Below are 57,671 nucleotides of genomic sequence, written 5' to 3' on the forward strand. Positions count from 1 at the left end.
GTGATTGTCAATCGGAATGTTTCGAAGCGATTCGACCCGTTTCAAAAATATTCCATGCAGAACAATCACTTCTGCCACTTCCACCGCCTGCAACGTTTGCCCGTCGCCGGCAGCGGATGCGTACTTTACGGCCCCGCGCGGCGGGACGCAAGCCCCCTGGGTAAAAAAGTTTCAGAAACAGCGACGCCCGCGGGTAGCGGGCGTCGATTCGCGCGGGGCGGCCATGGGTCAGCGCCCCGGCGGCACATGGCGCAGCTTGCGCATCGTCGCCATCACCGGACCGGAAGCCACATAGGTGCCGAACAGCAGCAGCAGCATCACCGAGGGCTCCACGCTGATCACCACAAAGCCCAGCACGATGGCCAGCAGCACCACGAAGGGCACCGGCCCCTTGAGGTCGATATCCTTGAAGCTGTAGTAGCGGATATTGGTGACCATCAGCACGCCGGCGGCAGCCACGATCACCAGCATCAGCAGTTTGAAGCCGAAGGCCTCGGCGTCGAAGCTGTGGAAGGTCCACACACTAGCTGCCACCATGGCCGCCGCCGAGGGGCTGGGCAGTCCGATGAACCACTTCTTGTCGACACTACCGACCTGCACGTTGAAGCGGGCCAGGCGCAGGGCGGCACAGGCCACATAAAGGAAGGCCACCACCCAGCCGGTCTTGCCGATGTCCTGGAGGATCCAGGTGAAGGCCACCAGCGCCGGGGCCACCCCGAAGGAGAGCATGTCGGAGAGGCTGTCATACTCGGCGCCGAAGGCGCTCTGGGTGTTGGTCAGTCGTGCCACCCGGCCGTCGAGGCCGTCAAGCACCATGGCGATGAAGATCGCCACCGAGGCCGCGGTGAAATCGCCGTTGATGCCGGCCACCACGGCGAAGAAACCGGCGAACAGCGCCGAGGTGGTAAAGAGGTTGGGCAGCAGGTAGATGCCCTTGCGCCTGACGGTACGACCGTCCTCCTCGGCCTCCTCGATCACTTCCGTCTCGCGCAGGAAGACCGACGCCAGGTCCTCATCCTGAGGGGGCCCCTCTTCCCGGGGCGGGCCCTCGCCATGGGGCGGTGCATCGTGTTCGTTGCTGCGGGGATCCTGACTCATCGTCTCATCCGTTGCCTGGAAGTGATGGTAGCCATTCTTGCACGACCACCCATAAGCGCAAAGCCACGCCCGCCAGGAGCGGAGTAGTCACCACGGTTGCCGGCCCCAGAAACGATCAGGGGCGCGGTTGCCCGCGCCCCTGATCATGCTGCCGATACGGCGATCCTGACTACCCGGATCGGCGGATCAGTTCTTGCTCTTGTCCACCAGCTGGTTGGCGGCGATCCACGGCATCATGCCGCGCAGCTTCTCGCCGACCTGCTCGATCGGGTGCTCGGCGTTCAGGCGGCGACGCGCGGTCATCGAGGGGTAGTTGGTGTTGCCCTCGTTGATGAACATCTTGGCGTACTCGCCGGTCTGGATGCGCTTGAGCGCATTACGCATGGCGGCGCGGGACTGCTCGTTGATCACCTCGGTGCCGGTCACGTACTCACCATACTCCGCGTTGTTGGAGATGGAGTAGTTCATGTTGGCGATGCCACCCTCGTACATCAGGTCGACGATCAGCTTGAGCTCATGCAGGCACTCGAAGTAGGCCATCTCCGGGGCGTAGCCCGCCTCGGTGAGGGTCTCGAAGCCGGCCTTGACCAGTTCCACGGCACCGCCGCAGAGCACGGCCTGCTCGCCGAACAGGTCGGTCTCGGTCTCGTCCTTGAAGGTGGTCTCGATGATGCCGCTGCGACCGCCGCCGATGGCCGCCGCGTAGGAGAGTGACAGCTCCTTGGCGTTGCCGGTAGCATCCTGGTGGATGGCGATCAGGTCAGGGATGCCGCCGCCGCGCACGAACTCGGAACGCACGGTGTGACCCGGGGCCTTGGGCGCGATCATCACCACGTCCAGGTCCTTGCGCGGCTCGATCTGGTTGTAGTGGATGTTGAAGCCGTGGGCGAAGGCCAGGGTGGCCCCCTGCGCCAGGTTCGGCTCGACCTGGGTCTCGTAGATCGCCTTCTGGTTCTCGTCCGGGGCCAGCAGCATCACCACATCGGCGTTCTTGCTGGCTTCCTCGACGGAAGCGACCTTGAGGCCAGCACCTTCCGCCTTGGCGGCAGAAGAGGAACCCGGGCGCAGGGCGACGGTGACATCGACGCCGGACTCCTTGAGGTTGTTGGCATGGGCATGGCCCTGGGAACCGTAGCCCACGATGGCAACCTTCTTGCCCTGGATAAGGGAGAGGTCGCAATCCTTGTCATAGTAAACGTGCATGTCGTGCTCCTGAAAACAGGTAAGAGAGTGAGGGTGTCAGCGTTGATGGCCACCCGCCCCGTCTGACGCGGGACTGGGTTCGCGGCATCCGATGGCTCAACCATACGCCAGCCGCGCCATTGCGTAAAACGCGATATTTGCAACGACACATCCCGAAATATGCAACAATCATTGCCATGGACATGCGCCCCCTCCACCACTTCCTCGCCCTGGCCGACACCCTGCACTTCGGGCGCGCCAGCGAGGCGTGTCACGTCAGCACCTCCACCCTCTCCCGCTCCATCCGTCAGCTGGAGGAGAGCCTGGGGGTCACGCTGTTCGAGCGCGACAATCGCCACGTCGCCCTCACCCGCCAGGGCGAGACCTTCCAGCATTATGCCCGCGAGACCCTGGAACGCTGGGAGGAGCTGCGCCTGTCGCTGATGAGCGAGGCCCGCCGGCTCACCGGCGAGATCAGCGTCTACTGCTCGGTCACCGCCAGCTACAGCTTCCTCTACGAGCTGCTCAGCGAGTTCCGCAGCCGCCATCCCGGCATCGAGCTCAAGCTGCACACCGGCGACCCGGCCGAGGCCATGAGCCGCGTGCTGGCCGGGGACGAGGACATGGCGATCACCCCTCGCCCGCGCCAGACTCCCGAGGCGCTGGCGTTCAAGTCGCTGACCCGCGCCCCGCTGGTCTTCATCGCGCCACGAGAGACACCGGACTGGATTCCCCCCACGCCCGAATCTCCCAGCGCCGAACAGTGGCGCGAGGTGCCGATGATCCTCTCCGAGGCGGGGCTGTCACGCAGCTACGCCGACACCTGGTTTCGGGCGCTGGGCGTGGTGCCCAGGATCTACGCCCAGGTCGCCGGTCACGAGGCCATCGTCAGCATGGTGGGACTGGGCTTCGGCATCGGCGTGGTGCCCAGGATCGTGCTCGACAACAGCCCGCTGCGCGAGCGGGTGCGTGTGCTGCCGGTGAAACCGGAGCTGCCCCACTACGACGTCGGCCTGTGCGTGCTCGAGCGGCGGCTGAGAAGCCCGCTGATCCGCGCGCTATGGGACGAGGTTGTTGAGCGCTGAGCCGGTCCCAGACATGCGAAGGCCGCCCCGAGGGGCGGCCTTATTGATCATGCAACATGGGCAACGATTTACGTCACGAGCGAAGATAGGTCGGTCGCCGCCGGAGCGCAGCAACCGGAGTTGACTGGCAGCTCAAAGAGGATTGCGAGAACCGCCGGCGGCCGAGATATCGAGCGCAGTAGTAAATCAAAGCGACAGCACCTTGTCGCCTCGGGCGATGCCCGACACCCCGGTGCGCGCCACCTCCAGCACCCCTACCGGCTCCATGGCCTGCAGGAAGGCGTCGAGCTTGCCGGCGTCACCGGTGATCTGCACCGTGAACAGGCTCGGGGTCACGTCGACGATCTGCGCACGGAAGATATCCGCGGTGCGCTTGACCTCGTCGCGGGTCGACCCCAGCGCCTTCACCTTCACCAGCATCAGTTCGCGCTCGATGTGGTTGCCCTCGGTGAGGTCGACCAGCTTGACCACATCGATCAGCTTGTTGAGGTGCTTGGTGATCTGCTCGATCACCCGATCGTCGCCCACGGTCGTGACCGTCAGGCGCGACAGGGTCGGGTCCTCGGTGGGCGCCACGTTCAGCGTCTCGATGTTGAAGTTACGCTGCGAGAAGAGCCCCACCACGCGAGACAGGGCGCCCGGTTCGTTTTCCATCAGAATCGAGATGATATGGCGCATCAGGTCCGCTCCGTCTTGGAAAGCAGCATGTCACGCATGGAGCCCAGGGGCACCTGCATCGGATAGACGTGCTCGTGCGGGTCGACCGCCACATCGAGGAATACCAGCTCATGCGTGTCGGCGAAGGCACGTTCCAGTGCCGGCTCGAGCTCCTCGAGGGTCTCGACCTTCAGCGCGGTGAAGCCATAGGACTCGATCAGCATCTGGAAGTCGGGCAGCGACTCCATGTAGGAGTGGGCGTGACGCGACTTGTAGTTGAGGTCCTGCCACTGACGCACCATGCCCAGCGAGCCGTTGTTCAGGTTGACGATCTTCACGCCGCCCCCGAACTGCTTACAGGTGGAGAGCTCCTGCATCATCATCTGGAAGCTGCCCTCCCCGGTCACGCAAATCACCTCCTCATCGGGGAAGTTCTGCTTGATGCCCATAGCGGCCGGGAAGCCGAAGCCCATGGTGCCGAGTCCCCCGGAGGTGATGAAGCGGTTGGGCTTGTCGAACTTGTAGTACTGGGCCGCGAACATCTGGTGCTGACCCACATCGGTGGTCACATAGGCCTCGCCACGGGTCACCCGGCACAGCGCCTCGATGACCTCCTGGGGCTTGATCGTCTCGCCGGGCTTCGAGGGCTCGTAGAGCTTGCCCTCGCGCTCCTCGCGCCAGCCGTCGATCTTCTGCCACCACTCATCGAGGGCCTCGGAATGGGCGATCTCCTTGCCCTGCACCAGGCTGATCATCTCGCTGATCACGCTGCCCGCCGGCCCCACGATGGGCACATCGGCGCGCACGGTCTTGGAGACCGAGCTCGGGTCGATATCCACATGGATGACCTTGGCGGTGGGGCAGAACTTGGAGGTGTTGTTGGTCACGCGGTCGTCGAAGCGCGCGCCGATGGCGATCACCAGGTCGGCATGGTGCATGGCCATGTTGGACTCATAGGAGCCATGCATGCCCAGCCAGCCCAGGCACTGGCGGTCGCTCTGGGGGTAGGAACCGATCCCCATCAGGGTGGTGGTGATGGGATAGCCCAGGCGCTTGACCAGGTCGGTCAGCCCCTCGCTGGCCCGCCCGGTGACCACGCCGCCGCCGGTATAGAACACCGGGCGCTTGGCCTTGAGCATCAGCTCCACGGCCTTCTTGATCTGGCCGCTATGACCGCGGGTAACCGGGTTGTACGAGCGCATCTTGACCTTCTTCGGGTAGACGTACTCGTAGCGCTCGGTGGGCGCGGTCATGTCCTTGGGAATGTCCACCACCACCGGACCCGGCCTGCCGCTGGCGGCCAGGTAGTAGGCCTTCTTGAGGACTTCCGGAATCTCGCTCGGGTGGCGGATCGAGAAGCTGTGCTTCACGATCGGCCGGGTCACGCCGACGATATCGGTCTCCTGGAAGGCGTCGTCGCCGATCAGGTGGCTCATCACCTGGCCGCACAGCACCACCATCGGGATCGAGTCCATGTAGGCGGTGGCGATACCGGTGACGGCGTTGGTGGCGCCGGGGCCGGAGGTCACCAGCACCGTGCCCGGTTTGCCGGAGGCCCGGGCATAGCCGTCGGCGGCATGGGTGGCGGCCTGCTCATGGCGCACCAGGATGTGCTTGACCTTGTCCTGGCGGAACAGGGCGTCATAGATATGCAGCGCCGCCCCGCCGGGATAACCATAGATATATTCGACGCCCTCATCCTGCAGGAAGCGGGCGATCATGTCCGCGCCGGAAAGTAATTCCACGTGTGTGTCTCCCCTGGAGGTCTCGAGTGCGATCCGCCTCCGCTGCGGGAGACGGTGTCGAGTGCGGCGGTATGCCGCTGCCGGCCGTGCCGGCACCTGATGCCAAACCCTGGCAAGAAGCCCTGTTGGGGCCTGCACTCTCATCACGGCGGTTCGCCGCGTCGGGGCGTTGGCCGGCCCGGGCGGTGGGCCCGGAACCGGAAGTCCTTCGGCGAGTAGAGGCCATGAGACCTACCCGTCACACGGAAATGGGGGGTTGCCCGCTGGGTCCGTGCCCGTATCAGGAAGGATCAAGATTCCATTAGCACTGAGGCAGTGTCAACCGCGGAAACAGCGTGGGTAGCCCATGACGGGCCATTCGGCAAGGCGTTCTTGCGATCTTGCCCCGTAAACCCGGCGCCATAAAAGAGCCCGTCCGCTCGCGGGGAGGGACGGGCAAGGAGGTTACAGGACGCAACCTGCCATTCAGTTTAGACCGGCAGCACCAGTATGCGAGTGCCGCCGGCGATGCTTGCCCCCGGCGGCACACCCTTCATCACTGCCCGGCAGCATCATTCCGGGCATTGCGAAACACCAGCCGGTCCTCGTCGGCATCCACCCGGATGACGTCACCGGGAGAGAACTTGCCGGCCAGCAGGTCCTGGGCCAGCGGATTCTCGATGCGTGCCTGGATGGCCCGCTTGAGCGGTCGCGCCCCGAAGACCGGATCGAAGCCCACCACGGCCAGCTGGGCCAGGGCCGCATCGCTGACCTCCAGTGCCAGCTCGTGCTCGGCCAGCCGTACGCGCAGGCGGTCCAGCTGGATCCCGGCGATGGCCTGGATCTGCTCTTGCCCCAGGGCATGGAAGACCACCACCTCGTCGATGCGGTTGATCAACTCGGGACGGAAGTGGTCGCCGACCACCGCCATCACCATCTCCTTCATCTGTTCGTAGTCTTTGTCCGCATCGCCGCTGTCATTACCGCCCATGCGCTGGATGATGTCCGACCCCATGTTGGAGGTCATCACGATCACCGTGTTGCGGAAGTCCACGGTGCGTCCCTGGCCATCGGTGAGGCGACCGTCCTCCAGCACCTGGAGCAGGATGTTGAAGACGTCCGGGTGGGCCTTCTCCACCTCGTCGAGCAGCAGCACCGAGTACGGCTTGCGGCGCACCGCCTCGGTCAGGTAGCCGCCCTCCTCGTAGCCGACATAGCCGGGAGGCGCACCGATCAGCCGCGCCACGGAGTGCTTCTCCATGAACTCCGACATGTCGATGCGCACCATCGCCTCCTCGGTATCGAAGAGGAAGTTGGCCAGCGACTTGCACAGCTCGGTCTTGCCCACCCCGGTCGGGCCGAGGAACAGGAAGGAGCCGTTGGGCCGGTTGGGGTCGGCGAGGCCGGCCCGGGAACGGCGCACCGCATTGGCTACCGCCGTCACCGCCTCCTCCTGGCCGATCACCCGCTCATGCAGCGCCTCCTCCATGCGCAGCAGCTTGTCGCGCTCGCCCTCGAGCATCTTGGAGACCGGGATGCCGGTCCAGCGCGAGACCACCTCGGCGATCTCCTCCTCGGTGACGTTGGAGCGCAGCAGCTTATGCTTCGAGGTGTCGGCCTCCGCCTCGCTGGATTCGGCGATCTTCTTCTCCAGGTCGGGAATCACCCCGTACTGGATCTCCGACATCCGACCCAGGTCGCCCTGGCGACGCGCCTGCTCGAGCTCGATACGAGCGCGGTCGAGCTCTTCCTTGAACTGTCCTGCGCCCTGGATGCTGGCCTTCTCGGCCTTCCAGATCTCGTCCAGGTCGGCGTACTCGCGCGACAGCTCCTCGATCTGTTCCTCGAGGTGCTCGAGCCGCTTCCTGGAGGCCTCGTCGGTCTCCTTCTTGAGGTGCTCGCGCTCCATCTTCAGCTGGATCAGCCGGCGGTCGAGGCGATCCATCTCCTCGGGCTTGGAGTCGAGCTCCATGCGGATCCGCGAACAGGCCTCGTCGATCAGGTCGATGGCCTTGTCGGGCAGTTGGCGGTCAGTGATGTAGCGGGTCGAGAGCTTGGCCGCGGCGATGATGGCGCCGTCGGTGATGTCGACCTTATGGTGCACCTCGTAGCGCTCCTTGAGGCCACGCAGGATCGCCACGGTATCCTCCTCCGAGGGCTCGTCCACCAGCACCTTCTGGAAACGGCGCTCCAGGGCGGCATCCTTCTCGATGTACTTGCGATACTCGTCCAGGGTGGTGGCGCCAACGCAATGCAGCTCGCCGCGCGCCAGCGCCGGCTTGAGCATGTTGCCGGCATCAATGGCCCCTTCGGCCTTGCCGGCGCCGACCATGGTGTGCAGCTCGTCGATGAACAGGATCACCCGGCCCTCCTCCTGGGCGAGTTCCTTGAGCACCGACTTCAAGCGCTCCTCGAACTCGCCGCGGAACTTGGCCCCGGCCAGCAGCGCGCCCATGTCCAGCGACAGCACGCGCTTGTCCTTGAGGCCCTCGGGCACTTCGCCATCGACGATGCGCTGGGCCAGGCCCTCGACGATGGCGGTCTTGCCCACGCCGGGCTCGCCGATCAGTACCGGATTGTTCTTGGTGCGCCGCTGCAGTACCTGGATGGTGCGGCGGATCTCGTCGTCGCGCCCGATCACCGGGTCGATCTTGCCGCTGGCCGCGCGTTCGTTGAGGTCCAGGGTGTACTTCTCCAGCGCCTCGCGCTGCTCCTCGGCGTTGGGGTCGTCGACCCTCTCACCGCCGCGCACGCTGTCGACGGTGGCCTCCAGCGCCTGGCGGGTCACCCCGGCCTGCTTGATCAGCTTGCTGACGGCATGATTCATCTCCAGCGCCGCCAGCAGCACCAACTCGCTGGCGATGAACTGATCGCCACGCTTCTGAGCCTCGCGGTCGGTGAGGTTGAACAGCTTGATCAGGTCGCGGGAGGGCTGCACTTCGCCATCGAAGTTGGCGACCCTGGGCAGGTCGTCGAGGTGGCCCATTAGGCCATCGCGCAGCCGGGCGGCATCGCCGCCAGCCTTCTGCACCAGCGACTTGGCGCCGGTATCCTGGGCATCGAGCAGCGCCAGCAGCAGGTGGCCGGGCTCCAGCTGATTGTGACCGCGGCCCACGGCCAGCGACTGGGCGTCCGCCACGGCGTTCTGCAGCTTGGCGGTGAACTTGTCGAAACGCATAGCAACTTCCTCCATCGGGATGGCGAGGCGGTCGGACGCCCCGCTTGACCCTGTGAATGTCTTGACACCTTCAATGGCGTCAGGCTGGCCGGGTTTCAAGTCGGCCGCCAGGGGAAGCGCGTGACAAGTTGACGCGGGTCAAGGCACAAGGAGTCACTCGAGGCTGTTCCGGCGACAGGTCTGCGAGGGGGCGCTGTAAATACGTCCGTGTACGCTACCTCGGCCATCCCTGGTCCTCGGACCCCCTCTTCGACCTGCCCCCGGCGCCTCTCGCTTGACGCCACTGCGATGGCCCTGGGGTTTCCTTGGCGCTTGTAGCTCGGTGCTTGGCGCTATCGCAACCAGATCACGCTGGCCATGCGACCGGTGCGGCCGTCATCGCGGCGGTGGGAGTAGAAGCGCGGTTCGCAGGCGGTGCAGAAGTGGCCGCCGCTGATATGCGAGACGCCCAGGCGCTCCAGGCGCAGGCGCGCCAGGCGGTAGAGGTCGGCCATGTAATGGCCCAGGCGGTAGGGGCTGGGGTCGAAGGCGTCGGCGGCCTCGGGGTGCACGCCGACGAAGGCCTGCTGCACCTCGGGACCCACCTCGAACTGGGCGTTGGAGATCGCCGGCCCCAGCCAGGCCAGCTGCTCCTCCGGCGGTACACCCAGCGCCGCCACCGTGGCCTCCAGGACACCGCCGGCCAGCCCGCGCCAGCCGGCGTGGGCCACCGCCACGCGCTGACCGCGGCGGTCGCAGAGGAACACCGGTAGGCAGTCGGCGGTAAGCACCACACAGGCATAGTCGCGATCGACGGCCACCGCGGCATCGGCCTCGGGCGGCTCGGCCGCGTAGGCCTGCTGGACCCGGGCGCCATGCACCTGGTTGAGCCACAGCAGCGGACGCTCCTCGTCGACCTGCTTCTGCAGCAGCCGCCGGCACAGCGCCACATGGTCGGGATTGTCGCCCACATGATCGGCAGGATTGAAGCAGGCGAAGTCGCCCTGGCTGGGACCGGTCTCGCGAGTGGTGACGAAGGCCCCCACGGAGGTGGGCGCCGGCCAGTCGGGCAGGACCAGGGAGGGCCGCAGGTCGGGGGCGTCGCTCATGGCAGTTTCCTCGTCACGGCAGAGAATTCAGCGCATCGTCCGATGATCGTCGCGCAGGTAGTCGAGCAGCATCAGTAGATCATCCGGCAGGGCCGCCCGGAAGCTCACCTTCTCTCCACTGCCCGGGTGCACGAAGGCCAGCTTGCGCGCATGCAGCGCCTGGCGCGGAAACTCGCGCAGGATATCCTTGAGCGTCTCCGAGGCGCCGGCGGGCAGCTTGAGGCGGCCGCCGTAGACGGGGTCGCCCACCAGGGGATAGCGCAGATGGGCGAGATGCACGCGGATCTGGTGGGTGCGCCCGGTCTCCAGCCGGCAGCGCACATGGGTGTGGGCGCGGAAGCGCTCCACCACCCGATAGTGGGTCACCGCCGGCTTGCCGGAGGCGGTCACCGCCTGGCGCTTGCGATCCTTGGGGTGCCGACCGATGGGCGCATCCACCGTGCCACCGGCGGTCATCACGCCCACGCAGATTGCATCGTACTCCCGCGACACCGTGCGCGCCTGCAGCTGCTCCACCAGCGCCGTCTGGGCGGTCAGGGTCCTGGCCACCACCATCAGGCCGCTGGTGTCCTTGTCCAGGCGATGCACGATGCCGGCCCGGGGCACCGACGCCAGCGCCGGATCGTGGTGCAGCAGGGCATTGAGCAGGGTGCCGTCCGGGTTGCCCGCCGCCGGGTGCACCACCAGACCCGGCGGCTTGTTGATCACCAGTACCTGGTCGTCCTCGTAGACCACGTCCAGGGGGATGTCCTCGGGCTCGAAACGGGTATCGTCCTCGACCTCGGTGCACAGGCGCAGCCACTCGCCTCCATAGACCTTGTCCTTGGGGCGCGCCGGCCGTTCATCCAGGGTCAGGTCGCCGGCCTTGATCCAGGCCTTCAGGCGCTCGCGGGAAAAATCGGCGAAGAGCTCCGCGGCGGCCTGGTCGAGGCGCTGGCCGGCCATGGCGTCGGGGACACGCTGCTGTGCTTCGAAGGTCTGGGACATGAGGGATAGAGTGACCGTTTGCGGGGATCGGGATCGAGGCGCCGCCGATGACTGCGTTTTGCCACGCAGTGCTTTATAGTGAGCGGGTTTAGAGCCGATTCTAACACGGCCTGTCCGCGTTGTTTGCCACGAGGATCACGATGCGCGTTTCCAACTTCCCTGTCCGTTTCGCGGCCCTGCTACTGGCCACCAGCCTGCTGACCGGCTGCTCCCTGTTCGGCGGTGGCTCCGATGACTCTCGCGACGAAGACGCCAGCGCCGCACAGCGGGTCGCGGATGAAGAGGTCGAGTATGCCAACCTCGGCGAGCGCGAACTCTATGAGGAGGCGCGCGAATCCCTGGACCGCGGCAACTTCACCGGGGCCATCTCCCGGCTCGAGGCACTCGACACCCGCTTCCCGTTCGGCGGTCACGCCGAGCAGGCCCAGCTGGAGCTGATCTACGCCTACTACGAGATCGACGACTGGGAAGCGACCCGCGCCGCGGCCAACCGCTTCATCCGCCTGCACCCCAGCCACCCCCAGGCCGACTATGCGCTCTACATGCGTGGGCTGGCCGCCTGGCAGGCCGGGCGCTTCAGCCTCGAGCGCCTCAAGCTGATCGACATCTCCAGGCGTGACCTGGGCGCCTCCCGCGACGCCTATACCGACTTCCGCGAGCTCGTCCGGCTCTACCCCGGCAGCCAGTATGCCCCGGACGCCCGCCAGCGCATCGTCTACCTGCGCAACCTGCTGTCGCGCCATGAGCTGCACGTGGCCGACTACTACATGCGCCGCGGTGCCTACCTGGCCGCCGTGGAACGGGGCCGCTGGGTGGTCGAGAACTACCCGGAGAGCGAGGCGACCCGCGACGCCCTGGCGGTGATGGTCGAAGGCTACCTGGGCCTGGAGATGCGCGACCGTGCCCGCGAGGTGCTGCGGGTACTGATCGACAACGCCCCGGACCACGACCAGCTGCGTGGACGCACCTTCGAGCCCCGCCATGTCGATGGCGAATCGATCTCGGCCTGACCTACCGGTCACGTGCGCTCCCGAAGGGCCCGCCAGCCTCGCTGGCGGGCCCTTCGGCTATGTACTCATGACCCAAGGTACTAAAGCCATCCAACGCTTGCCCTCGGTATACTGAGTCAGATAGTGCATCACGACTCCTCCGACCGATAGGCCACCCATGAGTCCAGGCGACCCGTCGCGCGTCACTCAGCGAATCCGCCGGATGCACCGGCACATCCGGATACTGGCCGCCCTGGGCATCCTGATCACCGGCCTGCTGGCCGGACTCGCCACCGCCCTGCCCTTCTACCTGGCCGCCCGCGACGGCGTCGAGGAGACCACTCGCCTCGGGGCAGAAGCTCAGGCGGCGGCCCTGCATCACGAGCTGACCCGCTACGTCGATATCGCCCGCCAGCTCACCAGCCGCAGCGAGATCCGCACGCGCCTGGAGCAGTACGCCCTGGGAGAGGTCTCGCTGCCGGCGCTGCGACGCTTTACCGAACCCCGGCTGGCCGATGCCCTCGACGAGATCGGCGACATCCGGGGGATACTGCGCCTGGGCCCGGCAGATGAGGCGGTCGCACAACTGGGCACGCCCCCGCCAGCCGCGACGCGCCCGGCACTCGCCGAGGACGGCGATGCCGCCGCCTGCCGGGTCATCCTGGTACAGGAGAGTCCTTCGCTGCTGCAGACGTGCCTGACGATTGCCGGACAGCAGGGCCAGCCCATCGGTCGCGACATCCTGGTCTTCAGCACCGAACGGCTCGCCGCCCTGCTCGAGGATGGCCGGCGCTTCGGCCCCAACGTGCGCCAGGTGCTGGTCGAGCAGGAAAGCGGACTGCAGCTGACCGCCACCGTGTCGGGAGCCAGCCTCGCCCCCGTCGACCCGGCGCGCAGCGAGCCTCATCAGGCCATCTATCGTGTGCCCCTCGAGACCCCCGGCTGGGAGCTGCGGGTCGCGATACCCGATACCGATATCCTGCACGCCGTCTGGGACCAGCTGCTGTGGCCCCTGGTCGCGGTGGGCCTGCTGGCCCTGCTCGGCACCGCCATCGTCAGCCGCGCCCTGGCGCCACTGCTCACCCGGGTAGCCAGGCAGGCGCAGCGGCTGGCCGAGACCGACGAGGAGCTGCGCCAGGCGGCCAGCGTCTTCCGGCATGCCCACGAGGCGATCGCCATCACCGACGCCGACCAGCACCTGCTCGACGTCAACCCGGCCTTCACCCGGCTGCTGGGGTACTCACCCGAGGCGACCCAGGGGAAGGCGCTGATGGCGCTGGTCGCCGACCATGGCGATACTTCCGAGACGCTGGATGCGGGCAGTGAAGCCCTGGCCAGGGGGGATGCCTGGCAGGGCGAAATCCGCTATCGCCGCGCCGATGGCGGCATCCTCACCGCCCTGCAGACCATCAGCACGGTACGCGACGAGCAGGGGCTGCCACGGCGTCATATCCATATCTTCAATGACATCACCGCCCAGAAGGCCGCCGAAGAGGAGGTCCAGCACCGCGCCCTGCACGACGAACTGACCGGACTACCCAACCGCCTCCACCTGGAGCAGCACCTGGCCCAGGGGCTGCGCCTGGCACGCCGGGAGGAGACCGGCCTGGCGGTGCTGTTCCTGGACCTGGATCACTTCAAGGAGGTCAACGACAGCCTCGGCCATGCCGCCGGCGATGACCTGCTGCGGGCCGTGACCCAGCGCCTGCGCGCGGCGCTGCGGGAGGCCGACTTCCTGGCCCGGCTGGGCGGTGATGAGTTCGTTACCGTGCTGCTGCCACTCGACGACGACCGGGGCGCCATCCGCGTGGCAGACAAGCTGATCGGCGCCCTCACCGCCCCCTTTGCCCTCGACGGGCACGAGATCCGCATCGGCGTCTCCGTGGGCATCGCCTGCTACCCCGAGGATGGTGACGACGGACCCGAACTGCTCGAGGCCGCCGACGCGGCGATGTACCGTGCCAAGCAGGCCGGCCGCAATACCTGGCGCCGCCACACAGCCTGAGGGTCTGGTGACCAGATGGCGCCTGGGACAGCCCGCAGAAAAAGAAACACCCCACCAGGCTGGCCCGATGGGATGTCGGTGGTCTACCTCACGGCTTGGCCGCTTGAGGCTGGCGGCTTGGCTGCTGCTACTCCCCCGGCTGCCAGCCGTTGACGATGGGGTAGCGGCGGTCGCGGCCGAAGCCACGGCGGGTCACCCGCACCCCCACCGGCGCCTGGCGGCGCTTGTACTCGCAGCGGTCCACCAGCTTCACCACCCGATAGACGTCGTCGTGGTCGAAGCCGGCCTCGATGATCGCCTCGGCGCTCATGTCGCCCTCGATGTAGCGCACCAGGATGGCGTCCAGGGTGTCGTAGTCGGGCAGTGAGTCGCTGTCCTGCTGGTCCGGGGCCAGCTCCGCAGAGGGCGGCCGCTCGATCACCCGCTCGGGGATCGCCGGCGACTGGGTGTTGCGCCAGCGGGCCAGGCGGTAGACCCAGGTCTTGTAGACATCCTTGATGGCGTTGTAGCCGCCCACCATGTCGCCATAGAGCGTGGCGTAACCCACCGCCATCTCGCTCTTGTTGCCGGTGGTGAGCACCATCAGGCCCTTCTTGTTGGAGAGCGCCATCAGCAGCACGCCGCGACAGCGCGACTGCAGGTTCTCCTCGGTGGTATCCCGCGCCGTCCCCTCGAAGGCCCCGGCCAGCGTCGCCATGAACGCCTCCACCATGGGCTCGATGGGCATCACCTCATGGTGCACGCCGAGCATGTCAGCCTGCTTCGCGGCATCCTCCTTCGAGATGTCCGCGGTGTAGTGGTAGGGCATCATCACCGCCTGCACCCGCTGGGGGCCCAGGGCATCCACCGCGATGGCCAGCGACAGTGCCGAGTCGATGCCCCCAGAGAGCCCCAGCACCACCCCTTCGAAGCCGCTCTTGTTGACGTAGTCGCGCAGCCCGGTGACCAGCGCGCAGTAGAGGTTCTCCTCCGGCGCGACGTCGGGCTCGGTCTCACCGGGCTGGGGCACCCAGCGGCCCTGCTGGTGGATGAACTGCACCGGCATCACCCCCACCGCCCAGTGGGGCGCCTGGAGCATCAGCTCACCGGCGGCATCCACGCAGGCGGAGCCGCCGTCGAATACCAGCTCGTCCTGGCCGCCGATCTGGTTGACGTAGACGATAGGCAGCTCCACCGCCGCGGCGCGCTCCTCCAGCAGACGCAGCCGCTCGGCGGGCTTGTCCTGGTGGAAGGGCGAGGCATTGAGGCTGATCAGGATCTCGGCGCCGGCCGCCTTCGCCTGGCGCGCCGGCGCCTCCTCCCAGAGATCCTCGCAGATCAGCAGGCCCAGCTTCGCGCCCCGGTGCTCGATCACCAGCGGCGTGTTGCCACGCGCGAAATAGCGCTGCTCGTCGAACACCTCGTAGTTGGGCAGCAACTGCTTGGCGTACTCGCCCAGCCATTCGCCGTTATAGAGCGCACCGGCCAGGTTCCAGAGGCGTCCCTCGCGGCGGCCGGGGTAGCCGACGATCACCATCACGTCGCGTACCACCTTCTCCGCCATGCGAGTACGCGCCGCGCGCAGGCGAGTCTCCATGGAAGGGCGCAGCAGCAGGTCCTCCGGCGGGTAGCCGGTCAGGAACAGCTCGGGGAGCACCACGATATCGGCGCCATGCTCGATGCGCGCCTCGCGCACCGCCTCGATGGCGCGATCGGTGTTGCCGGGAATGTCCCCTACCAGAGGGTCCAGCTGAGCCATCACCAGCGTCAGGTCTTGCATGGGCTTGGAAATCTCTCGAGAATCGATGTATGCCCTCATTGTCCCGCATGGGCGGCCGACTGGCAAAGCCGACCACCCCACCTGGGAGCCACCCGGATGAACCTCTTGATAATTCGCCTGATCATCTTCGCCGTGCTGTTCCTGGCCGGCCTCAAGCTCTACCGCATGTACCGAGCGTGGAAACTGGACCGTGAAGAGCTGCTGGAGGACGACCGCGAGGGCACCCGGGGCGACCGGATGGTGCGCTGCGCCTGGTGCCAGGTGCATGTGCCGGAGGGCGAGGCCCAGCGCGACAAGGGCGAATGGTTCTGCTCCAGCGCCCACCGTGACCGCTACCTCCAGGAGCAGCAGGCGCCGAGTGACAGGGACGACGACGGCGACGACCCGCGCCCCTGAGGCGCCGTGATCCTCACCGCGTGGGGCCGGCTCCCGTGAACGCCGGCCGCCCCTACCCCGCCTCATCCGCGCGGCGATAGCGCCCGGTATAGTCGAAGAGTTTCTCGCGCACCTGCCAGTGGCGTCCCACCTTGCGCCCCACCACGAAATCCGGATGGCGTAGCCGATGCTGTTCGGCGAGCACCTCCTCGGGCGTGGTGGGCCGGAAGGGGACCCCCGGCGCCCGCAGGTGCTGACGCAGGAAGACCGCGGCGAAGGCGGTGCGTTGCGCCGGGGTCTCCAGGGCGAACCACTCCGCCAGCGTCGTGCCATCCTCGTCATGGTAGGTCACCTTCAACCGCGGCAGGCCCCGGCCGTTGACGGTGGCCTCGAGCTGCATCCCGGCCACCCGCAACACCCGGGCGTCGCGCAGGCGCAGCGCCTCCTTGAGCTTGTCGTCGGCGTCCACCAACAGGGCCTCACAGCCGTGGCAGCGCCGGGCGGAGATATCGTTCTCGGCGCCACAGTCGCCGCACACCTTGAAGCGAAAGCGAAACGAACACTGCTCCATCGCCGGCATCGTCGGCGTTGATTTTTCGCTTTTCGCGCGGGGGCGGGCGCGACTAGAAAGCACCAGCCCCTGGCACCGCCTCCCGAAGTGCTCGATCACCACATCACCGTCGCGCTTGCCCCAGAACAGGTTGGCATGGCCGCAGTCGGGGCACTCCACCTGCACCGGCTCGCTGTCGCTGTCGGGCCGGGGCGAGCCCACCTCGGGCGCGTAGAGATCCCAGGGATTGCCGGCGTAGTCGAGGATCAGGCAGTCGCGCTTGCCCGGCGCGAGGCGCAGGCCGCGGCCGACGATCTGCTGGTAGAGGCTCACCGACTCGGTGGGACGCAGGATGGCGATCAGGTCCACATGGGGGGCATCGAAGCCGGTGGTCAGCACCGCCACGTTGACCAGGTACTTGAGCTCGCGGGCCTTGAAGGCGGCGATGAGCCGCTCGCGCTCCGCGGAGGGGGTCTCGCCGGTGATCAACGCCGCCTCGGCCGCCGGCAGGTAGCCGAGGACCTCCTCGGCGTGGGCCACGCTTGCCGCGAAGAGCATCACCCCCCGACGATCCCGGGCACGCTCGACCACCTCGGCGATGATGCCCGGGGTGGCACGATTGCCCGCCGCCACCCGGTTGAGCTCCTCCTCCCGGAACAGGCCACGGCTCGAGGGCACCAGCGCCGAGAAGTCATACCTCTCCACCGCCGCATCGATGCGCCTCGGCTCGGCGAGATAGCCCTGCTTGACCATCAGGCGTAGCGGCTGCTCGAAGACGCACTCCCGGAAGAAGACGTCGGCCTCGCCGCGCACCATGCCATGGTGGTGGCGGTGATAGATGAAGCCCTGCCCCAGCCGGTAGGGCGTTGCGGTCAGCCCCAGCACCTTGAGGCGCGGGTTGGCCCGGCGCAGCCCCTCGATCACCCGGCGGTAGCTGGCATCCTCGGCGGGGGAGACACGGTGACACTCGTCGATCACCAGCAGGGTGAAGTCGCCATCGTCGAAGCGCTCCAGGCCCCGCACCACCGATTGCACCGAGCCGAACACCACCTGGCGGTCGCTCTCCTTGCGCTTAAGGCCGGCGCTGAAGATATCGGCCGAGAGGCCATAGGCCTGGTACTTGGCATGGTTCTGCTCCACCAGCTCGCGCACGTGGGCCAGCACCAGCACCCGCCCCCGGGCCAGGCGCGCCAGTTCGGCGATCACCAGCGACTTGCCGCTACCGGTGGGCAGCACCACCACGGCGGGATCGTCGCTGGCGCGGAAGTGCTCGATGACCCGGCGCACCGCCTCCCGCTGGTAGGGGCGCAACGCCGGGGCCGCAGACGCCGAAGGCGGCCCGGAGGCCGCCTTCTGTGCAGGGTCACGAGACAACACGGGAGCCCTCAGCCCAGCCAGCCTTATTTCACCCAGGCCCTGGCATTGCGGAACAGCCGCTGCCAGGCACCGTCCTGCGTCCACTCCGCCGGGCGCCAGGAATTGGTCACCGCGCGCACCACCCGCTCCGGATGGGGCATCATGATGGTGACCCTGCCGTCGGGGGTGGTCAGGCCGGTGATCCCGGAGGGCGAGCCGTTGGGATTGGCCGGATAGCGGGTGGTGACCTGGCCGTAGTTGTCCACATAGCGCAGGGCCACCTCGCCGCTGCCCTGCATCCCGCGCAGGTGGGCGCTGTCGCGGAACTCGGCACGGCCCTCGCCGTGGGCCACGGCGATGGGCAGCCGCGAGCCCTGCATGCCGGCCAGCAGGATCGAGGGACTCTCCTCCACCTGGACCATGGCCACACGGGCCTCGAACTGCTCGGACTCGTTGCGCACGAAGCGCGGCCAGGCCTCGGCGCCGGGAATCAGTTCCTTGAGCTGGGAGAACATCTGGCAGCCATTGCACACCCCCAGCGAGAAGCTGTCGTCGCGCGCGAAGAAGGCCGCGAACTGCTCCCGGGCGCGGGCGTTGAACAGCACCGACTTGGCCCAGCCGCCACCGGCCCCCAGCACGTCGCCGTAGGAGAAACCGCCGCAGGCCACCAGCCCCTTGAACGCCTCGAGGTCGACACGCCCTGCGAGGATATCGCTCATGTGCACGTCCACCGCCTCGAAGCCGGCGCGGTCGAAGGCCCAGGCCATCTCCACCTGACCGTTGACGCCCTGCTCGCGCAGCACCGCCACCGCCGGGCGGGCCAGGTTCAGGTAGGGGGCGGCGATATCCTCATCGACATCGAAGGTCGGCGTGGCGGAGAGCCCCGGGTCGCGGTCGTCTAGCAGACCATCGAACTCGCTCTTGGCACACTCGGGGTTGTCGCGCAGCGCCTGCAGGCGATAGCTGGTCTCGGCCCAGGTGCGCTGGGCGCGCAGCCGGGTGGTCTCGAGCAGCGGCTCCTCGAAGAGGGTGACGCGCACCTGGTCGTCGTAGCGCGGCCGGGCGATGACCCCGCAGGTCTCGAGGCCGGCGGCGGCAAACTGGGCCAGCACCTCCTCGGTGTATTCGCGGTTCACCTGGATCACCGCGCCCAGTTCCTCGGCGAACAGCGCATTGAAGGCCTCCACCGGCTCATCCACCAGCCAGTCGAGCTTGATCTCGAGGCCGGCGTGGGCGGCGAAGGCCATCTCCAGCAGGGTCACCAGCAGGCCGCCGTCGCTGCGGTCGTGGTAGGCCAGCAGCTTGCCCTCGGCGTTGAGTCCCTGGATCACCGCGAAGAACGCCTTGAGGTCCTCAGGGTCATCCAGGTCCGGGGCCTCGTCGCCGACCTGGCCGTAGACCTGGGCCAGGGCCGAGCCGCCCAGGCGATTGCGGCCGCCGCCCAGGTCGATCAGGATCAGGTCGGACTCGTCCTGCTCCAGGTTGATCTGGGGCGTCAGGGTGCGCATGGCATCGGTGACCGGGGCGAAGCCGGTGATCACCAGGGAGAGCGGCGAGGTGACGCTCTTCTCCTCGACCTCACCCTTGGCATTCTCCGCCTGCCAGGCGGTGCGCATGGACATCGAGTCCTTGCCCACCGGCACGGCGATGCCAAGCTGAGGGCAGAGCTCCATGCCCACGGCGTGGACGGCGTCGTACAGCGCCTGGTTCTCGCCGGGGTGGTCCGCCGCACTCATCCAGTTGGCGGAGAGCTTGATGTCGGAGAGCTTGTCGATGGGCGCCGCCGCCAGGTTGGTGATCGCCTCGGCCACCGCCAGGCGAGCGCTGGCGGCCGGGTCGATCAGCGCCACCGGCGGACGCTCGCCCATGGCCATGGCCTCGCCGGCGTGGGTGTCGAAGCTGGCCGTGGTCACCGCCACGTCGGCCACCGGCACCTGCCAGGGGCCGACCATCTGGTCGCGGGCCACCTGGCCGGTGATGGAACGGTCGCCGATGGTGATCAGGAAGCTCTTGGAGGCCACGGTGGGCAGGCGCAGCACCCGGTCCATGGCCTCGCGCAGGTCGAGGTTATCGAGCATCACCGCCGACATCTCGTTGGCCTGGCGCTGGAAGTCGCGGGTCATCTTCGGCGGCTTGCCGAACAGCACGCTCATCGGCAGGTCGACGGGCTGGCTCTCGAAGTGGCCGTCACGCACCGCCAGGTGGTGGGCATCAATGGCCTCGCCGACCACCGCGTAGGGGCAGCGCTCCCGGGCGCATAGCGCATCGAAGGTCTCGAGATCCTCGGGCGCCACCGCCAGCACATAGCGCTCCTGGGCCTCGTTGCACCAGATCTCCAGCGGGCTCATGCCCGGCTCGGCGTTGGGCACCGCGCGCAGGTCGAACCGGCCGCCGCGCTCGCCATCCTTGACCAGCTCCGGCAGCGCGTTGGAGAGGCCGCCGGCGCCCACATCGTGGATAAAGCGGATCGGGTTGGCCTCGCCCAGGGCCCAGCAGCGGTCGATCACCTCCTGGGCGCGGCGCTCGATCTCGGGGTTGCCGCGCTGCACCGAGGCGAAATCCAGGTCGGCGCTGGAGGCGCCGGAGGCCATGGAGGAGGCCGCACCACCCCCCAGGCCGATCAGCATGGCGGGGCCACCCATCACGATGAGCTTGCCACCCACCGGAATCTCGCCCTTCTGCACGTGGCCGTCGCGGACGTTGCCGTAGCCGCCGGCGATCATGATCGGCTTGTGGAAGCCGCGGCGCTCGATGCCATTGGCGCCCAGCGCCTCCTGCTCGTAGGTACGGAAGTAGCCGGTGAGGTTGGGCCGGCCGAATTCATTGTTGAAGGCCGCGCCGCCGATGGGGCCCTCGAGCATGATCGAAAGCGCCGAGACGATGCGCTCGGGCTTGCCGTAGTCGAAGGCCTCCCAGGGCTGCACGAACTCGGGGATGCGCAGGTTGGAGACGGTGAAGCCGCTGAGTCCCGCCTTGGGCTTGCCGCCGATCCCGGTGGCGCCCTCGTCGCGGATCTCGCCGCCGGCGCCGGTGGCCGCCCCCGGGTGCGGCGCGATGGCCGTCGGGTGGTTGTGGGTCTCCACCTTCATCAGGATCTGGATCGGCTCCCGGGCACTGCCATAGACGGCGCGCTCGCCGTCCTTGCCGGTGAGCGATGCCGGGAAGAAGCGCGGCGCCTCGCTGCCGCGGATCACCGCCGCGTTGTCGCTGTAGGCGGAGAGGATGTCGTCCGGCGAGGCCTGATAGGTGTTCTTGATCATCTTGAACAGCGAGTGGCTCTGGGCCTCGCCGTCGATGACCCAGTCGGCGTTGAAGATCTTGTGGCGACAGTGCTCGGAGTTGGCCTGGGCGAACATCATCAGCTCGACGTCCGTGGGATTGCGCCCCAGGTCGCGGAAGGCGTCGACCAGGTAGTCGATCTCGTCATCCGCCAGGGCCAGGCCCAGCTCGGCGTTGGCGGTGACCAGCGCCTCGCGCCCCCCTGCGAGAAGGTCGACACTGCCCAGCGGCGCCGGCTCGTGATGGGCGAACAGCTTCGCCGCGTCGCTTGAGTCGGTGAGCACCGTCTCGGTCATGCGGTCGTGGAGGGCGGCGATGATCCGCGCGAAGGCCTTCTCGGAGAGCATGCCCTTGAGCCTGACCCGGTAGGCGATGCCACGCTCGATGCGCCGCACCTGGGACAGCCCGCAGTTGTGGGCGATATCGGTGGCCTTGGAGGACCAGGGCGACTGGGTGCCGATACGCGGCACCACCAGGAACAGCTGGCCCTCGCGGACATCCTCGTCCCGGGGCTCGACCCCGTAGTCGAGCAGCTGCTCCAGCACGGCCAGGGCCTCGCCGGACAGCTCGCCCGCGTGGTCGACGAAGTGCACGTACTCCGCCGTCAGCGAGGCGACGTCACCCACGCCGTCGCGCAGGGCGGCCAGCAGCTTGGCATGACGGAAGGCGGAGAGGGCGGGGGCGCCGCGCAGTTCGAGCATATCCAGGAGCCTCTGAGAGTCTTCACGATCGGGAGCCGCGGCCTGCGGCAACGAGCGCACATGATACTGGAAAGCGCAGGTAGCGAGAAATCCAGCACATGACAGCCACGGCCGGGCTGGGTATCGTGGAGGGCCTCATCGCAGCCCGTCACCGCATGATCCAGACTCCGAACGCTTCCCCGAGGCGTGGTGCTCTCGCCCTGCTGGCGACCCTCGCCCTGTGCCTGGTCCCCGAACTCCCGCGCTCCGGCGAGCGGGGCCAGCTCGAGACGATCCTCGCCCGGGAGCTGCTCAGCGTGCACACCCGCAACACCCCCACCACCTACTACGAGGGGCGTGAGGGCCCCACCGGCTTCGAGTATGAACTGGTGCGCCGCTTCGCCGGACAGCTGGGGGTCAGCCTGACCATCCAAGCCGATCACCATATCGCCAGTGCCCTCGCCGCGGTTCGCCAGGAGGGCGACATGGCCGCCGCGTCGCTGCCCCTGGAGCCCGACCTGCCGGGTGTGGTCTTCAGTCGACCGATCATCGAGCTGCAGCCGGTGGTGGTCTATCGCCGTGGCCTGCCCCCCGTGGAGGCCACCGACGACCTGCCGGGCCTTTCCATCGGCACCATCGGCGGCGCCGGCACCGGACGGGTATTGAGCGAGCTTCAGGCCGACTATCCGGAACTGCGTTGGGCGGCTTCCGCCGAGGTGGAGGTCGCCGAGCTGCTCGGCCAGGTGGAGGACGGTGAACTCGACGCGGCGGTGCTCTTCGATCACCAGTTCCGCCTCAACCGGCTGTTCTTCCCCGGCGTGGAGCGCGGCTTCCTGCTCGGCGACCCCCTCTCCATGGCCTGGGCCTTCCCCGCCGAACGCAGCCTGGCGCTGGTCGAGGCCGCCAATCGCTTCATCTCCGAACTGCACGACGCCGGCGAGCTCGACGCCCTGGTGGCTCGCTACTTCGGCCACGACGACTACCTGGAGTATGTCGGGACGCGCACCTTCCTCGACCACGTCGAAGAGCGCCTCCCCGACTACACCGAGCTGTTCCGAGAGGCCGCCCGAGCGTCGGACTTCGACTGGAAGCTGCTGGCCGCGGTGGGCTACCAGGAGTCGCACTGGGACCCCCTGGCCACCTCCCCCACCGGGGTGCGGGGGCTGATGATGCTGACCAACGCCACCGCCGGCGACCTGGGCGTCGCCGACCGCCTCGACCCGGCCCAGAGCATCCATGGCGGCGCCCGCTACCTGCGCCAGCTGCACGAGCGCCTGCCCGAGTCGATCCAGGGCGACGACCGCCTCTACATGGCCATGGCGGCCTACAACGTCGGTCTCGGCCACCTCTACGATGCGCGCCGGATCACCGAGCAGCGCGGGGATGATCCGGACCGCTGGGCCGACGTGCGTGAATCACTGCCGCTGCTGCAGGAGCGCGAATGGCACAGCCAGACCCGCCACGGCTATGCCCGGGGCGGCGAGCCGGTGATCTATGTGCGCAACATCCGCCGCTATCACGAGATACTCAGCTACGTCGACCGCAGCCGGCGTGAATTCCCGCGGCTCAATGCCCGGGCCGAGGAAGCCGAGCCCGCGCGCCTGCCGCGCTGAGGCTCACGCCTGGCGACGCGCGGCGAAGAACTCCCGGAGCAGGCGCGACGCACGCGCTGCCAGCACCCCGCCCTGCACCGCCACATGGTGGTTGTACCAGGGCTGGGCGAAGAGGTTGGCCTTCGACTCCACCATGCCGCTGCGGGGCTCGGCGGCGCCATAGACCAGCCTGGCCAGCCGGGCGTGGATGATCGCCCCGGTGCACATCAGGCAGGGCTCCAGGGTCACGTAGAGGGTGCAGTCATCGAGACGGTAGTTGCCGAGCCGCGCACCGGCATCGCGCAGGGCCCGGATCTCGGCGTGGGCGCTGGGATCATGGCCGGCCACCGGGGCGTTGTAGCCCACGCCGATGATCTCGCCGGCGGCATCGACCACTACCGCCCCCACCGGCACTTCGCCGGCGGCAAGCCCCAGGCGGGCCTGATCCAGGGCCCGATGCATGTAGAATTCATCGCTGCGCACCGCCGTCGACTCCGTGTAGACTGGCTTGAAACAACCGTATGAATGGTGGCCATGGCCGCCGCCCAGGAGAGCCCCATGCCCGATGCCCTGAACGACCTGGTGAACCTGCTGGCCCTCGAGCCCCTCGAGGAGACCCTGTTCCGCGGCACCAGCCAGGACCTCGGCCTGCCGCAGCTGTTCGGCGGCCAGGTGCTGGGCCAGGCGCTCTCAGCGGCCAGCCAGACCGTCCCCGTAGAGCGCCGCGCCCATTCGCTGCACGGCTACTTCCTGCGTCCGGGCGACCCCCACCGCCCGGTAGTCTATCAGGTGGACACCATTCGCGACGGCGGCAGCTTCACCACCCGCCGGGTCACCGCCATCCAGAAGGGGCGGCCGATCTTCTTCTGCAGCGCCTCCTTCCACGGCGAGGAGGAGGGCCTCGCCCACCAGACCGCGATGCCGGGGGTGTCGTCACCGGAGCGCCTGATCGCGGATGGCGCCCGGCTGGCGCGCTTCGATAACCACCCCATCGAGTTCCTGCGCGACGGCGAGGAGTGTGACACCGGCCAGCCGGCCCGCAAGCGCGTCTGGTTCCGCCTGGTCGGCGAGCTACCCGATGACCCCGCAACGCACCGCAGCCTGCTGGCCTACAGCTCCGACTTCAACCTGCTGACCACCGCCCTGGTCCCCCATGGCATCGAGTTCCGCGACCCCAAGCTGCAGATCGCCAGCCTCGACCATGCCCTGTGGCTCCACCACGACGTGCGCGTCGACGAGTGGCTGCTCTACGACATGGACAGCCCCTGGAGCGGCGGCTCTCGTGGCTTCGCTCGCGGCAGCATCTACGACCGCCACGGCCGCCTGGTGGCCTCCACCGCTCAGGAGGGGCTGACCCGGCTGCGCGACGGCGAGGGCTAGCCGCGGCGCCCCGCCGGCGCTACCATGCCTGCCAGGCCGCAATAGCTCAGTTGGTAGAGCAACGCACTCGTAATGCGTAGGTCAGCGGTTCGACTCCGCTTTGCGGCACCAGAGACTATTTAGTATCAATAACTTATATATACAACTACCCCGCCTCCCCACACCGGATTTCCATAGGTGACAAATAGGTGACACTCGGCAGGGTGATCGCCACCGCGATGGGCGAATTCACCCGCGAGATTACGAAGGGGTCCAAGATCAAGCCTGATCCCGCCCACACGCACATAGCCGGCCGGGTGTTCTGATGGAAGTGTTTGACTGAGAAGGAACTCGTAATGCCTTGCCCACGCACCGTGGAAGCCGCCGAGATCTCCCACCGTTCATCTCAGGGCACGCTCAAGCCTTTCTTCGTGCGTGATGCCCAGGGTGATATGTATGTGGTCAAGGGCGTGGATGGTGCAGGCAGACAAGCCCTCATTGCCGAGCTGCTTTGCGCGGAGCTTGGGCGGCGCTGTGGTTTGCCAGTCGCCGACTATGCGCTGATGAGATTTCCTGAAGGCATGCTGGAGTTCAGTACACTCGAAGGCGCCAGCGACTTGTCGGGCGGGCTCGCCTTCGCGTCCAAAGTAATCCCGTACTGCCGAGAGCTGACTTTCGACCAAGTGAAGGAGGTGTCCACCGAGCTGCAGATGCGTGTGCTACTGTTCGATATATGGGTCAGCAACGAAGATCGTTATCTGACCGAGCAGAGTGGTAATGTGAACCTATTGGTCGACGAAGCTGGTGACCTGGTCGTGATCGATCACAACCTGGCTTTCGACCCTCTCATTGGCATCGGTGATTTCGATCTGCACGTCTTCTGTGGCCAGCGCCAGGCACTCCGCGACTTGGAGGTGCAGGCTCGACTCTCGAGCGCATTTGACACCGCACTGGCCGACTGGGATAGCATCGTCGATCTTTTGCCAGACGAATGGGTCTATTGGGACCCGGAAGACGATTCAACCGAGGTGACCCCTACGCTAGCTGATCGTCACGCCCGGCTGCAGCGGCTGCATGAGCCGACCTTCTGGAGAGACATATGAGCACCATCATCTGCAACTATGCGGTGCTGCGCTTCCAGCCTTACCCAGAGACAGGTGAGTTTGCCAACCTGGGCATCGTCATGCTCTGTAACGATGGCCAGTTCCTGCAGCGATGCGAGACACGACAGCGACAGCGCATCACCCACTTCTTCGACAAGCTGCCCACCGAAGTCTTCACTCGCGCCCGCCGAGAGTTCCTGGAGGAGCTTCGCCGAGTGGTTAAGTTGGCCAATGCTCATGCAGAAGATGCCACCATGCAGCGCCGTATGTTCCAGCACCTGGTCGCGCCGCGGGAGACCATGTTCCGGTTCAGCCAGCCCGGCACTGTCGCCACGGAGGATCCGCGCCAGGCACTGGAGGAGCTGTTCATGCGTTACGTGCACCACGACTTCAGTCAGCACGAGAACCTTGAAACCCGCATGACCAGCCGTGTTGCTCAATGGTTGCGCGGGTTCACGGACCGGCAGTATAACGAAATCACCCTGGGCAACGACCTGCTCCAGGTGAGATTCCCCTTGGTCTGGCAGGTGGCTGGCAGGCCTCGCCAGGCGGTGAAGCCCATCAGCTTCGACCTGGAAGAGACGAGCAGGATCATCGAGAAGGGTGATAAGTGGCTAATGCGCATGAAGCGGCTCGAAGCTAGCGGGCAAGCGCCGCTCGACACAGTGTTTGTCAGCCATGAGCCCTCTGAAACCCAAGGCCCGAGGCGACGCGCCTACCAGGAAGTGACCCGCGAACTGACCGAGAACGGCCTACTGCGCATCGTCCCGGATGCCTTGGGTAAACATGGCGTCACCCAAGCCATTGCTGCCAAGCCCACCACGATGCACTAAGGCTTCTGCTAGGCTACCAACCCGCCCCCGTGGCGGGTTTTTCGTGTCTGCCCTCCCATTCACAACAAGAGCGCCCTGGACATCCAGGCCTCGCATCTGCGGCCCCGAAGCGCCCCGTCCCCGGCGACGCCGCTCGGCCGAGCCGGTATGCTGCTCCTGACGGACCGACGCGCAGGAGTCACTCCATCGGCATGGCACGCCCCTTCCCCCTTCGTTTCCCCGGCTGGCTCTGGCTGATCGCCCTGGTCGGGGTGATGCTGTCGCTGGCCACCGCACAGCAGGCGCGCCGTGATGCCGAGGTCGAGGCGATGCAGCGGCTCGCCTTCAGCGCCGACCAGGTCACCCTGCGTATCGAGGAGCGCCTGGCCGCCTATGCGCTGATCCTGCGCGGCGCCTCCACGCTGTTCGACGCCTCGGAGACGGTGGACCGTGGCGAGTGGCGCACCTTCGTCGAGGGCCTGCAGGCCTCGGCGCTACTGGACAATATCGAGGGGCTCGGCTTCGCCCGCCATGTGCCCGCCGAGCGGCTCCCCGCCCATATGGCAGCGGTGCGCGCCGAGGGTCGGGGCGACTACGCCATCACCCCTGCCGGTGAACGCGAGGCCTATGGTCCGGTGCACTTCATCGAGCCCTTCAGCGGCCGCAACCGGCACGCCCTGGGCTACGACATGTTCGCCGACCCCACGCGGCGCGCCGCCATGGCGCGGGCCCGGGACACCGGCCAGGCGGCCCTGAGCGGGCGGGTCGCGCTGGTCACCGAGGCGGGCGAGCCGCAGCCGGCCACCCTCATGTACCTGCCCGTCTATCACCGCGAGATGCCCCGGACGAGCATCGCCGCACGGCGGCAAGCCCTGCTCGGCTGGGTCTATATGCCCTACCGCATGTATGACCTGATGGCCGGCATCCTCGGTGGTCATGACTGGAGCGACGGCCAGCCGCTGACGCTGAGCATCCACCAGAGCCAGGGCGACGCCCGGGGAGCGCTGCTCTACGCGAGCGACCCCGAGCCCGCCCCCGCTTCGCCCTTTCAGCAGGTCCGACACATCGATATTGCCGGCCAGACCTGGCGGCTGACCTTCCGCCACCGTGCGCCCGGCGCCGCGGTCGACCTCACCGCCGCCGGGTGGCGCCTGGCCGGCGGCCTGGCCCTCACCTTCCTGCTCTGCGCCCTGATCGCCTCGCTGCAGGGCACCCGGGCCCGCGCCCTGGCCATGACCCAGGCACTGACCCAGACCATTCGCCAGCGCGAGGCCCAGTTGGAGCGGGCCGTCGACCGCCTGAGGACCATCGCCGCGCGCATCCCCGGCGTGGTCTATGAATTCCGCCTCGAGCCCGGCGGGCATTCGCACTTCCCCTACGCCAGCGACGGCATGCGACATGTCTATGGCGTGTCGCCGGAGCAGGTGCAGGATGACGCCACCGTGGTGTTCGCTGCCATCCACCCCGACGACCGCGACGCCGTGGTGGCCTCCATCGCCCTCTCCGGCGAGACCCTGACCCCCTGGCGCCAGGAGTACCGGGTGCGCCTCCCGGATGGCAGGCTGCAGTGGGTATTCGGCGATGCCCTGCCCCACGCCGAGGCCGACGGCGCCATCACCTGGTACGGCGTGATCACCAACATCACCGAACGCAAGCAGGCGGAGCTCGCCCTGCACGCCGCGCACCTCGAGAGCCGGCGCTTCCGCGAGGCCCTCGACCACGTCGGCTCCTACATCTACATGAAGGATCGGGAGTGTCGCTATACCTATGCCAACCGCGCCACCCTCGAGCTGTTCGGCTGCGACGCCGAGTCGTTGGTCGGCAGCGAGGACCCCCTCTTCTTCAGCACCGACACCGCGGCCAGGCTCAACGCACTGGATCGCCGCGCGCTGGCCGGCGAGTCGACTACCGAGGAGGTGGTCACCCGCGACGCCGAGGGCAATCGGCGCGTCTTCCTGGAGATCAAGACGCCGATCCGCGACGGCGAGGAGATCATCGGCCTGCTGGGCATCTCCAGCGATATCACCCTGATCAAGGAGCACGAGCGTCAGCTGGAGTACCTGGCCCACTACGACGCCCTCACCGGGCTGCCCAACCGAGTGCTGCTCGCCGACCGTCTGGGCCAGGCCATGGCCCACGAGCAGCGCCTCGACCGCTCCCTGGCCGTGATCTACCTGGACCTCGATGGCTTCAAGTCGATCAATGACCGCTTCGGCCACGCCGCCGGAGACCACCTGCTGGTGACCCTGGCGAAACGACTGCGTGAGGCGGTGCGCGAAGGGGATACCCTGTCGCGCCTGGGCGGCGATGAGTTCGTCGCCGTGCTGATCGACCTCGCCGACATCCAGCTCGCCACCCCCCTGCTGCGCCGCCTGCTCGAGGCCGCCGCCCAGCCGGTGTGGTATGAAGGCCAGCGTCTCGAGGTCAGTGCCAGCCTGGGGGTGACCTTCTATCCCCAGGCGGAGAGCGTCGAGGCCGACCAGTTGCTGCGCCAGGCCGACCAGGCCATGTACCAGGCCAAGCTCGCCGGCAAGGGGCGCTACCACCTGTTCGACCCGGAGCATGACCGATCGGTGCGCAGCCACCACGAAAGCCTGGAGCGCCTGCAGCAAGCCCTGGAGAAGGAGGAGTTCGTGCTCCACTACCAGCCCAAGGTCAACATGCGCTCGGGCGAGGTGATCGGCGCCGAGGCGCTGATCCGCTGGGCCCATCCCGAGCGCGGCCTGCTCGCCCCGGGCCAGTTCCTGCCCATCATCGAGGAGCACGCCCTCACCGAGGCGCTGGGGGAGTGGGTGATTCGCCGCGCCCTGAGCCAGGTCGCCGCCTGGCGACGCGAGGGCCTGGCGTTGCCGGTCAGCGTCAACATGGCGGCCCGCCACCTGCGCCAGCGCGAGCTTCCCGCGCGACTGGCGGCGTTGCTCGCCGAACAGCCGAGCCTGCCCGCCGGCAGCCTGGAGCTGGAGATCCTCGAGACCAGTGCCCTGGGCGACCTGGCGCTGATCAGCGAGCTGCTGGAGGCGTGCCGGCGCCTCGGCGTGCAGGTCTCGCTGGATGACTTCGGCACCGGCTACTCGTCGCTGACCTATCTCAAGCGGCTGCCGGCGGGCACGGTCAAGATCGACCAGAGCTTCGTGTGTGACATCCTCGACGCCCCCGAAGACATCAAGATTCTCACCGGTGTACTGGGGCTGGCCGAGGCCTTCGAGCGCCAGGTGATCGCCGAAGGCGTGGAGACCCTGGACCACGGCCAGCTGCTGCTGAGCCTGGGCTGCGAGCTGGGCCAGGGCTACGGCATCGCCCGCCCCATGCCGGCGGCGGAGATCCCCGGCTGGTGCGTCAGCTGGCGCCCCCCCGCCGCCTGGACCGGCCAGGCGGCGGAGTGAGGGTCAGGACTTGCCGGCGGTGAAGCCGCCGTCGACCATCAGGGTGGTGCCGGTGACGAAGCTCGCCTCGTCGCTGGCCAGGAACAGGAAGCCGTTGGCGACCTCCTCGGGGCGGCCCAGGCGCGCCATCGGGTGCAGCGATATCAGCCCTTGCAGCAGCTCGTCGTCCAGCGCCTGGAGCAGCGGGGTATCGATGTAGCCCGGCCCGATGGCGTTGACCCGAACCCCCTTGGGTGCCGCCTCGATGCCCAGGGTGCGGGTCAAGTTGACCACCCCGCCCTTGGCCGCAGTGTAGGCGGCGGTCTGCGATTGGCCCATCATGCCGAGGATCGAGGCGCAGTTGACGATGCTGCCGCTGCCCTGGCGATACATCACCCGCAGCGCCGCCCGCGCCACGCGAAAGACCCCGTTGAGGTTGATGTCGATGATGCGCAGGTATTCGTCGTCGCTCACCTCGTCGGAGGGGGTAACACCACCGATGCCGGCATTGTTGAACACCGCATCCACGCTGCCGAGCTCGGCCACGGTCTCCGCGAACAGGCGGTCGACCTGGGCGGTATCGGTGACGTCACACGCCTTGAACAGACAGCGGCCGGCATGCCGGCCATCCAGCTCCGCCGCCCGGGCCGCGCCCTCGCCCCCCTCGAGGTCGGCGATCACCGCGCTGGCTCCCTCCTCCAGGCAGCGCTCCACGCTGGCCAGGCCGATGCCGCTGGCGCCGCCGGTGACAATGACGTTCTTGCCCTTCATTCGCATGCGCTCTTCTCCTGTCGATGATTCGCCAGCACGACACCCGGCCGCACCGTGAAGCCACCAGTGTAGCCAAGTAGGAGCGCGAAGCGCGGTACCATTGCTTGACGCTTCTGTTAATTATCGTCCCGTCTTGACCCGCATCAACTCATCCCAGCGGGTGGTGTAGCGCGGCGTGCGGCGCTCGCAGCGCAGCCTCCAGGCGTTGTCGCGCCGTGGCAGGCCGAAGCGCACCGTGTCGCGCCCCATCTCGCGGTTGAGCCGGTCCAGGGTCGCCATCAGCCGCTGGCTGCGCGCGCGACGCGCATCGTCCTCGGGCGTCTCGAGCAGCGAGGCCTGGCGCCGCTCGGCATCCACCAGATCGAGCAGCATCACCCCACACTTCTGGTAGCGGTAGCCCTCCAGATAGATCGCCGCCAGGGCGCGGCTCGCCGCCGCCAGCAGCTCGCGGCTGTCGGCGCTGGGTGACGGCAGCGCCACCACTGCGGCGTTGCGGTACTGGGGCTCGCCGGCCAGGAAGGGGTTGGTGCGCACGAACACCTGCACGGCCTGGGCCAGGCTGTCCTGGCGGCGCAGCTTCTCGCCGGCGCGGGCACAGTGCTGGCGCATCGCCGCGGCGAGTTCGGCGTACTCGCCGGTGAGCCGCCCGAAGGAGCGCGACACCAGCAGCCGCCGGCGCGGCTCGCTCATGTCATCGAGGGCGATGGCCGGCCGCCCGCGCAGCTCCCAGACCATGCGCTCCATCACCACCGAGAAGCGGCTGCGCACCCAGCATGGATCGGCCTGGCGCAGCTGCCAGGCGGTCTCGATGCCCATCAGCGCCAGCCGCTCGGCGCTGCGTCGCGCCACGCCCCACAGGTCATCCACCGGACAGGCCTCGAGCACCCGGCGAGTGGCCTCACCCTCGGCATCGAGGCGGCACACCCCCTCGAAGGCGGGCTCGCCCTTGGCCAGGCGGTTGGCCAGCTTGGCCAGGGTGCGGGTGGGCGCCAGCCCCACGCCCACGGGGATGCCGGTCCAGCGACCGACGGTGTCGCGCAGCTCCCGGCAGCGCGGCTCGAGCTCGCCATCGGCAACGCCGGCGAAGCCCACGAAGCTCTCGTCGATGGAGTAGGGCTCTACGTCGGGTGAAAACTCCGCCAGCACCTGGTTGACCCGCCGCGACATGTCGCCGTAGAGGGCGTAGTTGCTGGAGAGCAGCACCGCCTGGCGGCGCACGGCCGGCGGCAGCAGGTGCAGCGGCGCGCCCATGGCCACGCCCAGCGCCTTGAGCTCGTGGGAGCGCGCCACCACGCAGCCGTCGTTATTGGAGAGCACGCCCACCGCTCGCCCCTCCAGGCGCGGATCGAAGACCCGCTCGCAGCTGACATAGAAGCTGTTGCCGTCGACCAGGGCGATCACCGCTCGCCTCCCGGCAGCGCATGCAGCACATGGGTCACCACGCCCCACACGTGGCACTCGCGCCCGGCCAGGGGGATCGGCGCGAAGCGCGGGTTGCTGGCCACCAGCCACACCTCGCCGCCGCGCCGCGCCAGGCGCTTGATGGTGGGTTCCCCCTCCAGGGCGATCACCACCACCCGGCCGGGCAGCGGCTCCAGGCTGCGGTCCACCACCAGCAGGTCGCCGTCGTGGATGCCGTCGCCGAGCATGGAGTCGCCCTCGGCGCGCACGAAGTAGGTCGCCGCCGGGCGCTTCACCACGTGCTCGTGGAGGTTGATCTCCCCCTCGAGGTGATCGTCGGCCGGGCTGGGAAAACCCGCCCGCACCCGGCACCCCATCAGCGGCTGGGCCGCCTCGCCGGGGAGCGGCACGGCGCGGCCGATTACCCGGGCAGTAGTGGTCAGCGGCGACATCATGGGCCTCTCCCTTGAACACTGTAAATATGAACAGTATTCGACACTTCTCCCCTGCCTGGCAAGCCCTGCCGGCCACCGGGACGCGTGCTACCGTGAAGGGGCCACCACAAGAAACAATCACAAGCACCCTCACCAGGACGCCCGCCATGCCGCACCCTCTGCTCTCCCGCCAGCCCTTCACCGCGAAGGGCAAGGTGGTCTCCGCCCGCGAGGCCGTGAACCTGATCCGTGACGGCGATGCCCTGGCGACCGGCGGCTTCGTCGGCATCGGCTTCGCCGAGGGGCTCGCCGTGGCCCTCGAGGAGCGCTTCCTGGAGACCGGCGAGCCCCGCGACCTGACCCTGATGTATGCCGCCGGCCAGGGCGACGGCAAGGAACGCGGGCTCAACCATCTGGGCCACGAGGGGCTGGTGGCGAAGGTGATCGGGGGCCACTGGGGGCTGGTGCCCGCACTGCAGAAGCTCGCCATCGAGGGGCGCATCCAGGCCTGGAACCTGCCCCAGGGGGTGATCTCGCACCTCTTCCGCGACATCGCCGCCGGCAAGCCGGGCACCCTCACCCGCGTCGGCCTGGGCACCTTCGTCGACCCGCGCCTGGGTGGCGGCCGGATCAACGACGTCACCCACGAGGAGCGCGTCTCGCTGCTGCCCATCGACGGCCAGGAGTACCTCTTCTATCGGGCCCTGCCGCTGCAGGTGGCGCTGCTGCGCGGCACCACCGCCGACACCCTGGGCAACGTCAGCATGGAACGCGAGGCCCTGACCCTGGAGGCGCTGGCCATCGCCACGGCGGTGCGCAACTCCGGGGGCGTGGTGATCGTGCAGGTGGAGCGCCTCGCCGAGCACGGCACCCTGCACCCCAAGGACGTCAAGATCCCCGGCATCCTGGTCGACTGCGTGGTGGTCTGCGAGGATCCCGCGCACCACTGGCAGACCTTCCGCACCGCCTACAACCCGGCCTTCTCCGGTGAGATCCGCGCGCCCATGGCGAGCCCCGAGCCGCTGCCGCTCTCGGCCCGCAAGATCATCGCCCGGCGCGCGGCCTTCGAGCTCAGGCCCAACAGCGTGGTCAACCTGGGGATCGGCATGCCCGAGGGCGTGGGCGCGGTGGCAAGCGAGGAGCGCCTGCTCGAGCACCTGACCCTGACCGCCGAGCCCGGGGTGATCGGCGGGCTGCCGGCCGGCGGGCTCGACTTCGGCGCGGCGCTGAACACCCAGGCGATCATCGACCAGCCGGCGCAGTTCGACTTCTACGACGGCGGCGGCCTCGACATCGCCTTCCTGGGCATGGCCCAGGTGGATGGCGCGGGCCACGTCAACGTCTCGCGCTTCGGCCCCCGGCTGGCCGGCGCCGGCGGCTTCATCAACATCAGCCAGAACGCCCGCAAGGTGGTGTTCATGGGCACCTTCGTGGCCACCAAGGAGACGCTTGCCATCGTCGACGGACGGCTCGAGTCGCCCCCGGTCGGCCAGGGCAAGTTCGTCGCCGAGGTGGAACACCGCACCTTCAGCGGGACCCTGGCCGCCGCGGACGGCAAGCCGGTCTGCTATGTCACCGAACGGGCGGTGTTCGAGCTCACCCCGCAGGGCCTCGTCCTCACCGAGATCGCCCCGGGGGTCGACCTGGAGCGCGACGTCCTGGCGCTGATGGCCTTCACCCCGCGGATGCCCGCGCCACCCCGGCTGATGGACGCGCGGATCTTCCGCGAGGCGCCCATGGGGCTCGCCGAGGAGCTGCTCGACCGGCCCCTGGCGCAGCGCTTCAGCCTCGACGAGGAGGCAGGCATCCTCTTCATCAACTTCGAGCACCTGCGCGTCGCCTCCCCGGAGGACATCGACGCCATCGAACAGGAGGTCGAGCATCGCCTCGTCCCGCTGGGCCGCCGGGTCCAGGCCATCGTCAACTACGACCACTGCCGCATCGACGACGCCCTGCTCGCCCCCTACACCGAGATGGTGCGCGGCCTCGAGCAGCGCTTCTACACCCGGGTGACCCGCTACACCACCAGTGGCTTCATGCGCCGCAAGCTCGGCCACGCCCTGGAGGCGCGCGCCGTCCCGCCGCACATCTACGAGAGCGCCGAGGAGGCCCGCCAGCACCTGAAGGGGTGACGGGCCCGAGCCAGAACGAAGGAGGCGGCCCCGTGGGGCCGCCTCGCGCGTGGTCAGGAAGGGGACGCTGGCGTCAGAAGCGCACGTCGACTCAGCCGCGTCCCCCACCGCCGCCCTGGTTCATCATCCGGCCACCGCCGCCCTGGCCACCACCCTGGCCGCGCCGCTGATGCAGGATCTGCTGACGCATCTGCCGGCGGTGTTCCTGGCGTAAGCGCTGGCGCTCGGCATCGGAGCCAGCACCCTGCATGCGCTGGTGGTAATCGCGGCGCTGCTGCTGGTTCATCATCGGGAAACCGTAGATGCCGTCGGGGTCGAAGCCGCGCTCTCCGGCGCGCTGGCGCATGAAGCGCTGGTGCTCGGCCTGGATGCGCTGACGCTCCTCCAGGGTGCGGGCCTCGCGCATCTGCTGCTGGAACTGGTCGCGCTCCTGCTGGCTGAGGATCGGGCCGCCATAGAGTCGCTCCTCGTCGGCGACGTTCTGGGCCTGGGCGAGGCCGATCGACAGGCCCAGAAGGGCAACGGGCAGCAGGCGCAGATAGCGCCGGATAAGGCGTGGGGTAGCCATGGTCATCGTGTCCTCTCTCGCATCCGCCAAGGGTGAGTGCCTCTCTTGCTATAGGACGGAAGCGCCGACCTGGCCAGCGCAACGCCCCCCCGCTGCGGACAGATTCGAACCACGTTGACTCATATCAAGCGATACGCGACAGAGGAATCTGCTCAAGCGGCAGCGGGCGGCTGAACAGGTAACCCTGGAAGGCCTGGCAGCCATGGGCGATCAGCCAGTCGCGCTGCCCCTCGGTCTCGACCCCCTCGGCGATCACCTCCAGTTCCAGGCTACGTGCCAGGGCGATGATGCTGGCCACGATGGCCGCCGAGGTCTCGTCGCCGAGCAGGTCGCGCACGAAGCTCTGGTCGATCTTGAGCTGGTCCAGGGGCAGGCGCTTGAGGTAGGCCAGCGACGAGTAGCCGGTGCCGAAGTCGTCCAGGGAGAAGCGCACGCCGCGCTCGCGCAGGCGCAGCATCTTGGCCCGCGCCTGGTCGCGCTCCTCCAGGAACAGGCTCTCGGTGACCTCCAGCTTGAGGCGCTCGGCCGGCGCCCGGGTGGCGTCGAGGATGGCCACCACCCGCTCGACGAAATCGGCCTCGCGGAACTGGCGCGGGCTCACGTTCACCGCCAGCGTCAGGTGGCGCCTGGCGGGGTCGGCGGCCCAGGCGGCCAACTGCCGGCAAGCGCTCTCCAGCACCCAGGCGCCGATGGCCACGATCAGGCGGTTCTCCTCGGCCAGGGGGATGAACTCCCCGGGCGAGACGATTCCCCGCCGGGGGTGCTGCCAGCGCAGCAGGGCCTCGACGCCGAGGATCTCGCCCGAGGCCGTGACCTGGGGCTGGTAGTGGAGGTGGAACTCCTCCCGCGGCAGCGCCTGACGCAGGTCCGCCTCCAGGCGAGCCCGTGCCTGCAGGCGGACCTGCATCTCGGGGTCGAAGAAGCTCAGCGTGTTGCGCCCCGCCCCCTTGGCCTGGAACAGCGCCATGTCGGCCTGCTGGAGTACCTCGTCGAGGCTGGTCTCGTGGTCGCGGCACAGGGTGATGCCCAGGCTGCCGGTCACCGTCAGGCGTTCACCGCCCAGCAACACGGGGGCCTGCAGGGCCGACAGCAGCTTGTGCGCCACCCGCTCGGCGATCACCGCCACCGCCTCGGGACGCTCGCCAAGATCATGGAGCAGCAGCGCGAACTCGTCGCCACCCAGGCGGGCCAGGGTATCGGTGTCGCGGACCACCGCACCCAGCCGCCTGGCCACCGAACGCAGCAGCTGGTCCCCGCTGTGGTGGCCCAGGGTGTCGTTGACCTGCTTGAAGTTGTCGAGATCCAGGAACATCAGCGCACCGAAGCGACCGTTGCGGTAGCTGTCACGCAGCACCCCCTCCAGGCGGTCCATGAGCAGGCGACGGTTGGGCAGCCCGGTCAGGGAGTCGAAGAACGCCAGCTGGTGGATCTCCTGCTCGGCCGCCTTGCGCTCGGTGAGGTCGCTGAAGGTGGCCACGTAGTGGGTCAGCTCGACCTCGGCATTGCGCACCGCGCTGATGGTCAGCCACTCGGGGAACACCTCGCCGTTGCGCCGACGGTTCCAGATCTCGCCCTGCCAGCTGCCGTGGCGCGCAACGCTGTCCCACAGCCCCGCATAGAAGGCGTCATCATGCAGCCCGGAGCTGAGCAGCCGCGGATTCCTGCCCAGCACCTCCTCCTCGGCGTAGCCGGTGATGCGAGTGAAGGTGTCGTTGACGCGCAGGATGGCGCCCTCGGCATCGGTGATCAGCATCCCCAGGTGGGTCTCGAAGGCGGTGGCGGCGATCCGTAGCTGCGCCTCGGTGGCACGCTCCTCGGTGACATCGCGCACCACCGCCAGGGCGCCGCCGGTGTCCGGTCCGCCGGTGCCCAGGGTGCTCAGCACCGAACGAAAGTGCCGCCCTTCGCCGTGGATCTCCAACCGGTAGTCGACCTCCACCGGCCCGCCACCCTCGCGCAGCTCCGCGAAGGCCGCGGTGAGCTGGTCGGCGAGCGTTCCCGGCAGCGCCTCGCGATAGTGGCGCCCGATGAGCTCGCGCGAGTCGAGCAGCAGCTCGCCGGGGTCGGGCGCATGCACGAAGACGAAGCGACCCGTGCCGTCGAACACGAAGATCATGTCCTGGATCGAGCCCACCAGCGCCTGCAGCCGCGCCTCGCGGGACTGGCTCTCGTGGCGCGCCTGCTCCCGCTCGGCGACGCGCTGGCGTACCTCGGCCTCCAGCCGCAGCCGGTTGAGGTAGTGACGCAGCACCAGGCCACCCAGGCCGATCACCGTGGCGGCGATCACCAGGCGCAGCCATAGCCGGTGCATCCAGCCCGTGAGCACCGTCGACACCTCCTCGCCGATCACCGCCACGAAGGGCAGCTCGCCGACGCGACGCATGGTGTAATAGCGCTCCTCGCCGTCCAGGGGCGAGGCGGTACGAAAGCTGTCCCGCTGCAGCCCGCTATCGATGAAGGCGCGGGTCAGGGGCTCCGAGATCTGCTCGCCCAGCACCTCGAGGGGATCCTCGCCACCGAAGACGGGACGCCGGGCGATCAGCTGCATCTGGGTGTCGATGATGGCGGTGCTCTGCCCCGCCGCCATGCCCAGGCGATCCAGGGCGCGGGAGAAGGCGGAGAGCTCGAGCTCGGCGCTGACGATGCCCCCACCGGCCAGGCGCTGGGCGTGCACCACCCGAAACTCCTCGACGAAGTGGGACCAGAACAGCGGCGTGACCAGCCGTTCACCCACAGGCGCCTGCAGCAGGTCGCGGTGGTAGGGCAGCCCGCCCAGGGCATAGCCCGGCGGGTAGGTGTCGCTGGAGGAGACCAGGACTCGCCCCTGGCTATCCAGCACGCTGATCTTGTCGAGGAAGGGGAATTCGTCGCCCAGGGCGGTCAGCCAGCCCCCCAGCTCGGCGGGGGCCTCGTCCTCGATCCGTGCCGCCACGCTGGCCAGCAGTACCTCGCTGGCGGAGAAGGTGCTGGTCACCCACTCCGCCACCAGGTCGGCCCGGGCCGCGGTGCGCTCCTCGGCGGCCCGGGTATCACGACGATACTGTTCGAGCATCAGGGTACCGATCACCACCAGCATCAACAGCACGCTACCCACATAGACGGCGATGGCACGGCGCCTGTCGCGGTGAATATCGAGCTCAGCATCGGGTAGCACAAGGTCCGGAGAGTGCGGCATGCTGGTGGCGATCCCTGCTGGGTGGGTGAGTCCTGCCCTTGGTGTAGATAGTGTAAACACTTATGCAGTGTTGTGCCGGTGGAAGCACCGTTACCCATCGCCCGTCGGAGCATCCCGCCCATGGAAGAGGTCACCCGCCATTTCCTCGACGCCAACCAGCCGCTGATCCGCCTGGCGGTGGCCCTGCTGCTGGGCGCGCTGATCGGCATCGAGCGCGGCTGGGTGGCCCGTGAGCAGAAGTCCGGCGAGCGCATCGCCGGCATCCGCACCCACGCCCTGGTGGGGCTGCTCGGTGGCATCGCCGCCCTGCTCTCCACCACGCTGAGCGCCTGGGCCTTCCCGCTGGTGTTCCTGTCGGTGGCCGGCATCGCCCTGGTGGCCTGGCGGGCACGGCTGGACGAGGCCGAGGACTACAGCATCACCGGCCTGGTGGGACTGCTGCTGACCTTCTGCTTCGGCGCCGTGGCGGTGGAGGTGGACCCGGCACTGGCCACCGCCTGCGCCGTGGCCACCGCGGTGATCCTCGACAACAAGCGCGAGATCCACGGCCTGCTCTACAAGCTGCAGGCCCACGAGCTCGACGCCGGCCTCAAGCTGCTGGTGATCAGTGCGGTGATGCTGCCGCTGCTGCCGGACCGTGCCATGGGCCCCGGCGGCGCGCTCAACCCCTACGAGATCTGGTGGATGGTGGTGCTGATCGCCGCGGTCTCCTTCGTCGGCTACTTCGCCATTCGCGTGGGCGGCGCCGAGAAGGGCATCCTCTTCACCGGGCTGTTCGCCGGGCTCAGCTCCTCCACCGCCCTGACCCTGCACTTCGCACGCCAGTCGCGACTCGCCCCGGGGCTCTCACCGATGCTGGCCGCCGGCATCCTGATCGCCTGCGGCACCATGTTCCCGCGCATCCTGCTCTACGCCGCGGTGATCAGCCCCGGCCTGATCCCGGCCCTGCTGCTGCCGATCACCCTGATGGGCCTCACCCTCTACTTGCCGGCGCTGTACCTGTGGCGCCACCACCGCGGCGACGGTGCGATCCACCAGCCGGTGGCAGGGCAGAATCCGCTGGAGCTGCGCACGGCGCTGTTCTTCGGTGCCCTGCTGGCGGCGATCATGCTGCTGGGTGAGTGGCTGCGCGGATGGCTGGGCGACGCCGGCATCTACCTGCTGGCCACCACCTCGGGGATCGCCGACGTCGACGCCATCACCCTGTCGCTGACCCGCATGTCGCTGGATACCATCGCCCCGGATACCGCGGTGCTGGGGATCATCCTCGCCGCGGCCACCAACAACCTGGTCAAGGCGGGCCTGGCCGGCGCCTTCGGCACGCGCCGCACCGCCTGGCGGGTAGGCGTGCCGATGCTCGCCTCCCTGGCCATCGGCCTGGCGGCCGCCTGGCTGGCCTGACAGCCACTCGCCTCCCCGCTGGGCAGGGTGGCCTCAGCGAGGGCCTCGGCCAGCCACAGGGCATCCGGGGCCTCGCCCTCCGGGGCGTCTGGGGCAGCGGGATGTCGGCTACCAGGTCAGGCAGATCTTGCCGAAGTGGCGGCCGGACTCCTGGTGGCGGAAGGCATCGGCGATCGACTCCAGCGGGAACTCGCGGTCGATCACCGGGCGCAGTTCGCTGGCGTCGAGGGCGCGGATCATCTCCCGCTGGTGGCGGCGGCTGCCGACGATCAGCCCCTGCAGCCTGGCCTGCTTGGCCATCAGCTTGGCGGTAGGGATCTCCCCCTCGCGACCGGTCAGGATGCCGATCAGGGCGATATGCCCACCGATGCGCACCGCCTCGATGGACTGCGGCAGGGTGCCGGGGCCGCCCACCTCGACCACATGGTCGACGCCCGCGCCACCGGTCAGCGATTTCACCGTGCGCCCCCACTCCGGGTCCTCGCGATAGTTGATGGTGTGCTCGGCGCCCATCTCGCGCAGCCGCGCCAGTTTCTCGTCGGACGACGAGGTGGCGATCACCCGCGCGCCCATCAGGCGAGCAAACTGCAGGGCGAAGATCGACACCCCGCCGGTGCCCAGCACCAGCACCGTATCGCCGGCCTTGAGGCCGCCGTCCACCACCAGGGCGCGCCAGGCGGTGAGCCCGGCGGTGGTCAGGGTGGCCGACTCGGCGTGGGACCAGCCCGCCGGCTGGTGGGTGAAGGCACTGGCCGGCGACACCACCCGCTCCCGGGCGTAGCCCTGCACGCCATCGCCGGGGGTGGTGGCGAAGTTGCCCAGCCGCGCCGGGCCCTCCTGCCAGGGCGGGAAGAAGGTGGAGAGCACGGCGTCGCCCGCCGCGAACTCATCGACGCCCTCGCCCACCGCCTCGACCACGCCGGCGCCGTCGGACATGGGGATGCGGCCGTCATCCACGGGGATCATCCCGGCCACCACGGCGTAGTCATGGAAATTCAGCGAGCTGGCGTGCAGGCGCACGCGGATCTCGCCGGGGCCGGGCTCGCCCGGCGCCTCATGGTCACCAAGCTGCAGGTTATCGAGCCCACCCGGGCTCTTCAGGGTCACGACCTTCATGTTCGCTCCTCGTTGCTGGAATCGATGGCAAGCCTCGGCAGCCTGACACAGGGGTGCGGGCGATGCCCGCCAAGATCAACCCGCGAGCTCGTGCAGCCGCCAGTCGTTATCGGTGAGCGCCTCGCCGCCCCGCGGGGTGACGCGCACGGTGTCGCTCAGGCCGATGCCCCACTGCCCCGGCAACCGCAGGCAGAGCGGCAGGTGGAAGACCATGTCCTCGGCGAACTCGCGGGTCTGGCCCCGGGCGATGTAGCCGGTGCCCTCGACCCAGCTGGGCGGGAACTGGGCCCCCACCGCATAGCCGAACACCCCCGAGAAGAACACGCTCTCGACATGGGGCGCCAGCACCGCCTCGGCGGCCCGGGCGGCATCATCGAAGCGGTTACCGGGGCGCATCGCGGCGGTCAGTGCCTCGAACATCTCGCGGCACACATCGCGCAGCGCCTGCATCTCCGGCGTGGCCCGGCCGGCCACGGCGGTGCGCATCATCGGCGCGGTATAACGCTGGAAGGCGGCGCCGAACTCCAGAAATACCGGGTCGCCCGCCTCGATCACGCGGCGCTTGTGGTTGACGTGGATGATGCTGATGCGCCGGGCGCTGGTGACGATGGGTTGCAGGCTCATGAACTCGCTGCCCGCCGCCAGCAGCGCCCGGCTGCCTTCCGCGGCGACGTCGTTGTCGGTGACACCCGGCGCGATCACCGCCTCGGCGGCGGCGAGGCCGGCCGCGGTGATCCGCGCGCTCTCGCGCAGGCAGTCGAGCTCCGCCGGCGTCTTGACGATGCGGATGGCATCGACCAACGCCCCGCCGTTATCGCGAAAGCGCTCGGCCCCCAGCCGCGCCTGCAACTCGCGAATGACACCGAAGCGCAGCCCGGCCCCGAAGAGGTCCAGGCCGATGGCGCGGTATGGCGAGAGGATCTCGGCCAGCGGCGCGATCACCTCCTCGATGCCCTCCCAGCGGTAGCCCAGGATCTCATCCACCACGGCGGTGACCACCGCGGGGCCGGTCTCGATGGAGGGCACCTGCAACACCCGCCGCTCGACGCTGACCACCAGGGCGGTGTGCACCGACACCTCGAAGGTGTGATAGCCGGTGAGGTAGAAGATATCCGCCGGGTCGGTGAGCAGCAGGGCATCGAGGCCGGCGGCCTGCATGGCGGCGTGCACCCGAGCCAGGCGGGCGGTGAACTCCGCGCGGGGGAACGGCAGCTCGCTGCCGCCCAGGGCGCCGGCCAGAGCGTGACGATAGGCGTGATGGTCCATGGGGCCTCCGGAGCCGGATGGTGACTCCCGGAGTGTAGTCATGACGGGGGTCATGCAGGACGGAAAATAGCCCTGTTCCCGCCCCCTTGGGTTTCGTAGAATCCAGCCACATCACATGTTGAACGCAACGGGACAACGATATGGGTAGGGCCTTCCAGAACCGCAAGGAATCCATGGCCAAGACGGCCGACGCCAAGACCAAGGTGTACAGCAAGTATGGCCGGGAAATCTACGTGGTCGCCAAGCAGGGCGGCACCGACCCCGCCGGCAACCTGAGCCTGCGCGGGCTGATCGAGCGCGCCAAGAAGGACCAGGTGCCCTCTCACGTCATCGATAAGGCGCTGGACAAGGCCAGCGGCGTGGGCGGTGAGGACTTCTCCCCGGCCCGCTATGAGGGCTTCGGCCCGGGCAACGTGATGGTCATCGTCGACTGCCTGACCGACAACCCCAACCGTACCTTCGGCGACGTGCGTGGCTGCTTCACCAAGACCAAGAGCAAGATCGGCACCCCAGGCAGCGTCAGCCACATGTTCGACCACTGCGCCATCCTGGCCTTCCAGGGCAGCGATGAGGAAGCGGTGCTCGAGGCGCTGATGGAGGCCGATGTCGACGTCACCGACATCGAGAACGAGGCGGGCCGGATCACCGTCTTCGCACCACATACCGAGTACGCCAAGGCCAAGCAGACGCTGCTCGACGCCTTCGGGGAGCTCGATTTCGAGGTGGACGAGATCCAGTTCGTGCCCCAGACCACCACGCCCATCGAAGGCGACGACGTGGCGATGTTCGAGAAGTTTCTCGACATGCTCAACGAGTTGGACGACGTGCAGAACGTCTTCCACAACGCCGAAATTGCTAGTGAAGCCTAAGGCACCTCAACGCCCCGCGCTGTCTTGAAGACAGCGGCTCCACACGACAACGGCCGGCCACCCTGGCCGGCCGTTGTCGTGGTGCATGGCTTGAATGGTGTGTCAGTCACGCGTTCCCACGGGAACCATCAGGTGCTGGTAGTCCGTGCCCTTCCACATCACGTAGGGCCCCCCATTGTGTGGATCGGTCGGGTAGGCCTCGAGCAGTTCCGCCGGGGCGATGAGCATCAGGTGTGGCCCCTCGACGACCCACTCATTGTCGTCCGTGGGACCCTCGGCGTAGGGGTCGATATTGCTCGCCCCCTCATCACCGGCCAGCCTCGTCATACCACCATTGAGCTTGATCATTGTCGTCGTCCTCCCAGTGCGGGAGGGAGCATCGCGGCGGTGGCCACGCTATCCATCAGGTCATCGCTAGCAGGGCATACGCCCTCCCGGAACTCCGGAGTCCTCCCTTGACCGCGTGATTTTCCAATAGTGCATCTCACAGTACAGCACCATGGCCCTGTGGCCGCCAGGCGGAAAGGCAATATCCGTTGAGCGGGTCAGGCGGGATCATCTCACAGCGCCGATACCTTATCGATCGAGAGGGCGCCGGGTTCAGCGCCCCTTCTGGGACTCGTGCCACTCCTCGGCGGCTTCCTCCACGCCGGGCTCGTCGCCGCGGTTGAGGGCCGCCTGGCGCTGGGCCTCCTCGTCGCGCACGTCGTCGATCACCGTCATCAGCTCGTCGACATCGACGGGGGTGGTGTCGTGCACGAAGCGACCGGTGAGGCGACTCTCCGGGTGCAGCTCACCGGCCTCATAGAGTGCCCAGATCTCCTTGCCGTAGTCCGTGGCCAGCAGCTCGGGGGCGAAGCGCCCGAAGTAGCGGCGCATGTTGTCCACGTCGCGCTCGAACATCCACTCGGCGCTGTTGTTGCCGGCGGCGTCCACCGCCTGGGGCAGGTCGATGATCACCGGACCGTCGGCGGCCAGCAGCACGTTGAACTCGGAGAGGTCGCCGTGGATCAGGCCGGCACACAGCATCTTGACCACGTCGGCGAGGATCTTGGCGTAATGCTCGCGGGCCTCCTCGGCGCTCAGGGTCACGTCATCCAGGCGCGGGGCGGTCAGCCCCTCGGCATCACTGATCATCTCCATCAGCAGCACGCCGTCGATGAAGCCGTAGGGCTTGGGCACCCGCACATCCGCCGCGGCTAGCCGGTAGAGGGCATCGACCTCGGCGTTGAGCCAGGCCTGCTCCTGCTCCTTCTGGCCGTAGCGGGTCTTCTTGGCCATCGCCCGGGAACGGCGGCTGTTGCGTTCACGCCGGCCCTCCTGGTACTGCACGGCCTGCTTGAAGCTGCGCTGCTTGGCCTCCTTGAAGACCTTGGCGCAGCGTCGCTCCCCATGGGAACGCACCACATAGACCTGGGCCTCCTTGCCGCTCATCAGCTGGCTCTCGACCGCCTCGATCAGGCCGTCGTCCACCAGCGGCTGCAGTCGCTTGGGTATCTTCATCTATTCTCCCGGTAGTGCCGAACCGTGTTGCCGAGTGGGGGTCAGCGGCTGATGCGCCGGGCGCGAAAGCTGCGCCCCTTGATCCTGCCATTGGCCAGCCGCTCGAGGGCCTGATCGGCCACCTCGCGTCGCACGGCCACGTAGGCACTGTTGGCCAGCACCTTGATCTTGCCCACCTGGTCGCCGGCCAGGCCCGCCTCGCCGGTCAGCGCACCGAGGATGTCGCCGGGGCGCACCTTGTGCTTCTTGCCGCCGCCGATCTGCAGGGTCGCCATGGGCGGCACCAGGGGTTCGCGGGCGAGCACCGCGCGCGACGGCAGGCTGGCCTCCTCCAGGGGCTCGCCGAGAAAGTCGGTGAGGCGCGCCAGCCGGTAATCCTCGCCCTGACCGACCAGGGTGCAGGCGATCCCGGCGCTGCCCGCCCGGCCGGTACGCCCGACCCGGTGCACGTGCACCTCCAGGTCCCGGGCGATGTGGTAGTTGAACACCGCATCCAGCTCGGCGATATCGAGCCCGCGGGCGGCCACATCGGTGGCCACCAGGATCGAGGCGCTGCGGTTGGCGAACAGCACCAGCAGCCGGTCGCGGTCGGGCTGTTCCAGGTCGCCGTGCAGCGCCAGCGCGCCGAAGCCCGCCGCGTTCAACGCCTGGGCCACTTCGTCGGTCTCGCGCTTGGTGTTGCAGAACACCACGCTGGACACCGGGCGGAAGTGCAGCAGCAGCCGGCACAGCCCCTCCAGGCGCGCCTCGTCGCCATCATTCACCCGGTAGACCCGCTCGTGGATGCTGCTGGCGTTGTGGGTCTCGGCCACTTCCACCGTCACCGGTTCGCGGGTCTGCGCCTCGGCCAAGGGCCGCACGGCGTCGGAGAAGGTCGCGCTGAACAGCAGCGTCTGGCGACTGGCCGGGGTCCCGGCGACGATCGCTTCCAGGCTCGCCTGGAAGCCCATGTCGAGCATGCGATCGGCCTCGTCCAGCACCAGGGTCGCCAGCCCATCCAGCCGGAGTGAGCCCTTGCGCAGGTGCTCCTCCACCCGGCCCGGGGTACCCACGACGATATGCGCACCGTGCTCCAGGGAGGCGAGCTGCGGGCCGAAGGGCGCGCCGCCGCACAGGGTCAGCACCTTGACGTTGGGCAGGCTGCGCGCCAGCCGGCGCAGCTCGCCGGCCACCTGGTCGGCGAGCTCGCGGGTCGGGCAGAGCACCAGCCCCTGCACCCGAAAGCTGGAGAGCTCGAGTCGCGAGAGCAGCCCCAGGCCGAAGGCGGCGGTCTTGCCGGAGCCCGTCTTCGCCTGGGCGATCACGTCGCGGCCGGCCAGGATCGGCGGCAGGCTCTCGGCCTGGATCGGCGTCATGGCGGTGAAGCCCAGAGAAGCCAGGTTATCGAGCAGCTCCGGCGCCAGCGGCAGCGCGGCGAAGGCGGTATCGGAAGAGGTATCAGACAAGGAAACATCCTGCAGAAAGCGGCCACCGGGAACAGCGGGCGAGCCAGGGTCGTAAGCGAGCGACGGCGAAGGCCGAGCGGCGTGAGCCGGGGAAGCGGAAAAACGGAAGACCTGCAGGATAACAGAAAGCCAACGGCCACGCTGCGCCGTTGTGGGAGCAGGATGTATCGGCGCTAGCGGTGGTACTGAAGAGGCCAGGCGCCGCCATCATCGAGGCATGGAATCGGCGGGGGCTGGGCTCCCCAAAGGGGCGGCTGCGGCTCTGCTATGATGGGCGCTTAACTATAAACAAAAACCCCGTGCACAACGCCCCATGCACAAAGCCCCATGCACAAAGCCCAATGCCCCCGAGCGCTTCGGGGCCCTGAAAAGTTGCCGTGTCATGCCAAAGCCAGCCGACGAGAGCCCAGCCCCCACGCCACAGCGCCGCCAGCCCACCCCCAGCCCGCCCTTCATGACCCCCCGCGCCAGCGGGGAGTTGCGCGCCAACCTTACCTCGATCCGCGATACCTTCAGCAACCGCCACCATTCGCTGGACTTCGCCTACTCCCATGCCCACTACCTGCGCAACCGGGTGCTGGCCGTGGGCGTTATCTTCCTGCTGCTCTCCCCGCTGTGGGCCCTGGTGGATGCGGTGATGCTGCCGCGCGAACTGCTCGATACCACCCTGATGGGCCGCGGCCTGCTGCTGGCGGGGCTGGCCGGTGTGCTGCTGCTGGCCAAGCTCAGCCGCGAGCGGATCGGGCGCATTCGCCTGAGTGCCGGCCTGCTGCTGGCGCTGCCGGCGGCCTTCTATGCGCTGATCCTGATCCTGCTGCCCAACGACGAGGTCGTGCGCCTGGCGGGCTATGCCTTCATCCCTTTCCTGCTGGTGGCCGCGCTGAGCATCTTTCCCTTCACCCTGGTCGAGTCGCTTGCCGCCGGCATCGCCCTGCTCTGGCTGCTGGCCTTCGCCCAGATGGTCGACGGCAGCTGGCTGACCCCGGCGGGGCTCGAGGGCCTATGGCTGCTCGCCAGCCTGCTGGTGGTCTCCCTGGCGGCCAACCACTTCCAGCTCAGCCTGCTGATGCGGGTCTACCGCCAGGCCACCCACGCCCCCCTCACCGGGCTGCTCAACCGCGGCGCACTGAACCTGCACCTGAACAAGCTCCAGGCCTGGCGCCACGCGGAGGACGCGGGGGGCAACCCCCCGGCGTGTGCGGTGCTGATGATGGATATCGACCACTTCAAGAAGATCAACGACACCCACGGCCACTCCGTAGGCGACCTGATACTGAGCGAATTCGCCCGCGTGGTGACGGCACAGACTCGCACCGACGACTGCGTGGCCCGCTACGGCGGCGAGGAGTTCGTGGTGCTGCTCCTCAATGCCGACCGCGCCCGGGCCCAGGACGTGGCGGAGCGCATCCGCGAGGCCGTCGAGCGGCACCATTTCCCCGACCATGACCATCAGCGCGTGCCGGTCACCACCAGCATCGGCGTGGCCGGCCTGCAGGATGATGAAGCGCCGCAGCAGGCCCTGGAGCGCGCCGACGCCGCCCTCTATCGCGCCAAGGAGGCGGGACGCAACCGGGTCATGAACGCGGCCTGAGCGGCAACGCGACCGATAGCAACGACGACGTCGTCGCGCTAGACGACCTGGTCGAGTCCATCAACCATCAAGGTAGTCGAGCCGGGCCTTCGCGATACCGCTGTCTTGCCTGGTCTCAGCCCAGGGCGACGCGAATCTTCTCGGCGGTCGCCGCCAGCTCGGCCGGCTCGGCCATGGGCAGGTTCTCCACCTGGATATCGCTCATCGCATCCAGCGGCGTCAGGTGGACATGCACATGGGGCACCTCCAGGCCGACGATCAGCATGCCCACGCGCTGGCAGGGGAAGGCCTGCTTGATCGCCTTGGCCAGGCGCCGCGACACCGTCATCAGGTGCTGATAGAGCGGCTCGGGCAGGTCATCCCAGTGGTCGACCTCCGCGCGGGGAATCACCAGCACGTGGCCGGGCTTCATCGGCTGGATGGTCATGATGACCACGCACTGGTCATCCTCGTGCACGAAGTGCCCCGGGATCTCGCCCTGGATGATGCGGGTAAAGATGCTGGCCATGGTGCCCTCCTGGCGATAGCGGGTAAGTAATGACTAACGTCGACTGTAGCGACGGCGGCGATCCGGTATGCTGGTCGAGGCAGTACCGCATGACCAAGGAGCAGAATACACGATCGATCATTCAATCCAAGCCAGCACGGAGGTTCACATGAAGGTCTATAAACCTGAATGGCGGTGCACGTTTAGCGTAAACGAAGGCGCGGATGACACGGCCGGCTGGAAGGAGCGGATCGCCTGGCAACTGCGCGACCTCGCCGACCGGCTGGAAGGTGGCGGCAGGACCCTGAAGATCGACTGCGATGTGGTCCCGGCGGTGAGCCGGGAGGATGTGGATACCTGTCTCGGCAAGGGCTTCGCCGTGACCCAGGGGCTGCTCACCCAGCTCGCTCACCAGGCGGCCTGCGAAGACGTGATGCGCGATGCCAAGGCAGAGCTGTTCGAGGAGGAGGGCGCCTCGCGACACTGAGGCCTCCCGCTCCTTCCACACCCCGGGCCTGCGCTCGGGGTGTTTTCGTTTCACGCCGGCGGCCGGGATGCGCGGCGGCCACAGGCATGGCATCCTCGGGGCCTCCACCCCCGCCGGACCCGCCCCATGTCGCTCGCCATCAGCCTGATCGCCCCCTCATCCATCACCGACGACGCCGCCGTGGCGCGCGGCATCCGGGGGCTGGAATCGCTGGGCGTCAGGGTCCACTGCCCCGAACCGCTGCAGCGGCCCTGCCGCTACCTGGCCGGCTCCCGCGCGTGGCGCCTGGACCAGCTGCATGCCGCCTACGACGACCCCGAGACCCAGGCGGTGTGGGCGATCCGCGGCGGCTACGGCGCCGCCCAGCTGCTCGACGGCATCGACTGGGCGCGGCTTTCCGCCAACCCCAAGCCGCTGGTCGGCTATTCCGACGTCACCGTGCTGCTCGACCACTGGCATCGCCACGGCCTGCCGGCCATCCACGGCCAGGTGGTCAAGGCCGCCGGCGGCCTGCTCGACGCCAGTAGCGACGGGGAGGAACGCGAGGCACTGCGGCGCCAGCTCCGCGAGACCCTGGCGCTGATCGACGGCCCCACCGCCCTCGACTACCCTCTCTCCGCCTGGGGCGGGGCGCCCGATACGCTCGCGGGCCCCCTGGCCGGCGGCAACCTCACCACCCTGGCCAGCCTGGTGGGCACCCCCGCCGCCTTCCATGCCCCGCCCGGCGCGCTGGTGATCCTCGAGGATGTAGGCGAGCCCTGGTACCGCCTGGAGCGCGCGCTCTGGCAGCTGGTGCAGGGCGGTGCCCTGGACCGGGCCGCCGCGGTGTGCCTGGGCACCTTCGAGGGCTGCCCGCCCTGGGGCAACGAACGGCTCGAGGCGATCCTCGCCGAGACCCTGGCGCCGCTGAGCCTGCCGCTCTACCACGGCCTGCCCGTCGGCCATGGGCTGCACAACCGCCCCTGGCGCTACGGCGCCATCGGGCATATCGGCCAGGGCCGACTCGTCGTGGCGGGCTGACGCCAGAGCCAACGAAGACCGGCCCGGCGCCCTGCGGGAGAGTCCTTGCATAAGTTTGTCGCGATCTAGCGCCCATCGTCGCCCATCTTCGAGATCGCTTGCGTGGCCGCCGGTGAGTGGTTACTATTTGTGCAACGCAGCGGGAGGCAAACCCTGCCCCGCCCTGCATCGTGCTGACTCACGTGGCATCGTGAAAAGCACTCATCGCACAAGCGAACACGTGAGGAAACACCGATGGTAAGCCGAACGCCCCTGTTCCTGACCTGCTGTATGGCAGGCCTCCTGACCCTCGGCACTGTAACGACTGCCAGCGCCGAGACTCAGAAGGGATACGCCTCCTACTACGCCGACAAGTTCCAGGGCCGTACCACCGCCAGTGGCACGCCCTTCGACCAGAATCAGCTCACCGCCGCCCACCGCCACCTGCCCTTCGGCACCGAGGTGGTGGTGAAGCGCCCGGACACCGGCCAGGAGGTCAAGGTGGTGATCAATGACCGCGGCCCCTTCGTGAAGGGCCGCATCATCGACCTCTCCAAGCGTGCCGCCAAGAAGCTGGGCCTGCTCAACCGCGGCGTCGCCCCGGTGATGATCACCCAGATCAACTGATCCCCGCCATGGCGGGCGACATCCCTGGGCCGCTCGCCAGTTGAACCGCGATGGCGGCCATCATCACCCCGATGGCGCCATCGATGGCCCGCCACGCCGCCGGCTTCTTCAGCCACGGCGCCAGCGCCGCCCCGCCCCAGGCCAGCAGGCTGAACCACAGGATCGATGCCGACCCCGCCCCGGCTAGGAAGGCCGCGGTGCTGCTTTGCTGTGCCCCCACCGCCGGAATCAGCAGCAGGGTATCCAGGTAGACCTGGGGATTGAGCAGGGTCACCGCCAGGGTGGCCAGGATCACCCGACGCCGTCCCGGTGTCGCCACCGCCTCGCCATCCAGCCCCTGGCGCCCGGTGGCCGCCCGCCACAATGCCTGGGCGGCCAACCAGCCAAGAAACACCACCCCGGCCCAGCGCATCGCCTCCATGGCCTGGGGCACGGTCAGCAGCAGTGCCGAGACGCCAAGCATGCCCGCGCTGAACAGCAGCAGGTCGCTTACCATGCACAGCCCGGCCGACCACCACTGGTGCTGACGACGGATCGCCACCCCCAGCACATAGGCGTTCTGGGCGCCGATCGCCATGATGATCCCGCCGCACACCACCAGCCCGGTCAGGTAACTCTCCAGCATCTCCCTTGCTCCCGTCGCGTGTTCGATGGCGCTCAGCCTAGCCGATGCCGATCATGCGCAAAAATCATCCTGTTAATACAGCATCAGTTTTTCTTATGATCATGTTACAAGATCAAGGCACAACAAGGAGACCCTGCGATGCTGGACTACAAGCTGCTGGAGGCACTGACCGCGGTGGTGGAGTGCGGCGGCTTCGAGCGCGCCGGCGAGGCGCTGGGGCTGTCGCAGTCGGCGATCTCACAGCGTATCCGCTCGCTGGAGGTGCGCCTGGGCCAGCCGGTGCTGGTGCGCACCCCGGCCCTGGCGCCTACGCCGGTGGGCCGGCGACTGCTCAACCACGCCCGGCGCGTGCAGCTGCTGGAGCGTGACCTGCGCCAGGCACTGCCAACACTTACGAGCGAGGCCCCGCGATTGCGCATCGCGGTGAACGCCGACAGCCTGGCTACCTGGTGGGCCCAGGCCATCGGCCCGCTGTGTCGGGAGGAAGGCGTGGTGCTCGACCTGATAGTTGAGGACCAGGACGTCGGCCTGCGCCGACTGCGCGACGGCGACGTGGCCGCCTGCCTGTGTGCCAGCCCTCAGCCCGTTGCCGGCGCCCGCGCCCTGCCGCTGGGTCGCATGGGTTACCTGCCGCTGGCCACGCCCGCCTATCGCGAACGCCACTTTCCGGAGGGCCTCATGGAGGAAGCCTTGCGGCGCGCGCCTGCCATCGTCTTCGGGCCCCACGACCAGCTCCAGCACCGCTTCCTGGCCAGCTGCGGCTACCACGGCCCCTTCCCCTACCACCTCTGCCCCGCCTCCGAGGGCTTCGTCAGGCTGGCCCTGGCTGGCATGGGCTACGGCATGATCCCGCGGATGCAGATAGAAAGGCATCTGGCGCAAGGCGAGCTGGTCAGCATCGCCCCGGGGCAGGCACTGGAGGTCCCGCTCTACTGGCACAGCTGGCGCCACAGCGGGAAGCTGATCGAGCGGCTGACCGGCGCCCTGGGCGCGGTCAGCCTTACCTGAAGAGACGCGCGACTACTGGTCGGTGCCGATCTTGTCCTGGGTCTGCGTCTCGAAGTCGCTGGCAGCGTGCCGCTCATGGAGCTGCATCTCCGGCTCGCCGAAGGTGCGGTTGACCATGCGGCCGCGCTGTACCGCCGGGCGGGCATCGATCTCCCTGGCCCAGCGCTGCACGTGGGGGTACTCCTGCACCTGCAGGAACTCGCCGGCGTCGTAGAGCCGCCCCAGCACCAGCTGGCCGTACCAGGGCCAGTTGGCGATATCGGCGATGGTGTAGGTGTCGCCGGCCAGATAACGGTTATCGGCCAGGTGGCGATCCAGCACGTCGAGCTGGCGCTTGGTCTCCATGGCGTAGCGGTCGATGGGGTACTCGAGCTTCTCCGGCGCATAGGCGTAGAAGTGGCCGAAGCCACCACCCAGGAAGGGCACACTGCCCATCTGCCAGAACAGCCAGTTGAGGGTCTCGGTGCGGGTCGCGTGATCGGCCGGCAGGAACTCGCCGAACTTCTCCGCCAGGTAGAGCAGGATGGCGCCGGACTCGAACACCCGGGTCGGCGGCTGGGTGGAGTGGTCCATCAGTGCCGGGATCTTGGAGTTGGGGTTCACCTCGACGAAGCCGCTGCCGAACTGGTCACCGTCGCCGATGCGGATCAGCCAGGCATCGTACTCGGCATCCTTGTGGCCCAGCGCCAGCAGCTCCTCGAACATCGCCGTGACCTTGACCCCGTTGGGCGTACCCATCGAGTAGAGCTGGAAGGGGTGCTCACCCACCGGGAGGGGCTTCTCGTGGGTGGCCCCGGCCACCGGGCGGTTGATGCTGGCGAAGGCGCCACCGCTGGGCTGCTCCCATTTCCACACCTTCGGCGGCACATACTGGTTCTGGTCGCTCATGCTGACTCCTGGTTGCGAAACCGCCCCGGCTATCGGCGGCGGCGTGTGAGGCTCCGACAAACGATAGCGGGTTAAGGTTTCGGATTCGAGCCAACAGTGGCGTTCGAGGAGTCGACGAACCACGTTGTTCACGCATATGCGTGGCGGAGAGCACTTACATCAGGTGTAGGAAAAAGCGGACAAACGGCCCCAAGGGCTTGGCTACGGTGAAAGAACCAAGTCACCAACTTCGCACCAAAGCAAGGAGACATCTCCGGGAGGGCCCCATGCGCCTCGCACCCCCACCCTGCCGCGGCACCCGCCGCACTCACACCGGCCTGACGCTGATCGAGCTGATCGTGGCCATCACCGTCGCCGCCATCCTCTTCACCTGGGCGATACCCAGCTTCCAGCGATTCAGTGCACGCAACGAAGTGGCGGCGGAGGTGATGCGGATCCGGACGGCGCTGCAGCTGGCCAAGAACACCGCGGTGACACGCCGCCGCGTCATCGCGGTCTGCCCCATCGCTTCGATGAGCGCCACCAAGTGCGAGAAGTACGACTGGTCGCTCCCCATCGCCATCATCGATGGGCACGCCACGGCGGGTGACCTGACCGGTGTAGAGATCCTGAAGGTGCTGGAGCCAAGCGGTGGCCCCAGCGTGACCTTCAATCGTGATTACCCTGTGAGATTCCAGTCGACTGGGTGGAGCCGAGGGCATAATGGGACATTCATCATTTGTGGAAAGAACAGTGCGGCGAGTTTCATCACACTAAGCAACATGGGCAAAGTGACGAGGGGCAGCGAAAAGAAGGCGTGCTAGCGCACGCCTTATGAGTCAATACTCTAACTTCTCTTTCCACCCTTCAGGTGTAGCTGAAATTGAAGACCCAACAACCCATGCGATCTGAGCATCTGGGGGTAAGAGATTGAATGCACCTTCAAGATCAGCACGATCGAACCTGACCTGAAAGTTCCCCCCACCACTTGCATCATAAATCGACTTCTGGCATTCAAACACCCCTGCCCCTGCTTCATCATGATCAAAGAAATAAGGAACGGAAAAAACGCTTCCATTAAAACCATTCACATCGCCGTTTCCTCCCCCTGACATATCGGAGTCCCCTAAAATTATAATAATCCCATTGAATGAGCTATTGGTACCCCAGTGAGCATCGCCGTCAATTAATAAGACTGCAGGATCTTGCCCATTACCGGCAGGACCAAACCCATTAGAAAAATTATAGGAAGACCTGGCAACACCGTCATCGATACCCGCAGGAATGTCGGGGTAGGTAGGCGTAACAAAAATGGGATTGCCATCACCATCCATAACTACATCACCACCATCATACTGATAATAAGATGAAGATTGAAGCAGCATAGCACCTGAAGAACTTGAAAAAACCACATCGCCTACTAAATCATAATACCCCTGAGAACTTGGGAAGTATTCCCCGTCAGGGTACCAAGGAGACGACAGCTCTCTACCCGAACTTTTGAAAAGAAAGTATTCTGATGCCGCCAATTCTTCGTCAGTGTTGGCAACCTTATAAAACTGACCTGACGTTTCACCACCAACCACTTCAACAGACACATCATAGGAAACACCATTCTCCTCAACTGCATCTGACAAAACCTGATCAGAAAGCGGCGAGGAGGAGAATGCGTAGGGTCCTTCTGCAAACTCTAGCGATCCGCCTGAACGTGCGTTTAAATAATGATGAGTATTGCTAGTAACAATATTTATTTTACCAGGCTGGTACTCAGAAATTTCAGCGCCTTCATCCAAGAAAACCACATCATCTCCGCCGTCCGAGAATATAGCGGATATGAATTTATGAAAACTCTCAGCTGACTCCAGCGCAGGAGCACCATACTTTGCCGCAACCCCACCCTTGAAATTACATAGCGCATTACTTCCCGCCCCTTTGCCATTGTCTTTGCAACCCTGCTTAGTTAAATCATAATTCACCTCATAGCTATCACCATCAACCGCGACGTATCCGGCAGCATGATAAACTGGATAGTCATCGTCAGAAGCCGTACTTTCATCCCATAGCATTGAACCATCTTGGTTCATGACCAAAACTTCATCTTGCGAAAAAATCGAGTCTGTAGAATAATAGCTATCCTCAGGATCCTCAGGGCGGTCTTTCAAATCAAGAATTTCAGCAACGATGAACCTAGCGCTGCTTCGTTCTCCTGCTGCTATCGCTGGTCGATACCTTTCCTCAGCATCAACATCTTCTTCACCTACGACAGCATCAGCATTTGAAGGGATGTCGAACGAGTTGGGACACATGAAGCTTAGAGGGCTATCAATATTAAGATCCACACCGACCTCAAAAACAATATCTCGCCGAGCCACTACGTCGGTTCCAGACATAACTTCGCCAATAGCCAACAGGTTAAGCTTGACTTGCCCGCCGCCAGCGGCCACGCCCTGCGATTCGAACCTGTAATAGGCTGATATGTCGTCGAGCAGGTTTCTACCCCCTCCAATTTCAATCCCGTCGGGCGATGCATTGCTAAGCAAATCCTCAAATGTACCTCCACCCAGCTCCAGCTCCAAGCTTCGCACGGAAGATGCAATTAATGAGGCAGCATATTCTGCTGCCATGTGAGCTCTCGTGGCAGCACGGTAATTCCCAGCCATTCCCTCTTCAATCCGCGAATTTTGCATACTAGAAATAGCCAGCAGCAACGCTACAACCAGGATCAAAAGGCTAGTCACTAACGCAACACCACCTTGATGACGATATTTCATGTATGCCTCCGGTCTATTAATCCCCAAACAACTCCCTAGCTACCACGGCATTGCGAGGAGTCACATGAAAGGAGAAGAAATTCCCAATATTACGCTGTCCAAATATTTTATTATCATCATCAAACATTACTTTTACACCCAGAATACTCTCATTTAGGGGAGGCTCGTCGGTGAAGGCGCTCACTGTCGTAGTTGGCGGATTATCAAGCATGCCCACTGAATACATGTTCACTTCTGGGTAGAAAAGATGAAAGCTTACTCTTACCCCCTCTTGCAATGACTGCACCGCCGAAGCCGTAGGATCTACTGAACACTTGAAACACATGGAAAGACTCGGGCCACCAGCATCCTCCACCGAAAAATAACGCACCTCTTGTAAATCACCGCTTGTGCAATAGGGATCATCAGGCCTCAAAGATTCGCCACCTTCTGAATAATCAATAATCAAAACACTAGCCTGCGTGTCGTCCCAACTTGTTGGCCCCAGCGGGGCTGAGTCGAAAGGGGGCGAGTCATCACCGGCTAGGCTTACCGAGCCACCCGTGCAATCTGCGATTGCTGGGTCATACCCCCCCCCCAATCCATTATCGTAGGGTTGTTCAAGAGAAGCTGCTGTCCGAACGTCTTGCGATATGGCATCTGAAAGGAACCGCACTACTTCCTGCCTCGCATTCAGCGATGACACAGTCGTGTAAGTATTCTTGATAGTACTAAAAAGCTGTATTGCTGCCGCTACAACAAGTAGCCCCAGCACCAAAGAAACCATCAACTCCACCAAGGTAAAACCGTAACAGACTTTCAGCTTTTTCATCATGAAACCCCAACCAGGAGACAGTAACAAAAATACTCACGACTAATACATAAGATAATCCAGAGGGCTTCCTGGCAGCCTGGCGCGATAAGTAAGCTCAGTTGAAGAACCTTCCAACCTACCCTCCCCCCAGTCGATAACAATTATGTAATCACATGAAATAAACGGAAAGTTTCCTGAATCATCACCGAAGGGGTCCCCACTGGGGAAAGGATAGTAATTATCTGTCTTGGACTCCACCTTGAAAGCCTTGACCCGAATAGATTGGTCATCCTTGACTACTCTCAGCCCAGGAATCTCAACATTAAACCACCATTCACCGCTGCCAGCCCCGTTTTCCTCAAAGGGATCAGGCAATAAGTGCCTGCCATCCTCACCACCTACACTAACATCCCCGTGCGTCGGGCATGCGACCTGCAACGGAGCAACCACATCGGCATCTGCAGATACAAGCTGTGTGGCCCACAGCAGTTCTTTAACATCTTGAGCTGCTAGGTTCGCCAAAGAAGACTCATACGCATGCTCCACACTTTTGAGAGCATTCAGTTGAAGCAGCGCAGTCCCCAGAAGACCCAAGGAGACGACAACGATAGATATCAAGACCTCAAGAAGGGTAAACCCTGTTTGCCTAAACGTTATCTCAGTAGAAAATCCTCTCCGACAACCCATTAGCTTTCTCCTAGGATCATGCCCGACGGCTCAATGGATAACTTCGATGGCTTCGCCCCTTCCCCAACTGACAAGTCAATTTCACAGCCTGCCCCCGAACAACTACTACGTCGACCAAGCGCATTGAAGCCTACGGAAAACGTCGTTGGCTCTAAAAAAACGCGCGCATCCCCCAAATTTCTGGATAGGATAACACTTCCACCTTGGCTGATGGACACCTCCAGCCCCGATACACTGCTGGCGATAGAAAAGACAGATTCACTCCTCTTGGTCACGGCAGAACTCCTGGCCTTATTAACAAGAGAAAGAATCTCATTGAACGTAGCGGCCTGATAATTTTTGGCAATCAAAGAACTAAAACTTGGCACAGCTATGGTTACAATAATAGCTGCCACTGCTATGACCATCACAAGCTCAATGAGCGTAAA

General features: G+C 66.7%; 46 protein-coding genes and 1 tRNA gene (1 of these 47 running past the window's edge). 19 read left to right on the top strand and 28 right to left on the bottom strand.

The window, feature by feature from the left end:
• Positions 1-228: 228 nt before the first annotated feature.
• Together pssA and ilvC are read right to left on the bottom strand one after the other, a co-directional pair.
• Positions 229-1,098 carry a CDP-diacylglycerol--serine O-phosphatidyltransferase gene (gene pssA / locus RAN53_RS13395; protein WP_305797319.1) on the bottom strand — a complete coding sequence of 290 codons (870 nt, stop codon included), beginning with the start codon at positions 1,096-1,098 and terminating at the stop codon, positions 229-231.
• Positions 1,099-1,284: 186 nt separating this feature from the next.
• Complete coding sequence (gene ilvC / locus RAN53_RS13400; RefSeq protein ID WP_305797320.1) at positions 1,285-2,301, bottom strand: ketol-acid reductoisomerase; 1,017 nt, start codon at positions 2,299-2,301, stop codon at positions 1,285-1,287.
• A gap of 176 nt (positions 2,302-2,477) precedes the next feature.
• On the opposite strand from ilvC, the gene ilvY reads away from it, so the two are divergent.
• Entirely contained in the window at positions 2,478-3,365 is an 888-nt protein-coding gene (gene ilvY / locus RAN53_RS13405) for an HTH-type transcriptional activator IlvY (protein ID WP_305797321.1), read from the top strand.
• Between the two features lie 186 nt (positions 3,366-3,551).
• On the opposite strand, the gene ilvN is transcribed toward ilvY, so the two are convergent.
• The 5 genes from ilvN to rluD all read right to left on the bottom strand — a co-directional run bounded on the left by ilvN (position 3,552) and on the right by rluD (position 10,999).
• Positions 3,552-4,043, bottom strand: a complete 492-nt coding sequence (ilvN, locus tag RAN53_RS13410) for an acetolactate synthase small subunit (protein WP_089680772.1) — start codon at positions 4,041-4,043, stop codon at positions 3,552-3,554.
• A complete protein-coding gene (locus tag RAN53_RS13415; RefSeq protein WP_305797322.1) occupies positions 4,043-5,767 on the bottom strand; it encodes an acetolactate synthase 3 large subunit in 1,725 nt (574 codons plus the stop codon). Before RAN53_RS13415 ends, ilvN begins: the two co-directional genes overlap by 1 nt.
• A gap of 535 nt (positions 5,768-6,302) precedes the next feature.
• Positions 6,303-8,924 carry an ATP-dependent chaperone ClpB gene (gene clpB, locus RAN53_RS13420; RefSeq protein ID WP_305797323.1) on the bottom strand — a complete coding sequence of 874 codons (2,622 nt, stop codon included), beginning with the start codon at positions 8,922-8,924 and terminating at the stop codon, positions 6,303-6,305.
• 332 nt (positions 8,925-9,256) lie between these two features.
• Positions 9,257-10,012: a peptidoglycan editing factor PgeF gene (gene pgeF / locus RAN53_RS13425; RefSeq protein WP_305797324.1), complete on the bottom strand. Its 756-nt coding sequence runs from the start codon at positions 10,010-10,012 to the stop codon at positions 9,257-9,259.
• A 27-nt stretch (positions 10,013-10,039) separates the two neighbouring features.
• A complete protein-coding gene (gene rluD / locus RAN53_RS13430; protein ID WP_305797325.1) occupies positions 10,040-10,999 on the bottom strand; it encodes a 23S rRNA pseudouridine(1911/1915/1917) synthase RluD in 960 nt (319 codons plus the stop codon).
• A 140-nt stretch (positions 11,000-11,139) separates the two neighbouring features.
• Here rluD and RAN53_RS13435 point away from each other — a divergent pair, with 140 nt between their 5' ends.
• Positions 11,140-12,009, top strand: a complete 870-nt coding sequence (locus RAN53_RS13435) for an outer membrane protein assembly factor BamD (RefSeq protein WP_305797326.1) — start codon at positions 11,140-11,142, stop codon at positions 12,007-12,009.
• 202 nt (positions 12,010-12,211) lie between these two features.
• Positions 12,212-13,993, top strand: a complete 1,782-nt coding sequence (locus RAN53_RS13440; RefSeq protein WP_305797327.1) for a sensor domain-containing diguanylate cyclase — start codon at positions 12,212-12,214, stop codon at positions 13,991-13,993.
• A 127-nt stretch (positions 13,994-14,120) separates the two neighbouring features.
• Here RAN53_RS13440 and RAN53_RS13445 read toward each other — a convergent pair whose 3' ends face one another.
• The gene (locus RAN53_RS13445) at positions 14,121-15,752 is read right to left on the bottom strand and encodes an NAD+ synthase (protein WP_305797328.1); all 1,632 of its coding nucleotides are present in this window, start codon (positions 15,750-15,752) and stop codon (positions 14,121-14,123) included.
• Positions 15,753-15,848: 96 nt separating this feature from the next.
• Here RAN53_RS13445 and RAN53_RS13450 point away from each other — a divergent pair, with 96 nt between their 5' ends.
• Positions 15,849-16,148 (top strand): PP0621 family protein, encoded by a 300-nt coding sequence (locus tag RAN53_RS13450; RefSeq protein WP_305797329.1) that lies wholly within the window; start codon positions 15,849-15,851, stop codon positions 16,146-16,148.
• Positions 16,149-16,200: 52 nt separating this feature from the next.
• Here RAN53_RS13450 and RAN53_RS13455 read toward each other — a convergent pair whose 3' ends face one another.
• Together RAN53_RS13455 and purL are read right to left on the bottom strand one after the other, a co-directional pair.
• Complete coding sequence (locus RAN53_RS13455; RefSeq protein ID WP_305797330.1) at positions 16,201-18,054, bottom strand: DEAD/DEAH box helicase; 1,854 nt, start codon at positions 18,052-18,054, stop codon at positions 16,201-16,203.
• A 23-nt stretch (positions 18,055-18,077) separates the two neighbouring features.
• Positions 18,078-22,013 carry a phosphoribosylformylglycinamidine synthase gene (purL, locus tag RAN53_RS13460; RefSeq protein ID WP_305797331.1) on the bottom strand — a complete coding sequence of 1,312 codons (3,936 nt, stop codon included), beginning with the start codon at positions 22,011-22,013 and terminating at the stop codon, positions 18,078-18,080.
• 155 nt (positions 22,014-22,168) lie between these two features.
• On the opposite strand from purL, the gene mltF reads away from it, so the two are divergent.
• A complete protein-coding gene (gene mltF, locus RAN53_RS13465; RefSeq protein ID WP_305797453.1) occupies positions 22,169-23,605 on the top strand; it encodes a membrane-bound lytic murein transglycosylase MltF in 1,437 nt (478 codons plus the stop codon).
• 3 nt (positions 23,606-23,608) lie between these two features.
• On the opposite strand, the gene tadA is transcribed toward mltF, so the two are convergent.
• Positions 23,609-24,067: a tRNA adenosine(34) deaminase TadA gene (gene tadA / locus RAN53_RS13470; protein WP_305797332.1), complete on the bottom strand. Its 459-nt coding sequence runs from the start codon at positions 24,065-24,067 to the stop codon at positions 23,609-23,611.
• A 75-nt stretch (positions 24,068-24,142) separates the two neighbouring features.
• Between tadA and RAN53_RS13475 the strand changes: the two genes are divergently transcribed.
• The 5 genes from RAN53_RS13475 (at position 24,143) to RAN53_RS13495 (ending at position 30,241) form a co-directional block, all read left to right on the top strand.
• Positions 24,143-24,964 carry an acyl-CoA thioesterase gene (locus tag RAN53_RS13475; protein ID WP_305797333.1) on the top strand — a complete coding sequence of 274 codons (822 nt, stop codon included), beginning with the start codon at positions 24,143-24,145 and terminating at the stop codon, positions 24,962-24,964.
• A 35-nt stretch (positions 24,965-24,999) separates the two neighbouring features.
• A tRNA-Thr gene (locus RAN53_RS13480) sits at positions 25,000-25,075 on the top strand.
• 224 nt (positions 25,076-25,299) lie between these two features.
• A complete protein-coding gene (locus RAN53_RS13485; RefSeq protein ID WP_305797334.1) occupies positions 25,300-26,046 on the top strand; it encodes a HipA family kinase in 747 nt (248 codons plus the stop codon).
• On the top strand, positions 26,043-26,879 hold the full coding sequence (locus tag RAN53_RS13490) for a DUF3037 domain-containing protein (protein WP_305797335.1): 837 nt from the start codon (positions 26,043-26,045) through the stop codon (positions 26,877-26,879). Before RAN53_RS13485 ends, RAN53_RS13490 begins: the two co-directional genes overlap by 4 nt.
• Positions 26,880-27,070: 191 nt before the next feature.
• Entirely contained in the window at positions 27,071-30,241 is a 3,171-nt protein-coding gene (locus tag RAN53_RS13495; RefSeq protein WP_305797336.1) for an EAL domain-containing protein, read from the top strand.
• Positions 30,242-30,244: 3 nt separating this feature from the next.
• On the opposite strand, the gene RAN53_RS13500 is transcribed toward RAN53_RS13495, so the two are convergent.
• The 3 genes from RAN53_RS13500 to RAN53_RS13510 all read right to left on the bottom strand — a co-directional run bounded on the left by RAN53_RS13500 (position 30,245) and on the right by RAN53_RS13510 (position 32,847).
• Positions 30,245-30,997: an SDR family NAD(P)-dependent oxidoreductase gene (locus RAN53_RS13500; RefSeq protein ID WP_305797337.1), complete on the bottom strand. Its 753-nt coding sequence runs from the start codon at positions 30,995-30,997 to the stop codon at positions 30,245-30,247.
• 114 nt (positions 30,998-31,111) lie between these two features.
• A complete protein-coding gene (locus RAN53_RS13505) occupies positions 31,112-32,392 on the bottom strand; it encodes a Y-family DNA polymerase (protein WP_305797338.1) in 1,281 nt (426 codons plus the stop codon).
• On the bottom strand, positions 32,389-32,847 hold the full coding sequence (locus RAN53_RS13510) for a LexA family protein (RefSeq protein ID WP_305797339.1): 459 nt from the start codon (positions 32,845-32,847) through the stop codon (positions 32,389-32,391). Before RAN53_RS13510 ends, RAN53_RS13505 begins: the two co-directional genes overlap by 4 nt.
• 146 nt (positions 32,848-32,993) lie before the next feature.
• On the opposite strand from RAN53_RS13510, the gene RAN53_RS13515 reads away from it, so the two are divergent.
• Complete coding sequence (locus RAN53_RS13515) at positions 32,994-34,958, top strand: acyl CoA:acetate/3-ketoacid CoA transferase (RefSeq protein ID WP_305797340.1); 1,965 nt, start codon at positions 32,994-32,996, stop codon at positions 34,956-34,958.
• A 91-nt stretch (positions 34,959-35,049) separates the two neighbouring features.
• Here RAN53_RS13515 and RAN53_RS13520 read toward each other — a convergent pair whose 3' ends face one another.
• Positions 35,050-35,526, bottom strand: a complete 477-nt coding sequence (locus RAN53_RS13520) for a hypothetical protein (RefSeq protein ID WP_305797341.1) — start codon at positions 35,524-35,526, stop codon at positions 35,050-35,052.
• Between the two features lie 124 nt (positions 35,527-35,650).
• Positions 35,651-38,701, bottom strand: a complete 3,051-nt coding sequence (locus tag RAN53_RS13525; protein WP_305797342.1) for an EAL domain-containing protein — start codon at positions 38,699-38,701, stop codon at positions 35,651-35,653.
• Positions 38,702-38,821: 120 nt separating this feature from the next.
• Between RAN53_RS13525 and RAN53_RS13530 the strand changes: the two genes are divergently transcribed.
• A complete protein-coding gene (locus RAN53_RS13530; RefSeq protein WP_305797343.1) occupies positions 38,822-40,102 on the top strand; it encodes an MgtC/SapB family protein in 1,281 nt (426 codons plus the stop codon).
• 108 nt (positions 40,103-40,210) lie between these two features.
• On the opposite strand, the gene RAN53_RS13535 is transcribed toward RAN53_RS13530, so the two are convergent.
• Positions 40,211-41,218 carry a zinc-dependent alcohol dehydrogenase family protein gene (locus RAN53_RS13535; RefSeq protein ID WP_305797344.1) on the bottom strand — a complete coding sequence of 336 codons (1,008 nt, stop codon included), beginning with the start codon at positions 41,216-41,218 and terminating at the stop codon, positions 40,211-40,213.
• 75 nt (positions 41,219-41,293) lie between these two features.
• A complete protein-coding gene (locus RAN53_RS13540; protein ID WP_305797345.1) occupies positions 41,294-42,484 on the bottom strand; it encodes a M24 family metallopeptidase in 1,191 nt (396 codons plus the stop codon).
• A gap of 140 nt (positions 42,485-42,624) precedes the next feature.
• Here RAN53_RS13540 and RAN53_RS13545 point away from each other — a divergent pair, with 140 nt between their 5' ends.
• On the top strand, positions 42,625-43,353 hold the full coding sequence (locus tag RAN53_RS13545; protein WP_305797346.1) for a YebC/PmpR family DNA-binding transcriptional regulator: 729 nt from the start codon (positions 42,625-42,627) through the stop codon (positions 43,351-43,353).
• 102 nt (positions 43,354-43,455) lie between these two features.
• Here the strand turns inward: RAN53_RS13545 and RAN53_RS13550 are convergent, their stop codons facing one another.
• The 3 genes from RAN53_RS13550 to dbpA form a co-directional block, all read right to left on the bottom strand.
• Positions 43,456-43,701: a hypothetical protein gene (locus tag RAN53_RS13550; RefSeq protein ID WP_305797347.1), complete on the bottom strand. Its 246-nt coding sequence runs from the start codon at positions 43,699-43,701 to the stop codon at positions 43,456-43,458.
• 252 nt (positions 43,702-43,953) lie between these two features.
• A complete protein-coding gene (locus RAN53_RS13555; RefSeq protein ID WP_305797348.1) occupies positions 43,954-44,856 on the bottom strand; it encodes a PA4780 family RIO1-like protein kinase in 903 nt (300 codons plus the stop codon).
• A gap of 41 nt (positions 44,857-44,897) precedes the next feature.
• On the bottom strand, positions 44,898-46,301 hold the full coding sequence (dbpA, locus tag RAN53_RS13560) for an ATP-dependent RNA helicase DbpA (protein ID WP_305797349.1): 1,404 nt from the start codon (positions 46,299-46,301) through the stop codon (positions 44,898-44,900).
• A 382-nt stretch (positions 46,302-46,683) separates the two neighbouring features.
• Between dbpA and RAN53_RS13565 the strand changes: the two genes are divergently transcribed.
• A complete protein-coding gene (locus tag RAN53_RS13565) occupies positions 46,684-47,892 on the top strand; it encodes a sensor domain-containing diguanylate cyclase (protein ID WP_305797350.1) in 1,209 nt (402 codons plus the stop codon).
• Between the two features lie 115 nt (positions 47,893-48,007).
• On the opposite strand, the gene RAN53_RS13570 is transcribed toward RAN53_RS13565, so the two are convergent.
• Complete coding sequence (locus RAN53_RS13570) at positions 48,008-48,400, bottom strand: HIT family protein (protein ID WP_305797351.1); 393 nt, start codon at positions 48,398-48,400, stop codon at positions 48,008-48,010.
• Between the two features lie 148 nt (positions 48,401-48,548).
• Here RAN53_RS13570 and RAN53_RS13575 point away from each other — a divergent pair, with 148 nt between their 5' ends.
• From RAN53_RS13575 to RAN53_RS13585, 3 genes are all read left to right on the top strand, one after another.
• Positions 48,549-48,866, top strand: a complete 318-nt coding sequence (locus RAN53_RS13575; RefSeq protein ID WP_305797454.1) for a hypothetical protein — start codon at positions 48,549-48,551, stop codon at positions 48,864-48,866.
• A gap of 126 nt (positions 48,867-48,992) precedes the next feature.
• The gene (locus RAN53_RS13580; protein ID WP_305797352.1) at positions 48,993-49,886 is read left to right on the top strand and encodes a S66 peptidase family protein; all 894 of its coding nucleotides are present in this window, start codon (positions 48,993-48,995) and stop codon (positions 49,884-49,886) included.
• Between the two features lie 270 nt (positions 49,887-50,156).
• A complete protein-coding gene (locus RAN53_RS13585) occupies positions 50,157-50,492 on the top strand; it encodes a septal ring lytic transglycosylase RlpA family protein (RefSeq protein WP_305797353.1) in 336 nt (111 codons plus the stop codon).
• On the opposite strand, the gene RAN53_RS13590 is transcribed toward RAN53_RS13585, so the two are convergent.
• Positions 50,485-51,117, bottom strand: a complete 633-nt coding sequence (locus RAN53_RS13590; RefSeq protein WP_305797354.1) for a LysE/ArgO family amino acid transporter — start codon at positions 51,115-51,117, stop codon at positions 50,485-50,487. The two genes, RAN53_RS13585 and RAN53_RS13590, sit on opposite strands and share 8 nt — an antisense overlap.
• A gap of 138 nt (positions 51,118-51,255) precedes the next feature.
• Between RAN53_RS13590 and RAN53_RS13595 the strand changes: the two genes are divergently transcribed.
• Entirely contained in the window at positions 51,256-52,125 is an 870-nt protein-coding gene (locus RAN53_RS13595; protein ID WP_305797355.1) for a LysR family transcriptional regulator ArgP, read from the top strand.
• Positions 52,126-52,137: 12 nt separating this feature from the next.
• On the opposite strand, the gene yghU is transcribed toward RAN53_RS13595, so the two are convergent.
• Complete coding sequence (yghU, locus tag RAN53_RS13600) at positions 52,138-53,013, bottom strand: glutathione-dependent disulfide-bond oxidoreductase (RefSeq protein WP_305797356.1); 876 nt, start codon at positions 53,011-53,013, stop codon at positions 52,138-52,140.
• Between the two features lie 266 nt (positions 53,014-53,279).
• On the opposite strand from yghU, the gene RAN53_RS13605 reads away from it, so the two are divergent.
• Positions 53,280-53,816: a GspH/FimT family pseudopilin gene (locus RAN53_RS13605; protein ID WP_305797357.1), complete on the top strand. Its 537-nt coding sequence runs from the start codon at positions 53,280-53,282 to the stop codon at positions 53,814-53,816.
• 15 nt (positions 53,817-53,831) lie between these two features.
• Here RAN53_RS13605 and RAN53_RS13610 read toward each other — a convergent pair whose 3' ends face one another.
• The 4 genes in view from RAN53_RS13610 to RAN53_RS13625 are tightly spaced (at most 42 nt apart) and all read right to left on the bottom strand, a layout consistent with a single transcriptional unit that may run on beyond the window.
• Positions 53,832-55,763, bottom strand: coding sequence for a PilX N-terminal domain-containing pilus assembly protein (locus RAN53_RS13610; RefSeq protein WP_305797358.1), 1,932 nt, complete (start codon positions 55,761-55,763; stop codon positions 53,832-53,834).
• A gap of 16 nt (positions 55,764-55,779) precedes the next feature.
• A complete protein-coding gene (locus RAN53_RS13615; RefSeq protein WP_305797359.1) occupies positions 55,780-56,574 on the bottom strand; it encodes a PilW family protein in 795 nt (264 codons plus the stop codon).
• Positions 56,575-56,616: 42 nt separating this feature from the next.
• Positions 56,617-57,243 (bottom strand): prepilin-type N-terminal cleavage/methylation domain-containing protein, encoded by a 627-nt coding sequence (locus RAN53_RS13620; protein ID WP_305797360.1) that lies wholly within the window; start codon positions 57,241-57,243, stop codon positions 56,617-56,619.
• Positions 57,243-57,671, bottom strand: partial view of a Tfp pilus assembly protein FimT/FimU gene (locus RAN53_RS13625; RefSeq protein ID WP_305797361.1) — the 3' portion only. The gene runs 42 nt beyond the window's last position; only the last 429 of its 471 coding nucleotides appear in the window; the start codon falls outside the window, past its right edge — the gene reads right to left on this strand; the stop codon is at positions 57,243-57,245. Before RAN53_RS13625 ends, RAN53_RS13620 begins: the two co-directional genes overlap by 1 nt.

Source organism: Halomonas sp. SSL-5 (assembly GCF_030708455.1).
Classification (GTDB): domain Bacteria; phylum Pseudomonadota; class Gammaproteobacteria; order Pseudomonadales; family Halomonadaceae; genus Halomonas.

Bases quoted from the DNA above. Each gene is read 5' to 3' on its own strand.
- RAN53_RS13490 (WP_305797335.1), top strand. From the start codon at position 26,043: ATGAGCACCATCATCTGCAACTATGCGGTGCTGCGCTTCCAGCCTTAC.
- RAN53_RS13540 (WP_305797345.1), bottom strand. From the start codon at position 42,484: ATGGACCATCACGCCTATCGTCACGCTCTGGCCGGCGCCCTGGGCGGC.
- RAN53_RS13530 (WP_305797343.1), top strand. From the start codon at position 38,822: ATGGAAGAGGTCACCCGCCATTTCCTCGACGCCAACCAGCCGCTGATC.
- purL (WP_305797331.1), bottom strand. From the start codon at position 22,013: ATGCTCGAACTGCGCGGCGCCCCCGCCCTCTCCGCCTTCCGTCATGCC.
- rluD (WP_305797325.1), bottom strand. From the start codon at position 10,999: ATGTCCCAGACCTTCGAAGCACAGCAGCGTGTCCCCGACGCCATGGCC.
- yghU (WP_305797356.1), bottom strand. From the start codon at position 53,013: ATGAGCGACCAGAACCAGTATGTGCCGCCGAAGGTGTGGAAATGGGAG.
- pgeF (WP_305797324.1), bottom strand. From the start codon at position 10,012: ATGAGCGACGCCCCCGACCTGCGGCCCTCCCTGGTCCTGCCCGACTGG.
- RAN53_RS13515 (WP_305797340.1), top strand. From the start codon at position 32,994: ATGCCGCACCCTCTGCTCTCCCGCCAGCCCTTCACCGCGAAGGGCAAG.
- RAN53_RS13500 (WP_305797337.1), bottom strand. From the start codon at position 30,997: ATGCGAATGAAGGGCAAGAACGTCATTGTCACCGGCGGCGCCAGCGGC.
- RAN53_RS13615 (WP_305797359.1), bottom strand. From the start codon at position 56,574: ATGAAAAAGCTGAAAGTCTGTTACGGTTTTACCTTGGTGGAGTTGATG.
- RAN53_RS13545 (WP_305797346.1), top strand. From the start codon at position 42,625: ATGGGTAGGGCCTTCCAGAACCGCAAGGAATCCATGGCCAAGACGGCC.
- RAN53_RS13445 (WP_305797328.1), bottom strand. From the start codon at position 15,752: ATGCAAGACCTGACGCTGGTGATGGCTCAGCTGGACCCTCTGGTAGGG.
- RAN53_RS13570 (WP_305797351.1), bottom strand. From the start codon at position 48,400: ATGGCCAGCATCTTTACCCGCATCATCCAGGGCGAGATCCCGGGGCAC.
- mltF (WP_305797453.1), top strand. From the start codon at position 22,169: ATGATCCAGACTCCGAACGCTTCCCCGAGGCGTGGTGCTCTCGCCCTG.
- RAN53_RS13440 (WP_305797327.1), top strand. From the start codon at position 12,212: ATGCACCGGCACATCCGGATACTGGCCGCCCTGGGCATCCTGATCACC.
- RAN53_RS13435 (WP_305797326.1), top strand. From the start codon at position 11,140: ATGCGCGTTTCCAACTTCCCTGTCCGTTTCGCGGCCCTGCTACTGGCC.
- RAN53_RS13585 (WP_305797353.1), top strand. From the start codon at position 50,157: ATGGCAGGCCTCCTGACCCTCGGCACTGTAACGACTGCCAGCGCCGAG.
- RAN53_RS13620 (WP_305797360.1), bottom strand. From the start codon at position 57,243: ATGGGTTGTCGGAGAGGATTTTCTACTGAGATAACGTTTAGGCAAACA.
- RAN53_RS13535 (WP_305797344.1), bottom strand. From the start codon at position 41,218: ATGAAGGTCGTGACCCTGAAGAGCCCGGGTGGGCTCGATAACCTGCAG.
- RAN53_RS13575 (WP_305797454.1), top strand. From the start codon at position 48,549: ATGAAGGTCTATAAACCTGAATGGCGGTGCACGTTTAGCGTAAACGAA.
- RAN53_RS13525 (WP_305797342.1), bottom strand. From the start codon at position 38,701: ATGCCGCACTCTCCGGACCTTGTGCTACCCGATGCTGAGCTCGATATT.
- ilvY (WP_305797321.1), top strand. From the start codon at position 2,478: ATGGACATGCGCCCCCTCCACCACTTCCTCGCCCTGGCCGACACCCTG.
- RAN53_RS13485 (WP_305797334.1), top strand. From the start codon at position 25,300: ATGCCTTGCCCACGCACCGTGGAAGCCGCCGAGATCTCCCACCGTTCA.
- RAN53_RS13605 (WP_305797357.1), top strand. From the start codon at position 53,280: ATGCGCCTCGCACCCCCACCCTGCCGCGGCACCCGCCGCACTCACACC.
- RAN53_RS13520 (WP_305797341.1), bottom strand. From the start codon at position 35,526: ATGGCTACCCCACGCCTTATCCGGCGCTATCTGCGCCTGCTGCCCGTT.
- ilvC (WP_305797320.1), bottom strand. From the start codon at position 2,301: ATGCACGTTTACTATGACAAGGATTGCGACCTCTCCCTTATCCAGGGC.
- RAN53_RS13595 (WP_305797355.1), top strand. From the start codon at position 51,256: ATGCTGGACTACAAGCTGCTGGAGGCACTGACCGCGGTGGTGGAGTGC.
- ilvN (WP_089680772.1), bottom strand. From the start codon at position 4,043: ATGCGCCATATCATCTCGATTCTGATGGAAAACGAACCGGGCGCCCTG.
- RAN53_RS13510 (WP_305797339.1), bottom strand. From the start codon at position 32,847: ATGATGTCGCCGCTGACCACTACTGCCCGGGTAATCGGCCGCGCCGTG.
- RAN53_RS13565 (WP_305797350.1), top strand. From the start codon at position 46,684: ATGCCAAAGCCAGCCGACGAGAGCCCAGCCCCCACGCCACAGCGCCGC.
- RAN53_RS13475 (WP_305797333.1), top strand. From the start codon at position 24,143: ATGCCCGATGCCCTGAACGACCTGGTGAACCTGCTGGCCCTCGAGCCC.
- pssA (WP_305797319.1), bottom strand. From the start codon at position 1,098: ATGAGTCAGGATCCCCGCAGCAACGAACACGATGCACCGCCCCATGGC.
- RAN53_RS13580 (WP_305797352.1), top strand. From the start codon at position 48,993: ATGTCGCTCGCCATCAGCCTGATCGCCCCCTCATCCATCACCGACGAC.
- RAN53_RS13495 (WP_305797336.1), top strand. From the start codon at position 27,071: ATGGCACGCCCCTTCCCCCTTCGTTTCCCCGGCTGGCTCTGGCTGATC.
- RAN53_RS13610 (WP_305797358.1), bottom strand. From the start codon at position 55,763: ATGAAATATCGTCATCAAGGTGGTGTTGCGTTAGTGACTAGCCTTTTG.
- RAN53_RS13450 (WP_305797329.1), top strand. From the start codon at position 15,849: ATGAACCTCTTGATAATTCGCCTGATCATCTTCGCCGTGCTGTTCCTG.
- RAN53_RS13550 (WP_305797347.1), bottom strand. From the start codon at position 43,701: ATGATCAAGCTCAATGGTGGTATGACGAGGCTGGCCGGTGATGAGGGG.
- RAN53_RS13590 (WP_305797354.1), bottom strand. From the start codon at position 51,117: ATGCTGGAGAGTTACCTGACCGGGCTGGTGGTGTGCGGCGGGATCATC.
- RAN53_RS13555 (WP_305797348.1), bottom strand. From the start codon at position 44,856: ATGAAGATACCCAAGCGACTGCAGCCGCTGGTGGACGACGGCCTGATC.
- clpB (WP_305797323.1), bottom strand. From the start codon at position 8,924: ATGCGTTTCGACAAGTTCACCGCCAAGCTGCAGAACGCCGTGGCGGAC.